The organism is Martelella sp. FLE1502 (assembly GCF_053484255.1).
In genome coordinates this window covers 1-57,671 of sequence record NZ_JBAKFQ010000021.1, presented here as the reverse complement: position 1 = coordinate 57,671, position 57,671 = coordinate 1, and the positions used below count along the sequence as shown (strand labels likewise).

The following is a 57,671-nucleotide window of genomic DNA, read 5'->3' as shown; positions in this document are numbered from 1 at the left end:
CGGTGCTGTCGCTGTTTCTGCGCACCCCGGACATGACCACGCTGCCGGTGCAGATCTACGGCCAGCTCGAATTCAGCCCCGACCCGTCCGTCGCCGCGGTCTCCACGATCATGATCGCGCTCACCGTCATCCTCATTCTGGTTATCGACCGCGTGCTCGGTATCCGGAAATTCGCCTCTGCCTAGGAATATAATCATGTCGGATATTCATCTCGATCGGATCAGGAAGTCCTACGGCAAGGTGGAGGTGCTTCACGGCATCGACCTCGCGCTGTCCTCGGGCGAATTCGTCAGCCTGCTCGGCGCATCCGGCTGCGGCAAGACCACGCTTTTGCGCACCGTTGCCGGGCTTGAGGCCGTCACCGGCGGTCATGTTGTCATCGACGGCCAGGATGTGACGGGACTGCCGCCGGAAAAGCGCGATATCGCGATGATGTTCCAGTCCTACGCGCTGCTGCCGCATCTGAGCGTTTACGAGAATGTCCGCTTTCCGCTGCGCATGCGTCGCATCGGCGCGCGCGATGAGCAGGATGAGCGGGTCAAGGCGGCGCTGGAGACGGTGCAGCTCGGCCATCTTTCCGACCGCTATCCGCGCCAGCTTTCCGGCGGCCAGCAGCAGCGCGTGGCGCTGGCCCGCGCCATCGTCTCCAACCCGAAAGTGCTGTTGCTCGACGAGCCGCTTTCCAACCTCGACGCCCGGCTGCGCGAGGACATGCAGGTGGAGCTGATCGAGATCCACCGCCGCCTCGGGCTGACCACGCTGTTCGTGACCCATGACCAGGAGGAGGCGCTGAGCCTCTCCGACCGGGTGGTGCTCCTGAACGCCGGCAAGGTCGAGCAGGAGGGCGCGCCTTCCGAGATCTACGCCCGCCCGGCGACCGCGTTCGTCTCCGGCTTCATCGGCTCTGCCAATGTGTTGAAGGGCGAGCTTGAGACGGGGGGCATCGTGGTGCTGGAGGATGGGCAACGCCTCGCGGTTTCGGCGGAAGCGCCGGCCGGGCCGGTCTCGGTCGTATTGCGGCAGGAGGACCTGACCGTCGCAGCTTCTGGCGAGGGGCTGAAGGCGAAGGTCAAGACCCGGGTCTATCTCGGTGCCCGCAACCGTTATGTGCTGGAGCTTGCCAGCGAGACCATCCGCATGCTCACCGACAACGAGACCGTGCTGCAGCCGGGCGACGAGGTCGCGCTTTCAATCGATCCCGAACGCATTCGCGTTCTCGCCCGCTGAGCCACTTTTGATTGTGAGACCGCGCGGAGGCTGGTAGCGTATGGCGATGCGCATCATCGACATGGCCACCTTCGTGGCGCTTGCCCGCAACCGGCATTTCGGCCGCACCGCCCGGGAGCTGAACACCACCCAGCCGGCCATTTCCTCGCGCCTTGCGATTCTCGAGCGCGATTACGCCTGCCGGCTTGTGGAGCGCGGCGACCGCGAATTCCGCCTGACGCCGGCGGGCGAGGAGGCGCTGCGCGTTTTCCAGGACGTTCTGGAAAAGCTCAACACGCTAAAATCCGACCTGAAGGAGGGCGGCAGCGACGCCGCCTATATCGTGCGCATCGGCGCGATCGATTCCGTGGTCGCCACCTGGATGCCGGATTTCATCGAGGCGCTGAGCCAGGCGATGCCGAACCTCAGGGTCGAACTGACGATCGAGGGCACGCGCGACCTCATCGCCGGCCTCGCCCATGGCGAGTTCGATCTGATCTTCGGGATCGAGCCCGCGATCGGCGACAGTTTCCGTTCCTTCATCATCTGCTATTATGAGATGGTCTGGGCCGCGGCCCCTGCTGTGGTTGACCGCAACACCACCTACAGCGTCGACGAATTGTCGCGGATGCCGATCATCACCTTCCCCAAGGGCACGCCGCCCTATGCCTATGTCGCGCCCTATTTTCAGGACGAACGGGTGCTGGCCTCCAAGCTGACGAGTTCCAACTCGCTGTTTGCGATGATCAATCTGCTGATCGGCGGCTTCGGCCTCGCCGCGATCCCCTCGGTCGCGATCGCCCGCGAGCTGGAAAACGGCCTGCTGTGCCGGGTGAGCGTGACCAAGCCGTTTCCGCCGATGCCGATCGTCGCCACCTACCAGACGACCGTCGGCCAGAACATCTTGCGCAGCGTCGCCGATCACGCCCGTAGCAGCGCCGCCGAGTTCTGCCGCAAGATGTCGTCGGAAAGCGCCTGGGTGCCGGGGGATAGCGGGTCCGCTACTGCCGAGCAGGAACGCGGCCGCATCAATCGATGATCGCCACCGACTTGATCTGGGCATAGACGGCCATGCCGGGCTGCAGGCTGAGGAGATTGGCCGACCGGGCGGTGACGCGCGCCATGATAAGCCTGCTGCCGATCTCCAGATGCACGATCATGACGGAAGGATGATCGCCGCGGGCGATCTCGCGCACGATCGCCGGCACGCGGTTGATGATCGAGACATTCAGGTTTTCGGTGAGCGCGATCGAGACGTCGCGGGCATGGATCATCAGGCGCACCGGCTCGCCGACCGCCCTGCCGGTATGGGCGATCCACAGCGCGCCGCCTTCGAACTTGGCGAGCGCGAGCTGCCAGCGCAGGTCGATATCGGCGATCCGCGCGTCGATCGCTATCCCGGCGCGGCGCTCATGCGCCATCGGCAGGTCGAGGCGGGCGAGCGTTTCGGCGGTGGGCCCGGCGGCGATCACGCGCCCGTCGCGCATCACCGCCAGATGATCGGCAAGCCGGGCCACCTCGTCGGGCGCATGGGTGACGTAGAGCACCGGAATGGACAGGCTTTGCCTGAGGTTCTGAAGATAGGGAAAGATTTCCTGGCGCGCGTGGATGTCGAGCGCCGACATTGGCTCGTCCATCAACAGCAGTTTCGGCTGCGACAGCAGCGCGCGGGCGATCGCGACCCGCTGGCGCTCGCCGCCGGAAAGCCGCGCCGGCATGCGCTCCAGAAGGTTGGAAAGACCGAGCAGTTCAACGAGTTCGTCGAACCGCGCCTTGCCGTCGCGCTTCGCCCGCTTCTCGCCATAGCGCAGGTTGTCGCGGACGGTTAGATGCGGAAACAGATTGGCCTGCTGGAAAACGTAGCCAACCTCGCGGCGATGCGGCGGGCGGAAGTGCCTGCCGTCCTGCCAGACCTCGCCATCGATCGAAAATGCCCCGTCCGGCAGGTGTTCCAGTCCCGCGAAACAGCGCAGCAGGCTGGTCTTGCCGCAGCCGGAGGGGCCGAACAGCGCGGTCACGCCGCTTTTCGGAAACCGGAAGGATGCATCGAGCAGAAACGCGCCGAAACGGCCGGCGAAACGGGCGGAAAGTCTGTCACCGGTCATGGAAAGCGCCTCCGCATGCGTCGCTCGATCAGCATTGTCGACAGGATGACGAGGAAGGAAAACGCCAGCATGCCGGCGGCAAGGATATGCGCCTTGCCCCATTGCAGGGTCTCGACATAGTCGTAGATCGCCACCGAGAGCACCTTGGTCTTGCCGGGAATATTGCCGCCGATCATCAGCACCACGCCGAATTCGCCGACGGTATGGGCAAAGCCGAGGATCGCGCCGGTGATGAGGCCGGGGCGGGCAAGCGGCAGGGCTATGGAGAAGAAGCGGTCGACCGGTCCGGCCCTCAGCGTTGCTGCCGCCTCCAGCGGATCATTGCCGATCGCCTCGAAGGCGTTGCGGACCGGCTGCACGGCAAAGGGCAACGAATAGATCACCGAGCCGACCACGAGGCCGGCAAATGTGAAGGGCAGGGTGAAGCCGATGGTCTTGCCTATCGCGGCCCCCAGCGGACTTTGCGGGCCGAGCGCAATCAACAAATAGAAGCCGAGAACCGTTGGCGGCAGGACCAGGGGGAGAGCGACGATTGCGCCGATCACTTCCTTCCACCATGTCTGGGAACGCGCCAGCCACCACGCAAGCGGCACGCCCAAGATCATCAAGAACACGGTCGTGACGCCGGCAAGTTTCAGCGTCAGGAATACGGCTTCCCACATTATTTCCGCTCCAGGGCCCATTCCCGACTGCCAGGAATCACGACGGCAGCCGGTAGCCGTGATTTCCGACAATTTTGCGGGCGGCATCGCCCTTCAGGAAGTTCATAAACGCCCGCGCCGCGATATTGTTCTCGCCCTTGTTCAAAAGAACCGCGCCTTGGGCGATCGGGCTGTACAAATCGGTCGGCACTTCATAGCGCGAACCGGCGGGCTCGCCGACAAGCTGGGACAGCGCGACGAAGCCGAGCGCGGCATTGCCGGTGGCGACAAACTGGTAGGCCTGGGTGATGCTTTCCCCTTCGACCAGCCGTTCGCGCAACTGTTCGTAGACGCCGAGCGACGTCATCGCCTCGACTGCTGCTGCGCCATAGGGCGCGGTACGCGGATTGGCGATCGCCAGCTTCGCGAAGCGTTCGGGATGAGACAGAACCGCGCCGTCGGGATCCACGAGGTCGGGATCGGTGCTGTAAAGCACCAGCGCGCCGAGCGCATAGACGAAGGCGCTGCCCTCCACCGCGTATCCTTCGGCAATCGCGCGCGCGGGGCGCTCCTCATCGGCCGCGAGAAACACGTCGAAGGGCGCGCCGTGGATGATCTGGGCATAGAGCCTGCCGGTGGAACCGAAACTCAGCACTGCTTCGTGGCCGGTCTCCTCGTGAAAGGCCTTGGCGATCTCCTCGGCGGCGCCGGTGAAATTTGCGGCGACGGCAACGGTGACTTCGTCGGCGGCGGCCGGCGTTGCCGCAAGCGGCAGGAGCAAAAGGGCGAGAAGGAAAAGACGGCGCATCATGGTCTCCAGGGACGGATACGGGAAATGTGCCTGCTGATTGCGCAGGGGTCAAATGCGCCCTGCGCGACAAGACGCCGCAAAATTCTGCCGACCCCTCTTTAAAATCGGTTTAGAGAGAACCAAAAAGCCTCTAGTAAGGTGTCGTTTCAATTCAACGGACGGAAGCAGCATGACGGATATTCTCGATCTCAACGACGACTGGGTGTTTTCCTCCGACGCTCACAACAGTTCCGTCACGCTGTCCGCGCCCGGCGATGTCCATTCCGCGCTACTGGCCGCCGGCGCGATCGAGGATCCCTATTTCCGCGACAACGAGCCCAGAACCGATTGGGTTCATGAAGCGGAGTGGATCGCCGTCAAGCGCTTCCAGCTTTCCGATATCGAGGGCGGCCGGTTCACGCTGCGCTTCGAAAGCGTCGATTGCCTCGCCGAGGTCAGCGTCAATGGCAAGCCTGCCGGGCGCTGCGAAAGCCAGTTCCTGCGCTATGACTTCGACGTGACCGGGCTGTTGCGTGCGGGCGAAAACGAGATCGCGGTGCGGTTCCTCTCCAATTCGCGCGAGGCGGAAAAGCGCGCGAAAGCCTCCGATTTCCCGATTCCCTATACCAAGAACAGCCGGATCGGCCATTTGAACTTCCTGCGCCGGGCGCAATGCCATGGCGGCTGGGACTGGGGGATTGCGCTGTCGCCACTCGGCTTCTACGGCGATATCAAGCTGGTGCGCACCGGCGATCTGAAGCTCGACGATGTCGTGATCCGCCAGCGCCATGCGGGCGGCGCGGTGGAACTGGACGTGACCTTCCATGCCTTCGCCTTTGCGCCGGCTGAGGCCGAGGCGGTCGTCGAAATCGACGGCAAGCGGGCGACGGGCATGCTGACCGCATGGCCCGGCGAGAACCGGGTCACGGTGACCGTTCGCGTTGACAATCCGCGGCTCTGGTGGCCGGCGGGCCACGGCGAGCAGGCATTTTACGATCTCGCGGTTTCGCTTGGCGATGAGCGCCGTGATTTCCGCATCGGCCTGCGCAGTGTTGCACTGCTGACCAATGCCGACGAAATCGGTCATCGCTTCGCCTTTCAGATCAACGGCCGCGAGATCTTCATGAAGGGCGCCAACTGGATTCCGGGCGATGCCCTGCCGGCCCGGGCGACGCGCGATCAGGTGCGCGACCTGCTGATTTCTGCGGTCGAGGCCAATATGAACATGATCCGCGTCTGGGGCGGCGGGCAGTATGAGGCCGACTGGTTCTACGACCTCTGCGATGAACTCGGCATCATGGTCTGGCAGGATTTCATGTTCGCCTGCAGCCACTATCCCGCCCATGAGCGCGGCTTTCTCGATCTGGTCCGCGTGGAAGCCCGCCAGCAATTGCGCCGGCTGTCGCGCTTCGCTTCGATCGCACTGTGGTGCGGCGACAATGAGCTTGTGGGCGCGCTCAGCTGGTACGAGGAGAGCATCGAGAACCGCGACCGCTATCTCGCGATCTATGACCGCCTCAACCACGCGCTTGAGGAGGCGGTGGAGGACGAGGATATCGGCCTGCCGTTCCGCCCGTCATCGCCCTCGGTCGGACGGCTCGATTTCGGCGATGGCTGGCATGTCGATACGTCCGGCGACATGCATTTCTGGGATGTCTGGCACTCGGCCAAGGATTTCGAGCATTACCGCACGGTCCGCCCGCGCTTCTGCTCGGAATTCGGCTTTCAGTCGTTTCCTTCGATGCGGGTGATCGAAAGCTTCACCGCGCCGGAAGACCGCAATGTCTCCTCCGCCGTCATGGACGTCCACCAGCGCAATATCGGCGGCAACAGCCGGATCGTGGAAACCATCGCGCGTTATTTCCGCTTCCCCGACAGTTTCGAGGATATGGTCTATCTGAGCCAGCTTTCGCAAGGGTTGGCGATGAAGACGGCGATCGAGTTCTGGCGTTCAAACAAGCCGCGCACCATGGGCACGCTGTTCTGGCAATTGAACGACACCTGGCCGGTGGCAAGCTGGTCGAGCCTCGAATATGGCGGCGGCTGGAAGACGACGCAGTACCTCGCCCGTCGCTTCTTCGCGCCGCTGATGGTGACGGCGGAACCGGACCCGGAAACCGGGGCGATCGTTCTGCTCGCGGTCTCCGATATCGAGGACGAAAAGCCGATCACCGTCAGGCTGCGCACTGTCGATGCGACCGACGGCGCGGTCTTTGAGCTGGGAACCTATGACGTGGTTACCAGCGTGGAGACGGTGGTGGAGATCGCCCGCATCCGCCCCGAAAGCCTGGGCGAAAGCACTTTCCTGCTGTTCGACTGGCGCGATGGCGACGGCAATCATCTCGGCGAAAACGAGTATCTGCCGCAGCGGCCGAAAGCCTATCGGCTCAGTGAGCCGAACATCACCGTCCACGCTGAAGACGACCGGATCACACTCGCAACTGACCGCCCGGCGCTCTATGTGACCTATGACCACGGCGGCGACGATATCTATTCCGACAATTGCTTCACGCTGCTGCCGGGCGAAGACAAGGTGCTGACGGTGACCCGCAGACGGACCTCGCATCTTCCGCGCGAAGGCGTCCCGGCGCTGCGGTATTTGAGGGGCTGAGAAGACACACCTCCGTGTTGTTCTTCGTTCACCGGAACGTGCGGGCCTTGCCCTTGCGCGACGATTGGCCTATTTGTCGGCGCCCAATGCCGAATGGGACGATGAGCGCACGACAGTGTTGCCGCGCGACAGCGAAGGGCCCTAATCGATATGGAACAACGCATCCCAATGCCCAGAACCTCCGTTTTCAAGCGTCTTCTCGACAGAGCACTGGCGCGCTTTATTCCCATGGCGAATCGCAGCCTGCTTTATCGGCTGTTGTCGGAAAATCTGCGCGCCCAGGCTCCCTGGTATGCTCTGGCGACGGTCGCCATGCTCATTGTCGCCGGCATGACTGCGATGAGCGCCTGGATCATGAAGGATATCGTCAACGAAACCGTGGTTTCGAAAGACATGAACCGCATGTTCATGCTTGCAGGCGGTGTGGCGCTGATCTTCATCGTCAAGGGCGTCGCGACCTATTTCCAGATCGTGATCCTGAGCAAGGCCGGAAACAATATCATCGCCAGGACGCAAAGCAGCATCTTCAGCCGGATACTGCAGCAGGATCTGAACTTCTTTATCCGGTTTCCGTCCTCCGATCTTGTCATGCGCCTGACCAACAATGCCCAGGCGGCAAGGACGGCGATGGATCTGATCCTGACCTCGGCGATCCGCGACCTGTTTTCGCTGGTCGGACTGGTCATCGTCATGTTCATCCAGCAACCGGTCCTTTCGCTCGTTTCCTTTGTTCTCGGGCCGGCGGCCTTTATCGGCGTTCGCTACCTGACCAACAAGGTCCGCCATATCATGCAGCAGGAACTGACCGCCTTCACCAAGATCATCGAAAGCGTTCAGGAAGCTTCCACAGGCGTTCGGATCATCAAGGCATTCGGCCTTGAAGAGCACATGCGCTCGCGTATGGACCGGCAGGTCACCCAGGTGGAGCATCGCGCCAACAGCATTGCCCGGCTTTCAGCTGCCACAAGCCCGATCATGGAAACGCTGTCGGGCCTGGCGATCGCCGGCGTGATCGCGCTGAGCGGTCTTTGGGTTGTCGGCGGCAGCCAGACACCCGGGGAGCTGATGTCGTTTATCACGGCGCTGCTTCTGGCCTATGAGCCGGCCAAGCGGCTGGCGCGCATGCGTGTGAATCTTGAGACCGCGATGGTCGGTGTCAGAATGATGTATGAGATCAAGGACCATCCGATCATGCTGACCGAAGCCGAAAACGCCCGGCCGGTCCCTCCGGGCGGTGGCGAGATCATCTTCGACAATGTCGGTTTCTCCTATGACGAGAATAAACCGCTGTTCAAGAACCTGGACCTCGTCTTCCCCGCGGGCAAGACCACGGCTCTGGTGGGTGCGTCCGGCGGCGGCAAGTCAACAATCATCAATCTCGTCATGCGCATGTTCGATCCCGACGAAGGCGCGATCACGGTCAACGGCCTCGATCTCCGGCAGGTGTCTTTCGAGTCGCTCCGCGCGCACATGTCCTATGTCGGTCAGGATACATTCCTGTTCAACGGCACGGTAAGAGACAATCTGGAGCTTGGTCGTCAGGGTGCCACCGAAGAGGAAATCATCGAGGCGGCCAAGGCGGCGCATGCGCATGATTTCATCATGAACATGAACAATGGCTATGACTCGCTCGTCGGCGAAAACGGCGGCAATCTTTCCGGCGGCCAGAAACAGCGTCTGGCCATTGCCCGAGCGATGTTGCGCGACGCCGATATCCTGATCCTCGACGAGGCGACCAGCGCGCTCGACTCCTATGCCGAATCGCTGGTGCAGGATGCGCTGAAGCGGCTGACCAAGGATCGCACCACGATCGTCATTGCCCACCGTCTCGCAACCATCACGTCGGCCGACAACATCGTCGTTCTCGAAAACGGGAAGATCCTGGAGCAGGGGCCGCAGCGCGAGCTTCTGGCCCATGACGGGCCCTACCGGCGCCTTTACGAGTTGCAGATCCTTCCCCAGCTCGAAGAGGCCTGATCACCGTCCTCCGATTTTTTTGAAAAGCCATGGCTGCCCTTGCGCGCCATGGCTTTTTTGTGTCCGCTTCACCCCGACGCAGCGACAATATGCCTCGCTCGATTTGCGGGGCATGCGGCGAAATGCTAAACAGAATGTGGCTTTTTCGTGATCGGCATATGTCGTGCTGGCGGAAAGCCCCACAGGCATTGTGGAAGAGGGAAGGAAACCGGCGGGTCGGCAAACCCGCAAATCCAGGAATCGCGATGTTTACGAAAATCATGGTACCCGTCGATCTGGCCCATGCGGAGAAGCTTGAGCGCGGCCTGAAGGCTGCGGGTGATCTCGGCAAGCTCTATGGCGCATCCGTCGTCTATGTCGGCGTCACATCATCGGCGCCGGGTGCGCTCGGCCACAATCCGGAGGAATACCGGCAGAAGCTCGAGGCCTTTGCGAAAGCGCAGGAATCCGAACACGGCTTGGCGACCGACAGTCATGTTGTTGTCGCCCACGATCCGGCCGTCGACATCAACCAGTCGCTTGCACGCTCCGTCGATGAACTCGGCTGCGATCTGGTGGTGATGGCAACCCACGTGCCCAACCTTGCCGACCATTTCATGCACTCCCACGGCGGCCAGCTTGCGACCCACACCAAAGCCTCGGTGTTCCTGGTACGCGGCTGAGCCGTTTGAAGATTAGACATCGCGGATCGTCGGACGCCCAAGTCCGGGCCGATGCGTCGAAGTGAAACAAGGAGATATTATATGTCCGACACGGGGATACCCGAGCCTGAAGGCGAGACAGACATCATCGATACCGATTACGAGATCGGCCAGGACAATATCACCACCAATATCGGTCCGTTCGGTCTCGACATCCATAACCCGGTCTTTCTGATCTCGGGTCTTGCCGTCGTCGCCTTCGTACTGGTCACGCTCGCCTTCCAGAATCAGGCTGAGGCCGTGTTCAACGGCATGCGCGACTGGCTGACCTCGACCTTCGACTGGTTCTTCCTTCTGGCCGGCAACGTCTTCGTGCTGCTCGGCATCTATCTGATCTTCTCGCCCTACGGCAAGATTCGCCTCGGCGGCGCGGACGCCAAGCCGGATTATACCTATACCGGCTGGTTCGCGATGCTTTTCGCCGCCGGCATGGGCATCGGGCTGATGTTCTACGGCGTTTCCGAGCCGATTTCGCACTACACGTCGTCGATCGCGGAGAATGCCGGCACGCCGGATAGCTGGGCCCCGCTCGGCGGCGCGCCGGGCGACACGGTGAAGGCGCAGTCGCTTGCCATGTCGGCGACGATTTTCCACTGGGCGCTTCATCCTTGGGCGATCTACGCCATCGTGGCGCTGGCGCTGGCGCTGTTTTCCTACAATAAGGGTCTGCCGCTCGCCATGCGCTCGGTGTTCTATCCGATCTTCGGCGAACGCGTCTGGGGCTGGACGGGCCATGTCATCGATGTGCTGGCGGTTCTCGCGACCCTGTTCGGGCTTGCGACCTCGCTCGGCATCGGCGCGGAACAGGCCAATGCCGGCCTCAACCATATCTTCGGCCTTCCGGTGAGCGAAGTCTCCAAGGTGGTGCTGATCGTCTTCATCACCGGCATCGCGCTCACATCGGTGGTCGCGGGCATGGATGCCGGCGTCCAGCGGCTTTCGAAGATCAACATGGCGCTTGCGGCCCTGCTGCTGCTGTTCGTGATCGCCGTCGGTCCCACGCTTGCCATTCTTAGCGGCATATTCACCAATTTCGTGGATTATGCCCGCTATCTGCCTGAGCTCGCCAATCCGTTCGGCCGGAGCGACAAGAACTTCCTGGATGGCTGGACGTCGTTCTACTGGGCCTGGTGGATTTCCTGGTCGCCCTTCGTCGGCATGTTCATCGCCCGCGTTTCGCGCGGCCGCACGGTGCGCGAGTTCATCACCTGCGTGCTGGTCATTCCGTCGGTTGTCTCGATCATCTGGATGACGGTGTTCGGCGATACCGCGATCCGCGAGATCATCGTCAACAACTACGAGGCTCTTGCCCAAGCGCCGCTCGATCTGAAGCTGTTCATCATGCTGGAGGCACTGCCGCTGGCGACGATCACATCTGTTATCGGCATCGTCCTCGTCATCGTGTTCTTCGTGACCTCGTCGGACTCCGGCTCGATCGTGATCGACACGATCACCGCGGGCGGCAAGGTCGATGCGCCGGTGCCGCAGCGCGTGTTCTGGGCAAGCTTCGAGGGCCTTGTGGCGATCGCGCTGTTGCTCGGCGGCGGCCTAACGGCGCTGCAGGCGATGGCCGTGTCGACGGGCTTCCCGTTCACCTTCGTGCTGTTGCTGGCCTGCTTTGCCATCGTGAAAGGGCTCAGAAGCGAGCCGCGATAGGCCCATCGTGGCGGAGCATATTCAAAGGCGGTGTCCCCAGCGGGCGCCGCCTTTTTGTTTGGGGGCTTCGCGACTGTTTTCCGCGTCGCACCGGCTGAAAAAATGCAAATCGATTTACAACCGGCGCGGCGGCTTGCAACTTTCGCGTAATCGCTGTAGGCAAGTGTACAACCTGTCACAACGTTAAAGTGCGGGCAGGAAGGGTCAACCGAGTTGTATTTCCGATGACATTTTCTGATTATCAACGCTTTCAGTCTTCTTTTTCAGCCGTCGCCGCGTGCCCGATCGGGGCCCCGGCGTTTTCCCCTGTCCGGCATTGCAGCCGGAGGTTTTGGAGCGGCGAACGCCACCGGACGATCTGGTGACGCGTCCGGACATGGCGAGCGGCAGGTCTCGATGAAGGCCCGGCGGCGACGTCGAAGCCGCAGCGCCGAGCTCGCCTGCGCGGCCTATGCCGCATTTCCGGCCTAATCCAGGTTCTTTACCAGCGTCTGACGATTATTCGTCAGATCACTCTCTGTTTTCGGAGAAAGTGAATGAGCGCACCGCGACACAAGCAACTGACAAGGGCCCTGCGTGAGGAGCTCACCTCCGGCCAATTCAAGGTCGGCGACAGACTGCCACCTGAAGTGGAATTTGCCGCCCAGCGCGGCGTGAGCCGCACCACGCTCAGGCGGGCGTTGAGCGAGCTGGAGGCGGAGGGTCTTGTCGCCCGGCGCAAGCGGGTCGGTACGATCGTGACCGCGCTCACGCCCCAGCTTCATTTCCGGATGAGAACCAACTCACTGGCGGAGCTGATGCGCCTTGAGCGCGAAACCGTGCTCGACATCTGGACCACCCGGATGGTGGCGGAGAGCGAGGAGCCGCTGTTGCGGGGCAGGGGGTGTCACGACGGGAAGTGGCTGGAGGTGATCGGCGTCAGGCGCATGTCGGGCCGGCTACGGGCGTTTTGCTGGAACCACATGTTCATTCCCGGCCGCTATGCCGGGCTTGAGCCGTCCTTAGCGCGTCACGGCCTTGCCTCGGTCTCGGGCCTGGTCGCGGAAATCTATGACCGGCCGGTCGAGCGGGTTGTGCAGAATGTCAGCGCAATCGCCTGCCCGCCGGCGGCCGCCGATGCCATCGGCATCTCGGCGCTTTCCCCGGCAATGGCGATTGAATCGGAAGTGTTCAGCCGGGATGACGAGCTGATACTCCTGGCGCACGCGATCTACGACGCCGCCCGGTTTCAGCTCCGAAATGAGGCAAGTCTCTATTGAGGCCGTGTCCGGTCTGTCGGGTCTGACCTCTGTCAGACGTCGAGCTGGCGCTATTCGAAAACGATCGACGGCGCCGAGCGGGTGCGGGCATTGAGGCCTTCGTGGACGGCCTTGGCGATCTTCCGGTAGGCCGTCGCATGCGGTCCATCAGGCTGATCGACGACGACAGGCGTGCCGGCATCCGATTTTTCGCGGATGTCGATCGCGAGCGGCACCTCGCCCAGAAACGGGACGCCGATCTTCTCCGCTTCGTCTTTCGCGCCGCCATGGCCGAAAATATTGTGGGTCGCGCCGCAATCGGGGCAGATGAAGGTGCTCATGTTCTCGACGATGCCGAGCACGGGCACCGAGACCTTGTTGAACATTGCGATCGCCTTGCGGGCGTCGATCAGGGCCAGGTCCTGCGGGGTCGAGACCACCACGCTGCCGGCGAGCGGCACCTGCTGGGCCATGGTGAGCTGGGCGTCGCCGGTGCCGGGCGGCATGTCGACCACCAGCACGTCGAGCTCGCCCCAGGCAACCTCGCGCAGCATCTGCATCAGCGCCGACTGCACCATCGGCCCGCGCCAGATCACGGCGGTGCCCTCATCAACCAGAAAGCCGATCGACATCACCTTCAGGCCGAATTTTTCCATCGGCATGATGGTGCGCCCCGGGCCCTGCATCGGACGACCGGAAAGGCCGAACAGTCTCGGAATGGACGGCCCGTAAATATCGGCGTCGAGCAGGCCGACCTTCAGCCCTTCGGCGGCAAGGCCAAGCGCCAGATTGACCGAGGTGGTGGATTTGCCGACGCCGCCCTTACCGGAGGCGACCGCGATGATTGAGCCGATGCCCGGAATATCCGGCTTGGCGGGTTGATCCGGTTTTTTCGGCGGCTCGGTCGAGCGCGGTTTCTGATCGCTGGCCGGCTTGTCAGCGGTCAGCGTCACGAAGGCCTGGCGGGCGCCGGGGATGGATTCGGCCGCCTTGGCCGCGGCCTGCCGCACGGGTTCAAAGGCTTTTGCGTCCCCGCCCGGCACGGTCAGCGAGAAATAGATCTTCCCGTCGGTCACGAAAATGTCGGAGACAAGCCCGCTGAAGGCAAGCGGTTTGCCATCGGGAAGTTTGACGGCTTCAAGGCTTCTGAGAACTTGCTGGCTGGTGATTTCGGTCATGAAACTGATCCTTGGGTGTAAGCCCTAGATAATGGGAAATGCCGCACGCGCCAATGGCAAAGCCGGGGCAAAGCCGGAATCCAGACTTTCGGCGCAATGGTTTTTTGGCAAGGGGGCGACATCCGGAGCAGCCGGACAGAGGGCGGCGGCAAGTCTTCCGACAGAACAGTGCCGGGGATGACCCAAGCAAAACGATAGAAACGCCGGCGCTTTTGAAGGAACCCGAAGGTTCAAGGCGCCGGCGTTTCTATTGTCTTAAGTCCGCGCTCTTGGGCGCGTATTTGTTTTCATCCCCTCTGGAACTGTCGAGAAGATGGACTATTCGGTTTGCCTTTGCAAGCAGCTTTTTTACGGCTGGAACAATGATTTAGACTCAATGTAGTGCGAGATCGGATTCTGTTCGATTTGCTGCACTGCACAAATTATTGACTCCGCTTATTTTTTAAGCCTCCGCCCCGCTTTTGCCGGCTTCCGCGGCAGACTTGAAAAAAATAGAGTCGAAGTGCCGGCGGGGGAGTTCCATCCCGGCATGCGGGCAAACTGAGCGCTTGATTTATCGCCGGTCCTTGTCTTTCCTCTGGAAAGGCCGGGAATTTCCGTGTTACGCGCGGCGACAACAAAAAAGAAATGAGGGGCATCGGGAGAAACAATGATCACAGAGACCGTATTCGAGGGCAGGATCCTGGTGACGGACCGGATGTCGCTTGGCGAGGGGCCGGGCTATGACCGCGACACCGACATGATCTGGTGGTTCGACATCAATGCCAGCAAGCTGCATCTGCTGAACGCGTCCAGCCGCGAGCGACGGATCATCCAGCTTCCGGAGATGGCAAGCGCTTTGGCGGTGGTGGATGAGCACCGCCAGGTGATCTCCACCGAAACAGGGCTCTATTTCCGCGACACCTCCACCGGCGCGCTTTCGCTGCATGTGGCGATCGAGGCGGATAACGCCGTCACCCGCTCGAACGATGCGCGGGTTCACGCCTCCGGCGCCTTCTGGGTCTCGACCATGGGCAAGAACCTCGAAAAGGGCGCCGGCGCGATCTACCATGTGCTCGAAGGCGCGGTGACCAAGCTGTTCGACAAGATCACCATCCCGAACGCGATCTGCTTTTCGCCGGACGGGGCGACCGGCTATTATGTCGACACCGACGTCAACCAGCTGATGTCGGTTCCGATCGCGCCGGAAACCGGCCTGCCGACGGGCCCGGCCAGCGTCTTCATCGACACCGCGCATATGACCGGCGGCATGGACGGCGCGGTCTGCGACGGTGACGGCAATATCTGGAACGCCCGTTACGGCGCCGGCGTGCTCGACCAGTTCGATCCCGCGGGCAAGCACAAGGCGCGCTATCAGCTTCCCGCCCGCCAGCCGACCTGCCCGGCCTTTATCGGTCGTGACGGCGGCTGGATGCTGGTGACCAGCGCCGCCCAGGACACGCGCGCCGAGGAGGAGCCGAATGCCGGCAACACGTTCGCGCTGGTGACGGGCGCCAAGCCGCGCTTCGATCCGGCCTATCGCGCCGGGCGCTGAGCGCGCGCCAAATGCCGTGGCGCGACGGGGCGAATCTGTTATGACTGCGCCATGAGCATCAGACAGCTTTCCGAAACCGTCATCAACCAGATCGCCGCCGGCGAGGTCATCGAACGGCCGGCGAGCGCCGCCAAGGAACTGGTCGAAAACGCGCTCGATGCCGGGGCGACCCGGATCGAGATCGCGACGGCCGGCGGCGGCAAGGCGCTGCTTCGGGTCACGGACAACGGCTCCGGCATGAGCCGCGAGGATCTGGCGCTCGCCGTCAGGCGGCACTGCACCTCCAAGATCACAGCCGACCTCACCGATATCCGCACGCTCGGCTTTCGCGGCGAGGCGCTGCCCTCGATCGGCTCTGTCGCCAGGCTTTCGATTTCAAGCCGCACCCGCGAGGCGGGCGAGGGCTATCGCATCGCGCTGGAAGGCGGGCGCTCCGGCGAGCCCGAGCCGGCCCCGGTCAATGCCGGCACAATCGTCGAGGTGCGCGATCTGTTTTTCGCAACGCCGGCGCGGCTGAAATTCCTGAAAACCGAGCGCGCCGAGGCGGGGGCGATTACCGAGGTGGTCAAGCGCATGGCGCTGGCCTTCCCGGCGACGCGCTTCGTGCTGTCGGGCTCGGATCGATCCACGCTGGAACTGCCGGCAACCGGCGACGACCGGCTGGCGCGCATCGCCCAGGTGCTCGGCCGCGATTTCCGCTCGAACGCGATCGAGATCGATGCCGCGCGCGAGGATGTGACGCTTTCCGGTTTTGCCGGCGTGCCGACCTTCAACCGCGGCAATTCCGGCCATCTCTATGCCTTCGTCAACGGCCGTCCGGTGCAGGACCGGCTGCTTCTCGGCGCGATCCGCGCGGCCTATGCCGAGACGGTTCCGAAGGGGCGGTATCCGGTGGCCGTTTTGTGGTTCTCGCTCGATCCGGCGCTGGTCGACGTCAATGTCCACCCGGCCAAGGCCGATGTCCGGTTTCGCGATCCCGCGCTGGTGCGCGGGCTGATCGTCGGCGCGATCCGCGAGGCGCTGACGCGGGCGGGCGACCGCTCGTCCTCCACCGGCGCGGATGCGATGCTGAAGGCGTTCACGCCGCGTTTCTCGCCCGAGCCTGCCGCCGCATCCCGGGTGTACAGGGGCGACTATGAGCGGGCGACCAATGCCCAATGGTCGCCGCAGCAATCGCCCTATCGACCGGAGGGTTTCCGCGAAGAGCCTGCGCCGCGCTTCGGCGAGACGGCACCCGGCTTCGCTGGAGCTCCGGCCGGCTTTGCGGGCTTTGCAACGCCATCGGCGCGCGGCGAGGAGTCGGGTCCGGCCGTCCAGCCGTCTTCCGACCATCCGCTGGGTGCGGCGCGGGCGCAGGTGCATGAAAACTATATCGTCGCCCAGACCGATACCGGCCTCGTCATCGTCGACCAGCACGCCGCCCATGAACGTCTCGTCTACGAGGCGCTGCGGGCGGCCCTTTCCAAAGACAGGCTTGCCTCGCAAATGCTGCTGATCCCGGAAATCGTCGACATGCCGGAGGAAGACTGCGACCGGCTGATGCCGTTTGCCGACGAACTGGCACGGCTCGGGCTCGTGTTCGAGCGCTTCGGCCCCGGCGCGCTCGCCGTGCGCGAGACCCCGGCGCTGCTCGGCGAGGTCGATGCCGCGGCGCTGATCCGCCAGCTTGCCGACGAGGCCGGCGAATGGGAAACCGCCGATGGTCTGCGCGCGAAGCTTGAAAGCGTGGCGGCAACCATGGCCTGCCACGGTTCGGTGCGCTCCGGCAGGCGCTTGCGCGTCGACGAAATGAATGCTCTCCTGAGGCAGATGGAGACCACGCCGGGTTCGGGCCAGTGCAATCACGGCCGGCCCACCTATATCGAGCTGAAGCTCGCCGATATCGAGCGCCTGTTCGGGCGCTGATGGCACAACGGCATTCGGAACTGGAGATCAAGCGGTGAATATCTTTGATGGAAGCGGCAAGGGCGCGGCGCGGATTCGCTATCTCGACGCCAATTTCGAGGTCGTGACCCCCGGCAGTTACGTGGTCTGCGCCGTCACGGGCAAGCACATTCCGCTGGAGGAACTGCGCTACTGGAGCGTTGCCCGCCAGGAAGCCTATGTCGATGCGCACGCCTCCTTCGAGGCGGAGAAGCGCGCCGGCGCGCTGCCGACGGACAAGCCGTAACCTCAGCCAGGCGCGCCTCGTCAGTTGCTGCCCGGCAGGCCGAGCCGGTTGCGGGTGAGCGCAAGGCCCTCCATGCCCTTGGGATTGCCCATTTCGGCAAGTGCGCTGAACACCTGATGGGCATCGGTGTAGCGGCCGAGATTGTAATAGGCATAGCCCTTGATCACCATCAGACCGGTTTCTTCCGGCGCAAGCTGGTTGCGCTGGTTCAGGAGCAGCAGCGCATCCTGGTAATGCCCGCCCTGATAGGCTGCGATCGCGCGCGCCGACAGGATATCGACCTGCAGATTGAGCTGGCGTTCGCGGCTGAGCGGTTCCTGCGAGGCGGCGACGGCGGCCTTGTTAGTCAGGCCGAGCCGCATATAGGCAAGGCTCTGGCCATAGGCGGCTTCCTCGCGGTTTTTCGCCGAGGATGAGCCGAGCGCGGTCTCGAAGGCGCGGGCGGCCTCTGTCGGCCGCTGCAGGTCCATCAGGCACCAGCCCTGGCGCAGCGCCGCATCGGGCGACAGGTTTTCGGCGGAACGCCCGTTCCAGCAGCTCGAGCCGGAGGAGGAAGACGTGCCGCTGGAAGCCACGCGCCGGGTCGATGTCGAGCTCGATGTGCGCACCACGGCCGGTTCGGCGTCGGCCACCGGTATCGCCGTGCCCTCGGGCAACTGGGTGCCGGCGGGAAGCCTGGAAACCATGATCTGGTCTCCGCTCGCATCGGCGGCGCCGACGACGTTCAGATAATAGGCGATCTGGAACTGGCGCAGATAGTCGCGATTGGCGTAGGCCTGTTCGTCGAACCGGTAGATCTCGGTTTTCTCCGAGGGCTGGCCGGTGGTGTAGAACGCCGCCTGGATCTGGGCCGCGGACGGCTGATAGCGGCTCGCCTCCGGCTGCAACGCGGTGTTCAGCACGGTCACGGTCTGCACGCCGGTCTCCGGATCGGTGCGGATCATAGAGCGCGGAATGCTGAGCCGTTCCAGCGCCTGGACGCGGCTTGCGGGGCTGCCCGGCGCTGCCGTCTGGGCGCCTGCACCGCCGCCATAGTAATACTGGTAGTATTCCGGCACGTAATTGGCGGGCGCGGTATCGGCCTCGGCGCCGAGCCCCAGCGCGCCGGGCGACGCGACCGGCGCCGTCAGCGCCACGGCGTTCTGCGGCTGGCCGGGCGAGGACGGCATGGCGGTTGCGCCGATCGGGGTCTGCTGGCCGGTGGCGAGGTCGATCTCGGCGATCGGCACGGCCACGGTGCGGCTTTTTCCGTTCGCTTCCTTCAGCACCGTCAGCTCGAACACGGTCGCCATCATGTTTTCAAGCGTGGTCACCGGCGCGTTGGGATCGTTCAGCCAGGCGATGCGCTCGGAATAGGGCGCCCAGATCTTCTGCATCAGGTAGACGCCGGGCTTGTAGTTCATGTCGTTGAGCGTCAGCGTCACGCCATAGGCAGCCGGCTCATACCAGGGCTGCCAGGAAAGCGCCGCCTCGAACCATTGCAGCGCCGCCAGCGGCTGATTGAAATCCTTGGAGTACCAGCCGAACTGCTGGGCGGCAGTCATGCTCTTGGCTTCGGTGATGACGTCGGCCATGCGGCTCAGGACATCGGTGGGATAATCCTTGCGCGGAATCCGGCCGAGCATCCGGACCACGGCGTTGAGATAGGTATCGAGCGCTTCATTACTGTCATTGCGCCAGGGATACATCACCGATTCGGCCTCTTCGGCCTTGTCCAGTTCGATCAGGATCAGCGCCAGCCCCTGCGAGATCGTGGCCGAGTCGCCTTCCTCGCGAGCCTTGCGGAACCAGGGTTCGGCGGCGTTCTCGCTGCCGCGGATCAGGAAGTACCAGCCCAGCAGCTCGGCATCATTGGCGGAATTGGAGGTGTTGGCGAGTTTCTCCATCGCCGCGAGATCTTCGGGGGAGATGACAATGGTTTCGTCGTCGCCGGCTTCGGCGAAGCGGTCGCGCAGCAGGTTTTCGCTGATCTCCTGAAATTCGGGCATGTCCTGCTCGTCGGGACGCTCGAAGCTGATCAGCGTCTTCATGTCCTCATAGGGCATGACGGCCAGCGCCTTCTGCAGCGTGGCGAGGCGCTCCTGCGTATTGTCGCAGTTCTTCATGATATAGGTGTAGCTGTCCATCGCGCGGTTGAGCTTGTCGGTCTTGGCGAAGGCTTCGCTCACCAGCCACAGGACATTGATTTCCGCGCAGGTCAGGATGCTTGGCGATTGCGAGGCGAGATCGATGACCTTCTCGTACTCGCCGTCCTCCGACGCCTGGATCAGCGCGGACCGGTTTTCGGCGATCTGCAGGCGGTCGATCAGGTCGGCCGGCGGCAACCAGTTGGGCTCCTCGGTCTGGCGGGTCTGGATCAACTGGCGCACCTCGGCGTAATTGCCGCGCGCATAGGCCTGCCACATGGCGTTGAGCTGCTCGTCCTCGCCGTCCTCGATCGCCAGCGGATTGGCCGGCGGCGTCCAGTTGGGATAGAGCGAGCGCAGCCGCGAAATTTCCGCCTGAAGGCGTTCCAGATCGCCCTGCTGGGCGAAATAACGCAGCGCGCTTTCATCGACCGGGGAGCGTTCCGGTTCCTGCGTCGGCTGTTCAGCAGTCTGCTGGGCCGGTTGGGAGGTTGACGCGTTGGTCTGCGGCGGCGTCGGGTTGTCGGGCAGATTGCGCAGATTGGTGGAGGGCTCCTGGGCCTGGGCTTCGCTCACCGCCGAAAAGCGCGGCTCGGCCGCAGGTGCGGGCGCCGGCGCGTCATCGTTGACGATTTGCTCATAGGCCTGGCTGAACGCCTCCGTCGGCTCGGCCAGCGCGGTGGAAACCGGAAGCTTGCGGCCGGGCGCGCCCATGCTGCCCATGCTGATTGCACCGATCATGGCGATCGCGCCTGCCGTCAGTGCAACATAAGTCAGCTTCATGGCATCCATACTCCGGCCGAGCGGCGGTTCCCGATACCGGAACCGGCTGTGCCCGCATTATTACCCATGTGTTCACCGCCTGCGCTGTCGCGATAGCGCAAGCCTTCAAGCTTGGTTGCAGCGGAATTTGCGCGGCTTGGCATGTCGGGTCCCTGTATCCGGCTTGCGGCGAACGTAATGTGATTCACTACAAACACGTATTGTCGTTAAGAAATATTAAAAACGGGGCGAATGTCGCCGAAGTTTTTGAGAATCCGTTAATTTTCCGATGCATCGCCACCGCCCCGCGTTAGTTCTTTATTTACCAAACTCTGAAAAATATGAATGCGGAATATAAAAGACCGGTCCGGGCTTTATGCCGCCCCGGCGGCGACAAACCAAGGTGTGCTCAAAGATGTCAATTGCCGTTGCCCGTCAGATCAGGTCCCGCTGCCGCGCGGCTTTGGGCCTTGTCGCCGCGGGCCTTCTGGCAAGCTGCGCCGGCAATCTGCTGCCCTATACGTCTTCGGTGCGCAATCTTCTGCCGGAAGAGGCCGTGATCATGCCGCCGCCCGGCGGTCCGGCGATCGTTTCGGTTCTCGAGGAGCAGTTTTCCAACGCCATCGACCAGCAGATCATGCTGCGCACCGATGCGCGCACGCCCGGCCAGAACGCGATCCACGCCGTCTTCTTCGGCACCCGCAACTATGCGCGGATGAATGGCAACAGCCTGTCCTATCAGTCGATCACCGACCGCCGCATCGATGAGGAGATGCGCGAGCGACTGCCCGGCGTGCGCATGGTTCGCTCGCCTTATTACGTGCAGAACAATTACGGCCCCTTCGGCTATGCCTTTGGCCATGGCCGAGGCGACGATCTGTGCATGTATGGCTGGCAGCAGATCAGGCCGGGCCAGGATAGCCTCGCGGCCTTCGGCCAGGCCGGCACGATCCAGGTGCGGGTGCGCTTCTGCGAGGCAGGCGCCTCGGAGGATGACCTGCTCGGGATCATGTACGGCTACACCATTGCCGCGGCGGTCGATGCCTTCGGCTGGAACCCCTATGGCGAGCAGGCCGGCCCGCCGCCGCTTCTGGGCGAGACCGGCGCCCCGACCTATCCGCGCAAGGCCTATGACCCGCGGCCCGAACGCGTCGCCGACACCGAGAAGGTGCTGAAATCCTCGACCGCCAGCACCGCGCCGGTGACCCGCGTGACCACGCGCCCGATCTCCACAGGCGACGAGATCAATGTCGATGTCGTGCGCCTGCCGCCGGGAAGCCTGCCGTCGGCAGGTTACGTCGGCACGCCCGCCATGCCCGGGGCCTATACGCCCGGCCTGCCCGCCGCCGGCGCGCCGGCCTCGACCATCCCGACGCCGGGCCGCCAGACGCCCGCGACATCATCAAGCGCCGCGCCGGCGTCCGTCTCGCCCACGATCGGCGCGCCTGCCTCTGCCCCGGCTTCGTCCAGCATTCCGGTGCCCGCGCGTCCGGCCGCCGCCGCGTCGGCGACAGCGCCGGCCAGCCCGGCTGCGACGGGCTTCGCCGCGCCGGCGTCGTCCAGCCGGTCAATCCCGGCGCCGCCGTGCCGCCTGCTGCCGGGGTCAACGACGGTAAGCTGCGAGTAGTGTCGGGCGGCGGTTTGCGCGATCAGTTCGGGCGGATATCGCCATCGGACCGCAAAATTGCTAAAAATCAGACGGATAGGGCGGACAAGAAATGACGGCACGGGCCGCTGCGCCGCGTGATACCGGAAAAAAAACTATATCCGCGCAAGACAATTTTTAGTTTTCTTGCGTATAAGTCCGGAATACTCCGTTCGTAAGGACCCGTTTCATGCGCAAGATCGCAATTACCATTGCCTGGATTATTACCGCGATCTTTATCCTCGGCCTTGTCACGCTCCCGATCGACCTGCGCACGCAGATCGTCGTGAGCTTTGTCGCGGTGGCCGTGATGCTGGTCCTCAAGCAGATGCATGCCGAGGGCAACTGGCGGCTGATCGCGCTGGCTTTCGGCACATCCATCGTGTTGCGCTATGTGTTCTGGCGCACCACCAGCACGCTTCCGCCGATCACCGAACTGCAGAACTTCATTCCGGGCGTGCTGCTTTACTGCGCCGAGATGTTTTCCGTGGGCATGCTGGCGCTCAGCCTGTTCGTGGTCGCGCTGCCGCTACCGGTGCGCCCGCGCTGGGGCAAGCTCGAGGGTGACCTGCCCTATGTCGATGTCTACGTCCCGTCCTATAACGAGGACTCGACGATGCTTGCCCATACGCTCGCCGCGGCCAAGGCCATGGACTATCCGGCGGAGAAGCTGAAGGTCTACCTGCTCGACGATGGCGGGACCGAGCAGAAGCGCAACTCCAAGAACCTTGTGGAGGCGAGCCTTGCCCAGACGCGTCATCGCGAGCTGAGGCAGATCTGCGCCGAACTCGGCGTCGGCTACATTACCCGTCCGCGCAACGAGCACGCCAAGGCGGGCAACATGAACCACGCGCTTCAGTACACCACCGGCGACCTGATCGTGGTGTTCGACGCCGACCACGCGCCCGCCAACGACTTCCTTGAGGAAACGGTTGGCTACTTCATGGAAGACCCCAGGCTCTTCCTGGTCCAGACGCCGCACTTCTTCATCAACCCCGATCCGCTGGAGCGCAATCTCAGAACCTATGAGATGATGCCGAGCGAGAACGAGATGTTCTACGGCATCATCCAGCGCGGCCTCGACAAGTGGAACGCCTCGTTCTTCTGCGGCTCCGCCGCGGTGCTGCGCCGCGAGGCGCTGAACTCCGTGAACGGCTTTTCCGGCGTGTCGATCACCGAGGATTGCGAAACCGCCGTTGAGCTTCACTCCAACGGCTGGAACAGCGTCTATGTCGACCGTCCGCTGATTGCCGGGCTCCAGCCGGCGACATTCTCCTCGTTCATCGGCCAGCGCAGCCGCTGGGGGCAGGGGATGATGCAGATCCTGCGGTTCAAGTTCCCGCTGCTTCTGCGCGGTCTGAGCCTGCCGCAGCGGCTTTGCTACATGTCGTCGAACCTGTTCTGGCTGTTTCCCTTCGCGCGCGCCTCGTTCATGATCGCGCCGCTGTGCTACCTGTTCTTCGGCCTGCAGATCTTCGATGCCTCCGGCGGCGAGTTCCTGGCCTATACGCTGTCCTATCTGATCGTGAACATGCTCATCCAGAACTATCTGTTCGGCCAGTTCCGCTGGCCCTGGATTTCCGAGCTCTATGAGTACATCCAGACGGTACACCTGATGCCGGCGGTGGTTTCGGCGATCATCAATCCCAAGAAGCCGTCCTTCAAGGTAACGGCGAAGGACGAGTCGATCGAGCACAGCCGGCTCTCCGAAATCAGCCGGCCGTTCTTCATCATCTTCTTCATTTTCGTCGCGGCCAGCGTGATGATGGTCTACCGGCTCTATGCAGAGCCCTATCTGGCAGGCGTTACCTGGGTTGTGGGCGGCTGGAACTTCCTCAACCTGTTTCTGACGGCGGCCGCGCTCGGCGTCGTCTCGGAAGCCGGCGAACGCCAGAAGGCGCGGCGCATCAAGATGTCGCGCCGCTGCGAGCTGGTGATCGGCGACAGCGTCTATCGCGGCACGATCGAGGATGTGTCCACAGATGGCGCCGGCCTGCAGGTGCAGGTGCGCGATCTTGACCGCCTGCGCCCCGGCACCCATGCGCTGCTGCGTGTGGAGCCGCACAAGGGTGGCGATGCCGGCGAGGTGCCGGTGATGATCCGCCACGCCCGCTCGCTCGGCGAACTCGCCATGGTCGGCTGCCGTTACGCGCCCGTCTCGAGCTTGCATTTCTCGGTGATTTCCGATCTCATGTTCGCCAATTCGGAGCGCTGGCAACAGCTTCTCCAATCGCGCAAGAATGACCCGGGCACGCTTGCCGGCACATTCTGGTTCATCAAGATGTCGGTGCGACAGATGGGCCGCGGCATGAGCTATTTCATCGGGAAGTATCAGCCGAACACGGGCGGCGGCGCCGCACGGGCGAAGGGCAAGAGCTGATGAAACGGATCCTGCTTTTTCTGGCATTTATCCTGGCCGGCGTTCCCCTCGTCTCGGCACAGACGACAACGCCGCCTGCCGCGTCGGGCACCGTCGCGCCTTTTGACATGGGCAGCGACGGCTCCGGCCCGCTTCCGCGCGCGCCTTCCGCCCCGCCGACGCCGACCTCGCCCGCCGCCACGCCCGAGCCGGTTGCCGAAACGGTGCCGTTTTTCCGCTATATCGTGCCGGCCGACCAGATGCGGCTCGAGGGGGAAAACGGCGAGCGGGCCTGGTCGGTCTATCTGACCGAGGCACAGGCGAAATCGGCCTCGCAATTCAATATCGGCTATCAGAACTCGATCTTCGTGGCACCGGAATATTCGAAGCTGTCGATTGCCTTCAACAATGTCGAAATCGCAGCACCCCCGCTGGATTCATCCGAGCGCCAATCCGACCTGCGTTTCGAGGTGCCGGCGGGCGTTCTGAAGCCGGGTTACAACCAGTTCTCGATCAAGTACAAGCTGCGCCACCGCACCGATTGCGACCTCGATTCGACCTATGACCTCTGGACCGACATCGATCCGGAGCGCACCTTCCTGATCTTCGGCGATCCGGCCACCGCCGAGCTTTCCTCGATCGGCGATATCCGCGCGGTCGGCGTCGATGCGATCGGACGAACCCAGTTTCATATCGTGGCACCTGGCCTTGCCGATACGATCGCGGGCGATCCGCTGCTGGAGCTGGCGCAGGGCCTTGCTCTGCTGGCGGACATGCCGAACACCTATTTCACCTATTCCACCTCCGAGCCGGTGAAATTCGCCTCCGGCGTGCTGCCGGTCTATGTCGGCACGCCGGATGAGCTTCGCCCGCTGCTTGGCGATGCGCTGCCGGATATCGGCACGGCGCAATCGGCGCGCTTCATCGGCACCAACGCGCTCGGCCAGAGCGTGCTGGTTCTGGTCGCGCCGTCCTGGCAGCGGATCGGTCCGCTGATCGACGGCATCACCCAGCCTGCCGCCCGCAGCGCCGCGATGAAGGACGAGGCCTATTCCACCCATTCCTGGCGCAAGCAGGACACCCAGCTCCTGACCGGTCGCAAGACGCTGACCTTCGAGCAGCTCGGCATTCCGACGCAGGAATTTTCGGGCCGCGTGTTCCGCGCTGAATTCACGATCGGCCTGCCCGCCGATTTCTACGCCGATGCCTATGGCGAGGCGCGGCTGATGCTCGACGCCGCCTACGGGCCGATCGTGCTGCCGGGTAGCCGCCTGCACGTGTTCGTCAACGATCAGCTTGCCGCCACATGGCCGATCAGCACCGTCAACGGCGCGGTGCTGAGACGCACGCCGGTGCGTTTCACCATGCGCCACATGAAGCCGGGCGTGAACAAGATCGTGCTGGAGGCAGCGCTTCTGACCAAGGAAGACGCCGCCTGCCTGCCGGGCGCGACTGCCGACGATACGCCGCGCTTCGCCGTGTTCGACACCACCGAATTCGTCATGCCGAATTTCGGCCGCGTCGCGCAGGTGCCGGATCTATGGGCGACGAGCGGCACGGGCTTCCCGTATTCGCGCGACAAGGCGCGCATTCCGCTCTATATCGATACGCTCAGCCCGGATACGCTTGCCTCCGCATCCGATTTCGTCGCCAAGCTTGCCAATGCCGCGCGCGAACAGATTCCGGTGGACGTGGTGCATTCGATCGAGGATGTGGGCGAGGGCGACGCGATTTTCCTCGGCTCCATCGGACAATTGCCGGCGCAGGCGCTCCGGCAGACCCAGATCTCGCAGACCAGCCGCAGCGTGTGGACCCAGCAGGTTGGCGGCGAGGCCAATTACAACGAAGCCCCCGAAACCACGATCGAAGAGTGGGACGAGCAGGTGACGGCCGGGTGGTACAACTGGATTTTCGAGGTCGAGAAATATCTCAAGCGCAATTACGACCTTTCCTTCGAGACGCTGCGCTTCCTGCCGCGCCCGGATTCCGACTATCTGCCGCCGAACTCGGTCTCGATGATCGTCGCGCAGGAGCCGAGTCCGGACGGCGACGGGGCCTGGACGATGATCTCTGCGCCCTCCCAGGAAAACCTTTCCAACGGCATGGCCGCGCTGATGAAGCGCCAGCACTGGGACGCCGTCCAGGGAAGGGTCACGACCTATAACCGCAATACCGGGGTGATCGACAATGTCGCCATCGGCGCGACCGACTTCATCTTCGATACGCCGTTTTCGATCAGCAATATCCGTCTTGTGCTGACCAACTGGTTCTCCACCAACACGATGTCGTTCTCGCTGGCGCTGGTGATCTTCTCGGTGCTGCTCGGGATCGCCACCAAGGCGATGCTGACCCGCTTCGGCCGCTACGAGGACTGAGCCTGCTTTTGAAAGGCGATGGCGGCCGCGCCGGCAAGTCCGGCCTCGGCCCCGCTTGCGGCGGGCACCACCAGCGGGCGGTCGAACTTCCACAGCGTGAGCGGACGCACCGCCTCGTCGATTGCGGCGAGCAGATCGTGCGCGCCGGCAAGCCCGCCGCCGGCCGGCACGATGGTGGCGCCGGTCAGGTTGACGCAGACCGCGAGCGGCCCCGCGATGAGATCGAGATAGACGCTGACAGTGCGGGTCGCCGCAACCTCGCCCGCCCGCCACGCCTCCAGGATGGCCCTCGAATCGAGCGCAGCGCCGTGAAGATGGGCATGCAGCCGCTCGATGCCGCGGGCGCTGGCAACGGTGTCGAGACAGCCTGAGAGGCCGCAGCCGCAGGCAAAATGCGGTATCGCGATGCCGCCCGCCATGGTCGGCGCGATCGGCCCGTGGCCCCATTCGCCGGCAAAGCCGCCGCCGGCATTGATCAGCCGTCCGCCGGAGACCAGCCCGCCGCCGACGCCGGTGCCGAGAATGATGCCGAACACGATCTCGTGGCCGCGCCCCGCGCCGTACACGGCCTCGGCCACGGCAAAGCAATCCGCGTCATTGGCGACGATGACGGGAATGTCGGTGCGGGCCTGAAGATCGGCGGCAAGATCGGTATCGTGGATCGCCGGTATGTTGGCGACGATCATCCGCCCAGTCTCGGGATCGACCACGCCGGCAAGCGAAATCGCGATCGCGTCGGGCTTTTGCGAAAGGTCCGCGGCAATGCCGGCGAGGCGTGCGAGAAAGGCCTCGCGATCATGCGCCGGCGTATCGTAACGCGAAACCGCACCCGGCGCACCGCCATCAACGGCGGTGGCCGCCCGGATCGATGTGCCGCCGATATCGAAACTCAAAACGCAAAATGCCATGTCCATTCCCTCAGTCCGCCGCCGCGCTCCGGGATGAATGGGGCGGCGGCTGGGAAAGAGCTACAGCATTTTGAAGTTAGAGGGAATCGCCTGAAATGCGCGAAATGCGGCTAAGGAGAGGTGGGTTTGCTCGACTGGACCGGGCGTCCAGAACGCGAAAAGGCTTCCGCATTGCGAAAGCCCTTCAAATTTCGAGAATGGGATGGTGGGCGTGACAAGGATCGAACTTGTGACCCCTACGATGTCAACGTAGTGCTCTCCCGCTGAGCTACACGCCCATCCGTGGCGCGGTGTATTCCAAACTTTGGCGGCGGCGTCAACTTATTTCTGAAGCTTTTTTGACCGGGGGCTGCGGGCCTTTCAGGCGGCCAGCACCTTTTCGACTTCATCGACCAGATCGCGCAGGTGGAACGGCTTGGAAAGCACCTTGGCATCCTTCGGGGCCTGCGAATCGGCATTCAGCGCCACGGCGGCGAAACCGGTGATGAAGATCACCTTGAGATCGGGGTCAAGTTCGGTGGCGCGGCGCGCCAGTTCGATCCCGTCCATTTCCGGCATCACGATGTCGGTCAGAAGCAGCGAGAACGGCTCCTCGCGCAGCCGGTCATAGGCGCTTGCGCCATTGTCGAAGGCGGCGACCTGATAGCCCGCCTTTTCCAGCGCCTTCACCAAAAACCGGCGCATGTCATCGTCATCTTCCGCAAGCAGGATTTTCATCAGCATCAGCTCAACCACATCGGCGCATATTAACGGTCTGATAGACCCTCTGTCGTAAACAAGCAATAAATACGGCCCCAAAGTTTTGAAGCGCGGGCAGGGCGGCTTGGCAGGAGGGGCCGCGCGTCCCAGATCATCGGCGGTTCATGTGAACCGCCGATGATCTGGTTCTTTGTTTTGCCGCATCGGGTTGTCGAAAAACCGGATTCCACTTTTTCGCCCGATGCTCTAGATTTCATGCATCGAGGCACCGAAGGAGCACGGGTGACAGAAGGCAGCAGACAGGAAGGGCGGGAGGACGGCGAAGGCCGGAACGTGTTCTTCGAGGTGATCCGCCCCGAGGAGCAGACGCTGCCGCTGGTCTTCAACTCGCCGCATTCGGGCCGGGTCTATACAAGCGAATTCCTCGCCGCCTCGCGGCTTGATGCGCAGCAGATCCGCCGGTCCGAGGATCTTTACGTTGACGAGCTGTTTTCGGCCGCGCCCGCTTTCGGCGCGCCGTTGCAGCGGGCGTTCTTTCCGCGCGCCTTCCTCGATGTCAATCGCGAGCCGTTCGAGCTCGATCCGCGGATGTTCTCCGCAGCCCTGCCCGCCCATGTCAATGCGGTTTCGCCGCGGGTTATCGGCGGGCTCGGCACCATACCGAAGATCGTGGCGGAGAACATGCCGATCTATGACGCGCCGCTCGACGTGGCGGAGGGGCTGTCGCGCATCGAGTGGATCTACCGGCCCTATCACCAGAGCCTCAAGGCGCTGTTGCAGGAGACGCGGCGCAATTTCGGCCGCGCGGTGCTGATCGACTGCCATTCGATGCCCGGAACGGTGTCGGTCGGCGGGCATCGCCGGCGGCCGGATTTCATCATCGGCGACCGCTACGGCACCAGCGCCTCGGCGGCGATCGCCTATGCCGCGATCTCGATCCTGGAAGGTATGGGTTTTTCCACGGCCTACAACAAGCCCTATGCCGGCGGCTTCATCACCGAGCATTACGGACGCCCGGCGGCCGATTGCCATGCGCTGCAGATCGAGGTCTCGCGCCGGCTCTACGCCGATGAGGCGAGCCTGCAGAAGAAGCCGGAATTCGTCGCGGTCAAGCAGGCGATCAACCTGTTCATCGGCGAGTTCGCGGCGTTTTTGATGGCGGAGGGGGAGGCGCCCGGCCTTGCGGCGGAATGAGCCTGTCAAAAAAAACCGCGCTTGTGGCGCGGTTAAGTCTAGGGAGGAAACACCCAAGGAGGGTATTCACAGTCGAAAGACTGTAATTGAACCTTAGATGACGGGTTGATGACTGTCAAGCAAATTTGCCTGATATTTGCGCATCATCGACCAATGTCTAATTTTTACGCGTAGAGCCTATTTTTTACGCGGGTTTTCTTCCCGGCAAAGCCGTTTTCCCGATCCATATCCATTTTCTTTCCATCAGGCTGTGGCGAGCCGGGCAAAATCGCGCGATACGCGTCAATGCCGACCAATACCGAACCAAGGACATGACATGCTGCCCGACCGCAAATTCTTCGAGACGCTCGCCGCCGCCGCCGCCGCCGAGACCCTGCCGCGGTTTCGCTCCGGGCTCGATATCGACAACAAGCTGGCCGGCGGTTTCGATCCTGTGACCGAAGGCGACCGGGCGGCCGAACAGGCGATCCGGGCGCTGATCGGCGAGCATTATCCCGATCACGGCATTCTCGGCGAGGAGCATGGCGGTCAGGGGCTGGAGCGTGAACATGTCTGGGTCATCGATCCGATCGACGGAACGCGGGCCTTTATCTCCGGCGTGCCGGTCTGGGGGACGCTGGTGGGCTTTTACCGCAATGGCCGGGCGCTGATGGGCCTGATGGACCAGCCGTTTACCGGCGAGCGCTATTTCGCCGATGGCGGGCAGAGCCATTATGCCGGCCCGGGCGGGCCGCGCGTTCTGAAGACGCGGCGATGCGAGACGCTTGAAGACGCGGTGATGTTCACCACCTCGCCGCGCATCATCGCCGAACACCTTCAGGCAGGCTACGACCGGCTCGAGGCGCGCGCGCGTCTCGCCCGCTACGGCACGGATTGTTATGCCTATTGCCTTCTGGCGGCGGGTTTCGTCGATTTGGTGGTGGAAAGCGACCTCAAGCCTTATGACATCGGGGCCCTGATCCCGATCATCGAGCAGGCGGGCGGCGTGGTCACGACGGTTGAGGGCGGTCGGGCGGAAGATGGCGGCGACATCGTCGCGGCGGCAACGCCGGCGCTGCACGCGGCGGCGCTTGCGGTGCTCAACGCCTGAATACCGGCCCTGAATGCCGGATTCACGGCAAAAAAAGGACCGGAACCCGCCGCTTGAACAGGGGTAAAAGCGGCTCGGTTCCGGCCAAGGTTCCCCGCCGCCGCTGGGTCAAGAGCGACAACGGTGCCGGGACGGGTGCGCCGTAGTTCCCGGCGAGGAAATGAATGCCCCATTTCCCCTGAACGGAGCTGCAATACGGCATTCATTTCCCGTTCATCCATAAGGCGAGTTGGCGTTATCTGCAATCGCGGATAGCGTGTTTGGAGTTGCGTTGCGTTTGCGGGCGGCGAAACTCTTGAAAAAATATCGGCAAAATCCCAGATAAATTCCATCGGACGCCGAAGCTCGGGTCCGTAACCGTTCCCAGCAATCGCCGGTCTCGGGATTGCCGGGAATAAATCGCAAACTCGTCGCTCAAAGGAGGACACCATGCGTAACGTCGATTTTTCGCCCCTTTATCGTTCCACTGTCGGTTTCGACAGGCTTTTCAACCTGCTTGATACCGTAGGCCAGCCTGAACAGGCCCCCACCTATCCGCCCTACAATATCGAGCGCACTGGCGAAAACGATTACCAGATCACCATGGCCGTTGCCGGTTTCGGCGAAAACGAGCTTTCGATCGAAGCCCATGCCAACGTGCTGACGGTGCGTGGCGAAAAGGCCGAGGAAGAAGCCAATGACGGTCGCGAATATCTCTATCGCGGCATTGCCAAGCGCGCCTTTGAACGCCGGTTCCAGCTTGCCGACCACATGGAAGTGCGCGGCGCCAGCCTGAAGAACGGCATTCTGCACGTAGAGCTTCTTCGCAACATCCCCGAAGCCATGAAGCCGCGCCGGATCGCGATCGAAACCCGCGATGGCGACCAGACCAGGATGATCTCTGCCGATGTCGGCAAGAACAGTGAGAAAACCGCGGCCTGATCAGCGCGGTTGAGATGAACGGGCGGCGCTCCTCACACGAGGGGCGCCGTTTTTGTGTCTATCTCCTGCAAAGGACGCGGCCCGCCAAGCCGTCCACCGAGATAAGGCCGGGTCCGTGGATGATGAGATAGGCGAGCGGAAACAGCCACAGCAGGCGCTGGTCCAGGATCACGGCGTCGGGGAAGCGGTCGAACAGCGCGCCGATGGTCTCCGGCCCGACCTGATGGACGGTGACGTCCACCACGGTCTGGACGGCGATGAAGACCATCATGCCGAGCGCCGAAAGCCTTGTCAGCACGCCGAGCACCACCATCAGCGGCAGCAGGAATTCGGCATAGGTGCCGAGATAGACCACCAGATGCCAGAAGAACGGCACCTGGGAAATGTCGCCGCCGGCGGCTTCCACGGCGGGCAGCGCGATCTGGTAATAGGCGCTGTCACGCACCATGAAGAAGCCGGCAAGGCCGGGCTCGACCTTGGTCAGCGCCGAATTCAGGAAATAGAACCAGAGCGTGGCGGCGAAGACGAAGCGGGCGAGCAATCCGGGTAGCCAGAAGGCCAGAGACTGCTCGACGGCGTTTCCGGCGGCGCTATAAAGCCCGCAAAGGCGATGGGGCAGGTTCATTTGGGGGCATCCTCCGGGCTTATCGCGGCGAATGCGCCGGCGGTGAACGCCAGCGTAAAGGCTGATGGAAGATCGAAGCCGGCATCGGCCTCGGCTGCGCGCTCTGCGGCCTCGCCGATCGCCTCGCCCTCAAACAGCGCCTTCACGAAGGCGGCATCGCCGGGTGTGACGCGGTGGACCGCGACGTCGTAATGCGGGCGGGTGATCAAGGCGATTTCGGCAGGCGAGGGGTCGAGGCCCTTCAGGCTCTCTCCGGCCTTTGTTCTGAGAAAGATGCTGGCCGCGGCGGAGCCGAGCTCCAGAAGCCGGGCGGCGGGATGGGGCGAAAGCTGCATCGCCATCAACGCCTCCGGATCGCGGGTTAGCAGCGTTTCGGGCGCAAGCGGCGGACAGTCGGCGGCGTGATAGGCGTCGAGCCAGGCTCGCTCCAGCCTTGCGACGTCGGGCAGGAAGAACAGTTTGCGCGCCGGCGCGAACCCGGCCACGAAACACGGAAAGTCGCGGCCATATTCGGCAAGAATCGGCGAGCGCGGCGGGTTTTCCGCCAGAAATTCGAGCGCCATCGCATCGAAGAAGCGCGGACCGGCGACCTGCCGCGTCACCGGAAAGATATCGCCAAGCGCGCCCTTCAGGCTCATCGCCACATTGTTGCGGTAGACCGCGTAGCGCCTGTCGGCTAGCCCGCCGAGCGGGTTGATCACGCCGTCCGGCACAGCGGCATCGGGCCGCATCAGGCTTGCGGCGAACGCCGGAAAGCCGGCCGCCATGGCTTGCGTCTTTGCCGGCTCAGCCATGGCGGGCCCCCAGCAGGGAACGGCCGGCATGGTCGGCGAGCATTGCGTCGGCGATCATCGCCTCGCGCTTCAGCACCGGCCAGTCGGGCACGTCATTGTCCCATTCGATCAGCGTCGGCAGCGGGCCGGCCTGTTTCAGAACAAATTCATAAAGCCCCCAAACGGCATCGGCGACCGGCCGGTCATGGGCGTCGATCAGAAGGGGCGCGCCGTTGTCGTCGCTGTCCTCGGCATGGCCGGCGAGATGGATCTCCCCGACGCGTTCCAGCGGATAGGCCTTCAGGTAGGCGATCGCGTCGTAGCCGTTGTTGATGGCGGAAACGTGCACGTTGTTGACGTCGAGCAGCAGGCCGCAGCCGGTGCGCCGGGCGATCTCGTCGAGGAATTCGGTCTCGGGGATCGCGCTCTCGGCAAAGGCGACATAGGTGGAGGGGTTTTCGAGCAGGATCTTCCGACCGATGGCGGTCTGTACCGAATCGACATGGTCGGCGACCAGCGCCAGCGTTTCCTCGGTATAGGGTAGCGGCAGCAGGTCGTTGTAATAGGCGCTCTCATGGGTGGACCATGCGAGATGCTCGGACACGAGGCCGGGCTCGTAGCGCTCCACCACCCGTTTCAGCCGGGCCAGATGCGCCCGATCGAGCCCGCCGGGGGCGCCGATCGACATTCCGACGCCGTGGATCGACAGCGGAAAATCGGCGCGCATGCGGGTCAGCATGCGATGCGGATGGCCGCCTGCGCCCATATAGTTTTCCGCATGCACTTCGAGAAAGCCGATGCGATAGCCGTCTTCGAGGATGGCATCGGCATGGGCGGTCTTGAAGCCGGCGCCGGCGCGGGCGGGAATGGCGCCATGATTTTCGAACTTTCTGGGTATCGCGTTCATCGTCGCCTCCGGGAAAAAGACCGCCGGCGCGGGGGACGCCGGCGGCGGGGCTCACATGGCCGGCAGGTCGCGGTCGAGCGCTTCCAGCGAGCCCATCCGGTCGCCCGGCAGCATCATCTCGGTGCAGGTGCCCTCCTCGACATATTTCCAGGCATTGCCCTGGTAATCGACCTTGGAGGTGCCGGCGCAGGTCGTGCCGGGGCCGGCGGCGCAATCGTTCTGGCCGGCCATGGCAACGCCGTAGCATTTGACGTTGGCGGCCTGCGCGGGTGTGGTGGCGGCAATCGTGCCGGCGGCGACGGCGAGTGCGCCGGCAAGTGTTGCCGCGCTGAATTTTGAAGTCTTGGACATGAAGCTCTCCTCTTCATCGGTTGTAAGCAAGGTCGGCCTTGCGTGATGAAGTGTGGCAAAGAGGCGCTTCAACTGGAAATCAATGGCGCGTCATTCATTCGTCACGGCGGATGACCGGTCCGTGATAGCGGCGTGACTACCTTGAACGGGAGGTCGAGACAGGCCGGTGCGAACCGGGACCCGTTCTACAGAAACGACACGAAACGGTCGATTTCCTGCTCCTCGGTTGAAAAGCTGGTGACGCAGCGGATCAGGGCCTCGCCTTCGCCGATGAGGTCCGGCTGGTCGGCGGGCGTCGGCCAGTTGTGGAACTGGGCGCTGGCCTTGCGGGCGGCGTCCGCCGCTTCCTCCGGCAGGATAATGAACACCTCGTTGGTGGCGGTCTCCCAGGCAAGCCGGGCGGTCTTTGCCGCGCGGAAGGCCTGACGCATCCGCTCGGCCATGGCGTTGGAATGGCGGGCGAGTTCAAGCCAGAGCCCGTCTTCGAGATAGGCGTCGAACTGGGCGGAGATGAAGCGGGTCTTGGAAAACAGATGGGCGGCGCGCTTGCGGATGAACGGCATGTCGCGGGCCTGGTGGGGATTCATGAACACGATCGCCTCGGCGCACCAGCAGCCATTCTTGGTGCCGCCGAAGGAGAGGATGTCGACGCCGCGCTTCCACGTCATCTCGGCGGGCGTGACGTCAAGGGCAGCCAGCGCATTGGCAAAGCGCGCGCCGTCCATGTGGACCGGCAGGCCATGCGCCTTCGCCTCGGCGGTGATCGCGTCGATCTCGTCCAGCGCATAGACCGTGCCGACCTCGGTGGACTGGGTCAGCGACACCGCCATCGGCTGGCCGTGATGGATGAAATCGGCCGGGAAGCGGCCGATCATCCGCCGGAGCGCTGCCGGGTTCATCCTGCCGTTTTCGCCCGAAACCGTCGCCAACCTGCCGCCGCCGGTGAAATATTCCGGCGCGCCGCCCTCGTCATTGGCGATGTGCGCATCCTTGTGGCAGAACACCACGCCGCCCGGCCGCCCGACGGAGGAAAGCGCCAGGGAATTCGCCGCCGTGCCGGTGCCGACGAAGAACACCGCGACCTCGCGCTCGAACACGTCGTTGAACTTCGCCTCGATCTTGCGGTCGAGCGCGCTGGTGCCATAGGCATTGGCGTAGCCGGACTGTTCGCGCATCAGCGCCGCGCCAATGGCGGGGTGGGCGCCGGACCAGTTGTCGGAAGCAAAGAACATGGCGGAGGACCTCCAATTGCGGGATGCCGCGGTTACCGGGGAATAGCACCGGCTTTGTAGCGGCGAAAGCCGGCCGGGCCAATGGCGATGGAAAGATTGCGCGTTTGCGGGCGACAGGCGTGGATTCTGCCCGAAAATGGCCTCTTTCTTTCACGAATTACGAATGTTGACCGGTTGGCGTAACTTTATTGCGCTGGCGGCAGGCTTTGGGTAATTTTTGCTCGCCTCGGCGGGCCCGGCGTTGTGATTTTGCTTGCCAGTTTATGTTGTTTCTGGCATGAAGGGCAGATAGGACAGTTATGCTGTCCTATTTTTGTGTCTGGCACGATTGCTGCCGAGGGGCTGACGTCATACCGCTTTGGGTTTATAATGGCCCTTTCGGACGACGGAAAGCTTCCGCGTCTTATCAGTCAGGACACGGCCGGTCGGTTTTCCATGACGGTTGTTCATGGTTTCCGCTTCGGACTTAAGTGAAATTGATGGCAGGCCGGAGAGGGACGTTCGTCCCGGCTCGCCTGTGTGCCCCGGCTTCGCCTGCATCCGGCAGGATTTTAGGAGATCTTGAATGACGAAGATGACGCCCATAGCGCTTGATGGTGCACCGGTCACTGAGCTTGCCTCCGTGGCGACCGAAGCCAAAGCAGCTACCGGTCGTCGCCCCAAACGTCAGGGTCTTTACGATCCCCGCAACGAACACGATGCCTGCGGCGTCGGCTTCATCGCCCATATGAAGGGCGAGAAGTCGCACCAGATCGTGCGCGACGGGTTGTTCATCCTGGAAAACCTCACCCATCGCGGCGCTGTCGGCGCCGATCCGCTGATGGGCGATGGCGCCGGCATGCTGATGCAGATCCCCGACCGCTTCTTCCGCGAGGAGATGGCCAAGGAAGGCGTCACCCTGCCGAAGGTCGGCGAATATGCCGTCGGCTATTTCTTCATGCCGCGCGACGAGGCCCGGATTGCCCATTACAAGGCGATCATCGAGAAGGTGATCGTCGACGAGGGGCAGACTTTCCTCGGCTTCCGCGAAGTGCCGGTCGACAATTCCTCGCTGTCGAAGGCCCCCGATATCGCCGCGACCGAGCCCTATCACCTGCAGGTGTTCATCGGCGCCGGCCAGCGCGCCCATTCGCAGCAGGAGTTCGAGCGCCGCCTGTTCGTGCTGCGCAAGGTGATTTCAAACACGATCTTCTCCGAAAGCCCGGAGGCAACCGAGGATTTCTATGCCGTGTCGATGTCGTCCTCGACCATCGTCTACAAGGGCATGTTCCTCGCCTATCAGGTCGGGGCCTATTACAAGGATCTCTCTGATCCGCGGTTCGAATCGGCCGTCGCACTCGTGCATCAGCGGTTTTCGACCAACACCTTCCCGTCGTGGAAGCTGTCGCATCCGTACCGCATGGTCGCCCATAACGGCGAGATCAACACGCTGCGCGGCAATGTGAACTGGATGGCCGCCCGTCAGGCGTCGGTGTCCTCGCCGCTCTTCGGCGAGGATATCTCCAAGCTGTGGCCGATCTCCTATGAGGGCCAGTCCGATACCGCCTGTTTCGACAATGCGCTCGAATTCCTGGTGCAGGGCGGCTATTCCATGGCGCATGCCGTGATGATGCTGATCCCGGAAGCCTGGGCCGGCAACCTGTCGATGAGCCCGGAACGCAAGGCGTTCTACGAATACCACGCCTCGCTGATGGAGCCGTGGGACGGCCCCGCCGCCGTCGCCTTCACCGATGGCCGTCAGATCGGCGCGACGCTCGACCGTAACGGCCTGCGTCCGGCCCGCTATCTGATCACCAAGGACGACCGGATCATCATGGCCTCGGAAGCGGGCGTCCTGCCGGTGGAAGAGGAAAACATCGTTGCCAAGTGGCGCCTCCAGCCCGGCAAAATGCTGTTGATCGACATGGACAAGGGCCGGATCATCTCCGACGAGGAGATCAAGTCCGAGCTTGCCGGCATGCATCCCTATCAGGACTGGCTCGGCCGCACCCAGCTGATCCTGGAAGACCTGAACCCGGTGGAGCCCCGGGCGCTCCGCCGCGACGTGTCGCTGCTCGATCGCCAGCAGGCCTTCGGCTACACGCAGGAAGACACCAAGATCCTGATGTCGCCGATGGCAACCACCGGTCAGGAAGCGATCGGCTCGATGGGCACCGACACGCCGATCTCGGCGATGTCGGACAAGGCCAAGCTGCTCTATACCTATTTCAAGCAGAACTTCGCTCAGGTCACCAACCCGCCGATCGACCCGATCCGCGAGGAACTGGTGATGAGCCTGGTCTCGTTCATCGGCCCGCGCCCGAACATTCTCGATCACGAGGGCGCGTCCCGCGAAAAGCGTCTGGAAGTACGCCAGCCGATCCTGACCAATGGCGATCTGGAGAAGATCCGCTCCATCGGTCACACCGAGGACCGGTTCGACACCAAGACGCTCGACATCACCTATGGCGTCGAACAGGGCGCCGAAGGCATGCCGGCGATGATCGACCGACTGTGCGAGCGCGCGGAAGCCGCCGTGCGCGGCGGCTACAACATCATCGTGCTGTCCGACCGCCAGATCGGCCCGGACCGGATCGCGATTCCCGCGCTGCTCGCAACGGCGGCCGTCCATCATCACCTGATTCGCAAGGGGCTTCGCACCTCGGTCGGCCTCGTGGTCGAATCGGGCGAGCCGCGCGAAGTTCATCACTTCTGCTGTCTCGCGGGCTACGGCGCGGAGGCGATCAACCCCTATCTCGCCTTCGACACGCTGGCCGATATGCACGCCAAGGGCCTGTTCCCGCAGGAGGTCGATGCCGGCGAGGTGGTCTATCGCTTCATCAAGGCGGTCGGCAAGGGCATGCTCAAGGTCATGTCGAAGATGGGGATTTCGACCTATCAGTCCTATTGCGGCGCGCAGATTTTCGACGCCGTCGGCCTGTCCTCGGAATTCGTCGAACGGTTCTTCTTCGGAACCGCCTCGATGATCGAAGGCGTCGGCCTGACCGAGGTTGCGGAAGAAACCGTGGCGCGTCATGGCTCGGCTTTCGGCAAGGACCCGGTGCTGTCCTCCACGCTCGATATCGGCGGCGAATATGCCTACCGCATGCGCGGCGAGGCCCATGCCTGGACGCCGGATGCGGTGGCCGAGCTGCAGCACGCCGTGCGCGGCAATGCCCGTGACCGCTACGATGCCTTCGCGAAGATGGAAAACGCCACCGCGCTGCGCATGAACACGATCCGCGGCCTGTTCCGCATCAAGTCTGCCGCCGAGATCGGCCGCAAGCCGGTGCCGCTTGAAAATGTCGAACCGGCTTCGGAAATCGTCAAGCGGTTCTCGACCGGGGCGATGTCGTTCGGCTCGATCTCGCGCGAGGCCCATACCACGCTGGCGATTGCGATGAACCAGATCGGCGGCAAGTCGAACACCGGCGAGGGCGGCGAGGAATCGGATCGCTATCTGAAGCTTCCCGATGGCTCCTATCCGCGCGAGCGTTCGGCGATCAAGCAGATCGCGTCGGGCCGTTTCGGCGTCACCGCCGAATATCTGGTCAATGCCGATATGCTGCAGATCAAGGTGGCGCAGGGCGCAAAGCCCGGCGAGGGCGGCCAGCTGCCCGGCCACAAGGTTGACGCGACCATCGCCAAGACGCGTCACTCGACGCCGGGCGTCGGTCTGATCTCGCCGCCGCCGCACCACGATATCTACTCGATCGAGGATCTGGCGCAGCTGATCTACGACCTCAAGAACGTCAACCCGACGTCGGATGTCTCGGTCAAGCTGGTGTCGGAAGTGGGCGTCGGCACGGTTGCCGCCGGCGTTGCCAAGGCGCGCGCCGACCACATCACGATCTCGGGCTTCGACGGCGGCACGGGCGCTTCGCCGCTGACCTCGCTGAAGCATGCCGGCAGCCCCTGGGAAATCGGCCTTGCCGAAACCCAGCAGACGCTGGTGCTGAACGGGCTGCGCTCGCGCATCGCGCTGCAGGTCGATGGCGGGCTGAAGACCGGCCGCGACGTGCTGATCGGCGCCATGCTGGGCGCCGACGAGTTCGGCTTCTCGACCGCGCCGCTGATCGCGGCCGGCTGCATCATGATGCGCAAGTGCCATCTCAACACCTGCCCTGTGGGCGTCGCCACCCAGGACCCGGTCCTGAGGAAGCGCTTCAAGGGCGCGCCGGAACACGTCGTCAACTACTTCTTCTTCGTGGCCGAGGAGCTGCGCGAGCTTCTGGCCGAACTCGGCTTCACCAGCCTCAACGACGTCATCGGCTCCGTCGAACTGCTCGACAAGGACGAGGCGATCGCGCACTGGAAGTCGAAGGGCCTCGATTTCTCGAGGATCTTCCACAAGGTGCCTGCGCCCAAGGAAGCGACCTTCTGGACCGAGCGCCAGAAGCACCCGATTGACGACATTCTCGACCGCAAGCTGATCGCGGAAGCGATGCCGGCGCTGGAGAACAAGGAAAAGGTCACGATCGAGACCGAGATCAGGAACGTCGACCGTTCGGCGGGCGCCATGCTTTCGGGCGAGGTCGCCAAGCGCTGGAACGAGAAGGGCCTGAAGGAAGACACGATCACGGTCAAGCTTACGGGCACGGCCGGTCAGTCCTTCGGCGCGTTCCTCGCAAACGGCGTTACCTTCGATCTCGTCGGCGACGGCAATGACTATGTCGGCAAGGGGCTTTCGGGCGGCAAGATCATCATCCGGCCGCCGGAAGACACGCCGATCGTGCCGGAGGAATCGATCATCGTCGGCAATACCGTGCTTTACGGCGCGACTTCGGGCGAATGCTATTTCCATGGCGTTGCCGGCGAGCGTTTTGCCGTGCGTAACTCGGGTGCCGCCGCCGTCGTTGAGGGCGTCGGCGATCATGGCTGCGAATACATGACCGGCGGCATCGTCGTCGTGCTCGGCCAGACGGGCCGCAACTTCGCGGCCGGCATGTCCGGCGGCGTCGCCTATGTGCTGGACGAGGATGGCGGCTTTGCCGACCGCTGCAACATGGCCATGGTCATGCTGGAGCCGGTTCCGGAGGAAGACGATATGCTCGAAAAGCTCCACCACCATGGCGGCGACATCATGCACAAGGGCCGCGTTGACGTGTCCGGCGACATGACCCGTCATGACGAGGAGCGCCTCGTGCGGCTGATCACCAACCACCTGCTCTACACCGGCTCGGCCCGCGCCAAGGCGATCCTGGATGACTGGGCGCATTACCGCCCGATGTTCCGCAAGGTCATGCCTGTCGAATATCGCCGCGCTCTGGAAGAGATGGAGCGCATGCGCATGGGCGTGGCGGCGGAGTGATTGTTGCTGCGAAATGCCTGTGATATGACATTGTCATATCACAGGTGTGGAGGCCGAGATGTCGAACCGTATCACCAAGGAAAGAAAGTCCCGCATTTTCATGAATGGCCGCAGCCGCGCCGTGCGAATTCCCCGCGAATTCGAACTGGAAGGCGACGAGGTCATCATCAGACAGGAAGAGAGCGGCCTGATCACGATCGAACCGGTAAAGAAGCAAATGACGCCGCGGGAATTGATTGAGTGGCTGCGATCAAAGGCTCCTTTGGGAGAGGAGCTTCCTGAAATCGAGGACTTGCCGCCCCGCGAGGTTGATCTGGATTTACCTGAGTGAGCTACCTTTTCGATACGAATGCCATTTCGGACATGATCCGCAGGCCAGCCGGAAAAATCGCGCAGCGGTTGGTGGGCCTTGAGAAGCGAGATCTCAAGACCAGTCTTATCGTGGCAGCAGAGCTCCGCTACGGTGTCGTGAAACGGGGGTCAAAAGAATTATCGGAGCTCATGGAAAGGGTGCTCTCACAATTTGAAATATTGCCGTGGGAAGCGCCCGCCGATCTGCGCTATGCGGAACTGAGAAATTATCTCCGACAGATCGGCCAGCCGATCGGAGACATGGACATGCTGATCGCCGCCCACGCGCTTGCGCTCGATGCGGTGCTGGTGACGGCGAATGAGAGAGAATTTGAGCGGGTTCCAGGCCTCAAGGTCGAGAACTGGGAACGTGAATAGAGTTTGGATGAGCCGCAAGGCTCCGGTTGAAACCGAGGTGTCGCAATGCTGATTTCCACCACGAATACGCTCGAAGGCCACAAGATCGTGGCCTATAAAGGCATTGTCACGGGCGAGACCATTCTCGGGACCAACATCTTCCGGGATTTCATGGCCGGTATCCGCGATATCGTCGGCGGGCGCTCGGCGGCCTATGAAGCATCGCTGCGCGAGGCGCGCGAAACCGCCTATGCGGAAATGGAACATCAGGCGGAGCGCCTTGGCGCCAATGCCGTCATCGGGGTCGATCTCGACTATGAAAACATTACCTCCGATCGCGGAACCATGCTGATGGTATCGGTTTCCGGCACTGCGGTCGTCATCGAGTAATTCAGGGAAAATCATGGGTAAAGTTACAGGTTTCATGGAAATCGACCGGCAGGTCGCGAAGTATCAGCCGGCCTCCGATCGCATCCGTCATTTCCGCGAATTCACCATCCCGATGTCGGACCCCGAGGTGCAGAAGCAGGCGGCCCGCTGCATGGATTGCGGCATTCCCTATTGCCACGGTCCGACCGGCTGTCCGATCCACAACCAGATCCCGGACTGGAACGATCTGGTCTATAACGGCAACTGGAAAGAGGCGATTGCAAACCTGCACTCGACCAACAACTTCCCGGAATTCACCGGCCGCGTCTGCCCCGCGCCCTGCGAGGAGGCCTGCACGCTGAACCTCGAGGATATCCCGGTTGCGATCAAGACGGTCGAGCAGGCGATTGCCGACAAGGCCTATGAGCTGGGCTATATCGTGCCGCAGCCGGCAACGGTGAAGACCGGCAAGAAGGTGGCGGTCATCGGCTCCGGACCGGCCGGCATGTCGGCCGCCCAGCAGCTTGGCCGCGCCGGCCATGAGGTTCACCTCTATGAGCGCGAATCCAAGCCCGGCGGCCTACTGCGTTATGGCATTCCGGATTTCAAGATGGAGAAGAACTTCATCGATCGCCGCGTCGAACAGATGCGCGGCGAAGGCGTGGAGTTTCACTGCGGCGTCAATGTCGGCGTCGATGTAACGGTTGACCAGCTTCTCGCCGATTACGACGCCGTGCTCTACTGCGGCGGCTCGGAAACGCCGCGCGCCTCCGGCATTGGCGGCGGCGATCTGCATGGCGTGCATGACGCCATGCCCTTCCTGGTGCAGCAGAACCGCCGCGTCGGCCGTGAGAATATCGAAAGCACCGGCTGGCCGTCCGAACCTATCCTCGCCGGCGGCAAGCATGTCGTGGTCGTCGGCGGCGGCGACACGGCGTCCGACTGCGTTGGCACCGCCTTCCGCCAGGGCGCCGTCAAGGTCACCCAGCTCGACATCCGCCCGCAGCCGCCGGAAAAGGAAGACAAGCTCGCCGTCTGGCCGTTCTGGGCCACCAAGATGCGCACCTCGTCCTCGCAGGCGGAAGGTGCTGTGCGCGAGTTCCAGGTCGCGACGCTGGAATTTGTCGGTGAGGATGGCGTGCTCACCGGCGTGAAATGCTGCCATGTGGATGAAAAGCGCAAGCCGATCCCCGGCACGGAATTTGTCATCAAGGCCGATCTCGCCTTCATCGCGATCGGCTTCAGGGGACCGTTCAAGAGCGGCGTTCTGGCCGATCTCGAAGGCCGGCTGACCCTCAACACCGACAGCCGCGGTTCGGTCAACGTCGTCGCCAATGATGATGACTACAAGACCTCGGTCGACAAGTTCTGGACGGCGGGCGACGTGCGCCGCGGCCAGTCGCTGGTGGTCTGGGCGATCCGCGAGGGACGCCAGGCGGCGCGTGCCATCGACGAGGCGCTGATGGGCGAGACGCTGTTGCCGCGGTGATGCCGCAGGTCCGCTTCTGGCGGGCCGACCTTTTTTGATAAATTCCCCCAAGGGGCGGCGGCTTGATTGCGCTGCCCCTTGTCTCTTGCTAGACCTGAACAATATTGCCAGAGTTCATTCATTTTCGATGATTGTCTATAAAGGAGAGGGGCTTGGCTCAGCATAAGAAGGTTCGCAAGGCAGTGCTTCCGGTCGCGGGGCTCGGAACGCGGTTTCTTCCCGCCACCAAGGTGGTGCCGAAGGAAATGTTGCCGGTCGTCGATAAGCCGATCATCCAGTATGTGGTCGATGAGGCGATCGAGGCGGGGATCGAGCATTTCGTGTTCGTCACCGGCCGCAACAAGAACGTCATCGAGGATTATTTCGATATCCAGTACGAGCTGGAATCGACTCTGAAGGCCCGCAACAAGAATGCCGAGCTGAGCCTGCTTTCGAGCCTTCTGCCGACCGCCGGCACCTCCACCTTCACCCGCCAGCAGGAGCCGCACGGGCTTGGCCACGCGGTCTGGTGCGCGCGCGAGATCGTCGGCCAGGATCCCTTCGCCCTGATCCTGCCGGACATGGTGATGGATGCCGAGACGCCGTGCCTCAAGGGCATGATGGATGTCTACGAAGTCGCCGGCGGCAATGTCGTCTCCGTCGAGGAGTGCGATCCCGAACAGGCGCATAAATACGGCATTGTCGGCGTCGGCGAGGCGGTGGGCAGCGGTTTCAAGATCACGGAGATGGTGGAGAAGCCGGAGAAGGGCACCGCGCCGTCGAATTATTTCATCAATGGCCGCTACATTCTCCAGCCGGAAATCTTCCCGATCCTGGGCAAGACCGAACGCGGGGCCGGCAACGAGATCCAGCTTACCGACGGCATGCTGACGCTCGCCAAGGAACAGGACTTCTACGGCTACAAGTTTGACGGCCAGACCTTCGACTGCGGCTCCAAGGAAGGCTTCATCATCGCCAATGTGGCGCTCGCCCTGAAACGCGACGATATCCGTCCGAAGGTGGAAAACGAGCTGAAGGCGCTGATTTCGGCGCTGAAGTAGTCCGGAGCGCCGGTTGAGGGCCGAACGATAGAGAGAGTTTCGAAAATTGAAAGGGCCGGTCAGTGACCGGCCCTTGGCAGTTTAGGTTTGCGCTGGCCGCGTCTCAGCCCGGACGCGAGACGAAGGCGCGGCTGACAACGCTTGCGGAATTGGCGTCGGGGCCGAATTCGGTTTCGCCGGTAATGTCCAGCAGTTCCTGAAGCTTGCCGCGGGCGCGGGCGATACGGCTCTTGATCGTGCCGATCGCGCAATGGCAGATTTCGGCTGCCTCTTCGTAGGAAAAACCCGATGCGCCGACCAGAATGATCGCCTCGCGCTGGTCGCTCGGCAGCTTGTTCAGCGCTTCGCGGAAGTCCCGAAGGTCCATTGCGCCATATTGCGCGGGATGGGTGGAAAGCCGCTCGGTGAAGACATTGTCGGAATCCTGGATTTCGCGACCGCTCTTGCGCATCTGGCTGTAGAACTCGTTGCGCAGGATGGTGAACAGCCAGGCCTTGATATTGGTGCCCTCGGCAAAGCTGTCCTGCTTGGCCCAGGCCTTCATGATCGTATCCTGAACCAGATCGTCGGCGAGGTCCTGATGCCCGCACAGTGAGACGGCGAAGGCGCGCAGGCTGGGCACCGTCTTCAGCATATCCCGCTTGAAACTCGTATCTTCGACTGTTGCCACGGCGGTTACCCCTTTTTTCTGGGCGTGGATGCAGCCTCGGCCGCGTCCAGACGCTCGAGAAGATCGAGAAACCGATCCGGGATTTCCTCCTGTTCGACAGCATTGTAGAGGGCCTTGAGGCGTCTGCTGATCGCCTCTTCGGGGCTCTTGGCCGTACCGGGCATGTTCGAACCTTGTTCAAGGTCGCTATTGTTCTTCACCAGTTTTCGCCTCGTTCCATTCCACCAATTCCATTCAAGCCGAAAACGCGGCCCAAAATAAAATGTTCCGCTCTTCGGGAACTTTTTTTCGTCTCCCGCATTCTTGCTTCTTGAGGAATGCTCTAAAAGAGATACCCGCAACGACCTATCGAGGCAGGAGACTACCAGACATGTCGCTTTCAACACGTATCGCCGCCCATCTTCCCTACCTCAGGCGTTACGCACGTGCCGTTACCGGCTCCCAGACATCGGGCGACGCCTATGTTGCCGCCGTACTCGAAACGCTGATTGAAGACGTTTCGCTCTTTCCGGAGGACGGCGACGATAAAGTCTCGCTCTATAAACTCTTCTCTCAGCTTTTCAGTTCCACAACGATCGAAATCGAGGAAATCGAATCGCCCTTTTCCTGGGAAAAGCGCGCGGCGGCCAACCTCATGGCGCTGCCGGCCAAGCCCCGCCAGGCCTTCCTGCTGATCTCGCTCGAAAACTTCTCCCATGAGGAAACGGCCCAGATTCTGGACGTCGAGAGCGACAGCGTTTCCAACCTCATCGACGAGGCCTCCTCGGAAATCGCGCGCCAGGTGGCGACCGATATCATGATCATCGAGGATGAACCGCTGATCGCCATGGATATCGAGCAGATGGTGGAAAGTCTGGGCCACCGCGTCACCGGCATCGCGCGCACCCACGCCGAAGCCGTGGACCTGTTCAAGTCCTCGCGCCCGCGCATGGTGCTCGCCGATATCCAGCTCGCCGACGGCAGCTCGGGCATCGACGCGGTCAACGACATTCTGGCCGCCGAATCGCTGCCGGTGATCTTCATCACCGCCTTCCCGGAGCGGCTTTTGACCGGCGAGCGTCCGGAACCGACCTTCCTGGTCACCAAGCCCTTCAATCCCGATATGGTGAAGGCGCTGATCAGCCAGGCGCTGTTCTTCCAGGAACATCACGAACAGGCGGCTTGAGCTTTAAAATTTCGGTAAGCATGAGGGCGGCTTCGGTCGCCCTTTTTCTTTTAAAACCGGAACTCCAATGGCACCTGGGCGTTTTCCTTCTACAAACACAAGGAGAATGTCCATGCTTTACTATGCCGTTGTTTTCCTGGTGATAGCCCTGATCGCTGCCGCGCTTGGTTTCGGCGGCATCGCCGGCGCTTCAGCAGGTATCGCGCAGATTCTGTTCTTTCTGTTTCTGCTGTTCTTCGCTGTCGCGGTCATCGTGAACTTCGCGCGCAGCCGCTAAAAGCAGAGTTCCCTCCCGAAAACGGGCCGCCTGATGGCGGTCCGTTTTTTGTTGTCTTGTCCGGACACAAAAAAAGGGCGGGAGCGCCTCAGCGCTCCCGCCCGAAAACTTTTCAATCGCGTTATCAGTTTGAACTGTTCATCCAGTTGTCGACGTCGCGTTCGGCTTCGTCGCGCTCCTTGCCGTAGCGTTCCTGGATCTTGCCCACGAGCTTTTCGCGGTTGCCGGCAACGACATCGAGGTCGTCATTGGTCAGCTTGCCCCAGCGGGCCTGCACTTCGCCGGTGAACTGCTTCCAGTTGCCTTCGATACGGTCCCAATTCATAAGCCTGCTCCTTTCAGCTTAGCTTTCACTATGCCCAATCAACGCGCCACCCGATCCGGCAGTTCCATCCCGCCGTCGAAGATTGACAAGCCTTCGAAAAACAGGAATGTACGAAAGCAGGCACTGAGTGCCGGTGCGCACAAGCAAAATGAATCAAATGCTTCATCGGTCCCGTGCTTCTTTCGGCACATATTCGCGAATAACCGAAGTCGTTTCACTTTCTTGGCGCTTATGAGTGAAATTGGCCGGCCGGAAGCCGGTCGGGCTGTGAAGAAGACATGCGATTCGACAAGGCAGACAACGGCACTGTTTCGACCATCAGCCGCATCCTACCCGCGCTGGTGTTTCTGGTGGTCGCCATTATCGGCCTCGGCATGTCGTTCTCGATCTATCGGGCGTCCGAGGTCGAGCGTCGCGCCAAGTTCGAGGTTGTCGCCGGCGACGCCACCGACCGGATCGTCAACCGTTTCTACCAGCACATGTCGCTTCTGGAGGCGACCAAGGCGTTCTTCGAGGCGACCGACGGCAATATCGACCGCGCCGCCTTCCGCACCTATGTCGGCGGCCTCGATACCGAAGGGCGCTATGACGGCATCCAGGGCATCGGCTTTGCCCGCATGGTCTACACCGGCAACGAGGGCCGCGCCGAGGAGATGATCAGCCGCGCCTATGGCGAGAACCACCCGATCTGGCCCGAGACCGACCAGGATTACCGCGCCGCGATCGTGATGATCGAGCCGGACAATGAGCGCAACCGCGCCGCCATCGGCTACGATATGTACAGCGAACCCGTGCGCCGCGATGCCATGGCCAAGGCCTTTGCCAGCGATACGCCGCGCGCCAGCGGGCCGGTGGAGCTGGTGCAGGAAATCACCGAAAACAAGCAGGCTGGCTTTCTGCTCTATTTGCCCTTCAAGATGGACCGCGGCGAGAACAATGCGGACGGCAATCTGCCGCTTTCCGGCTTCATCTACGCGCCGTTTCGCGCCGGCGATCTCTATCGCGCGGTGATGAACGCCTCGCCGGCGCTGCCCGTGGCCGTCCGCGCCTACGACAAGGATGCGCCCGAAATTCCGCTGTTCGAATCCGCGACCTATGATGCCGCGCTGGAGCGCAGCGCGCTCACCTCGTCCCGCGAGGTCGATATTGCCGGCAGGACGTGGGTGCTGGAGATGACGCCGAGCGCGGCATTCGAGAAGGCCGCTTTCGATATCACGCCCTTCGTCGTCGGCTGCGTGGCGCTGCTTCTGGCAGTCGCGCTGGCGCTTGCCGCGCAATGGCAGATCAAGGCCCTGGCCGCAGCCCGCGAGGTTCAGCGCGTGACCGAGAAATCCCTGCAGGAGCGCGAGTTGATGCTGCAGGAGATGAAGCACCGGATCAAGAATTCGATCGCCCGCATGCTCGCGATCGCCCGCCAGACGGCGCACCACTCGGAAAATCTTGAGCAGTTCGTGGAATCCTATTCCGCCCGTCTGCAGGCCATGTCGACGGCGCAGGACGTGCTGACCCGTTCGCGCTGGCAGCGCGCCGACCTGAAGGAACTGCTGAACAAGGAACTGGAACAGGTGTTCGGCAATGGCGAGTCGCATTACGAGGTCTACGGCCCGAATGCGGAGATCGACGAGAAGGCGACCCAGGCCTTCAGCCTCACCTTCCATGAACTGGCCACCAACGCGCTCAAATATGGCGGCATGTCGGGCGACGGCGCGGGACTGAAGGTCTCGTGGAGCTTTCAGGGCACAGGCGCCGAGCGCAAGCTGAAGCTGATCTGGGCGGAAACCGGCGCAGGTCCCGTTGCGCCCCCGGAACGCAAGGGCTTCGGCACCCGCCTGATCGACGCCAATATCATCGGCGAGTTGAACGGCACGATCGACCGTCAGTACGGCGAGGACGGTCTGAAGATCGAGATCACCTTCCCGAACCCCGCCACCAGAAAGGCAACATCGCGCCGCTCCCGCTGGCGTCGCACCCGCCGCGCGCGGCTGGCGGAAAAGAAGGGCGAGTGATCCGCTGCGCCGGACCAATGGAGGCAGCGTCTCTGATCAACGAACGGCGATGTTTGAGAAAGATGGTGCCCCTTGCCGGAATCGAACCAGCACTCCTTTCGGAACCTGATTTTGAGTCAGGCGCGTCTACCAGTTCCGCCAAAGGGGCCCTTTGCCTCGTCTTGAGGCAGGCATGGCGGAATATAAGGAGATCGGGCCGGGCGTCAACACGCTTCTGACGCCGGGCCAGCACAAATTTGAGCCGTGCGGCTCTTGAGTGATGGACATGGCGGGCCGGAGACAGCATTCTCCGGCGACACAAATCAACCCCGGACGATCCATGCTGCGCAGACTTTATAACTGGACGCTTTCGCTTGCCGCCAACCGCAATGCCGAACGCGTCCTTTTCGGGATATCATTCGCCGAAAGCTCGTTCTTTCCGATCCCGCCGGACGTGTTGCTGATCCCGATGGTGATCGCGCGGCCGGCGAAATGGTTCCGGATCGCGCTGATCTGCACGATCGCCTCGATCCTCGGCGCGATCGCCGGCTACCTGATCGGCATGTTCCTGTTCGAACAGGTCGCCCGGCCGATCCTCGATTTCTACGGCAAGCAGGATTCGTTTGAGAAGATCGCCGAGTGGTACAACACATGGGGCGGCTGGGGCGTGCTGTTTGCCGCCATCACGCCCTTTCCCTACAAGGTGCTGACGCTGTTTTCGGGTGCGACGGGCCTCAATTTCGGCATTTTCCTGCTGGTCAGCGTGATCGGGCGGTCGTTCCGGTTTTTCCTGATCGCCTGGCTGCTCAATCGCTACGGCCCGCCGATCCGCGATTTCATCGAGAAATATCTCGGTCTTCTTTTCACCTTATTCGTCATCCTTCTGGCGGGCGGGTTCTATCTGGTCAAATATGTGTTCTAGAGCATTTCGCGCGCTTGCGGCGCGCTTCAAGAGGGTTTTATGACCGCGCGTTCTTTCTCTCGCATTCCGATCGGCCTCACTCTGTCGACGCTCGCCATGGCCGTCACGGTCGGGACGGCGCTCGGCTTCGAGCATCTCGGCGGGTATATCCCGTGCCATCTCTGCCTTCTGGAGCGTAACCCTTATTATATCGGCGTGCCGGTCGGCATTCTCGGTCTTCTTGCCTGGCGTTTTGGCCTGCCGCGCCTTGTCGCAAGGCTGGCGCTTCTCGTCATCGCCGGGCTGATGGTTTGGGGCATGGTGATGGGGGTCTATCACGCCGGCGTCGAATGGCACTGGTGGGCCGGGCCTTCCGATTGCTCGGGCTCGATGGCCGGCGTCACCACCAACGCCATGGACCTGCTCGGCGATCTCAACAGCGTCACCGGCCCGAAATGCGACGAGGCGGCACTGCGCGTGCTCGGCCTGTCCTTTGCCGGCTGGAACGTGGTCGCAAGTCTGGTGATCGCGGCAATCGCGCTCTGGGGCGCACGCGGAAGGTAATCAGCTTCAGGCCGCGCCGATCCGCAGGAAATCGTGGAAGTGGACGATGCCGAGCGGGCGATTGTTGTCGTCGACCACCATCAGCGCGGAAATATTGTGCTTTTGCAGAAGCGCCATGGCGGCGGAGACCAGCATGGTCTTGCCGACCGTTTTCGGCGCCGCGGTCATCACGTCTTCCACCGCAAGCTTGCTCATGTCGCGGGCAAGATTGCGGGCGAGGTCGCCATCGGTGATGATGCCGGCGAGCCGCCCGTCTTCCGTCAGCACGCCCACACAGCCGAAACGGCGCTGAGAGAGCACCATGATCGCCTCCGGCAGCGGCGTGCCGGCGGGCACCAGCGGCACCTCCTCGCCGACATGCATGATATCGGCGACATGGGAGAGCAGCGCGCCGAGCTTGCCGCCCGGATGATAGATCTTGAAATCGACCGCGGAAAAGCCGCGCGCCTCCAAGAGCGCGATCGCCAGCGCATCGCCCAGCGCAAGCTGCATGGTGGTGGAGGTCGTGGGCGCCAGTCCGTGCGGACAGGCCTCCTCCGCCTTGGGCAGGTCGAGCACGATATCGGCCGCCAGCGCCAGCGAGGATTGACGGCCCGAGGTGATCGCGATCAGCGGAATGGCGAACCGCCGCGTATAGGCGACAAGGGCGGTCAGTTCGCTGCTTTCCCCGCTCCAAGACAAAGCGAGCACGGCGTCCTTCTGGGAAATCATGCCCATATCGCCGTGATTGGCTTCGGCGGGATGTACGAAAAAGGCCGGCGTGCCGGTGGAGGCGAAGGTGGCGGCGATCTTGGTGCCGACATGGCCGCTCTTGCCGACGCCGGAGACGATCACATGGCCCGCCGTCTGCCTGAGCAGCGCCACGGCCTTCTCGAACGGCTCGGCCAGCCCGTTGCCGAGCGCCGCCGACAGGGCTTCCAGCCCCTTGCGTTCAAACTCGAGCGTCCTCAGCCCCGAAAGCGCCGCCTCGCCCAAATCATTTTCATTCACATCCGCCATGTCACGCTGTTAGCGCCTTTGCTTGGTACAATCAATACTATGGCTGATGGCGCGCTCAGAGCGGCTCGCCGGCCAGCAGTTTCGGCAGGTCTCGGGCGGAACGGCCTGAGGCTTCTTCGATGAAGTAGCGTTTCAGCCGGGGCATGCGGTCGACCACGCCGAGGCCGAAATCGCGGGCCATGCGCAGCGGGCCGATATCATTGGAAAACAGTCGGTTCAGCACATCGGTGGTCATGCCCATGCGCACCGTGTCGAACCGCCGCCAGCGCTGATAGCGCTCCAGCGTGTCGAGCGCGCCGATATCGAGGCCATTGCGATCCGCCTCGACGATGGTCTGGGCCAGAGCCGCGACATCCTTGAAGCCGAGATTGAGGCCCTGGCCCGAAATCGGGTGGATGCCGTGGGCCGCATCGCCCGCAAGCGCCAGCCGCGGCGCGATGAACGAGCGCGACAGCGTGAGGCCCAGCGGAAACGCGCGCCGGCCGCCGGCAAGCGTGAGTTTGCCGAGATGATGCCCGAAACGGCGCTCCAGCTCGGCCTCGAACACCATGTCGTCGCTGTCGACAAGGCGCTGGGCGTCTTCCGTGCGCTCTGTCCAGACCAGCGAGGAGCGGTTGCCGGTCAGCGGCAGGATGGCGAAGGGGCCCGCCGGCAGGAAATGCTCTTCCGCCCGGCCGTTATGCGGGCGCTCATGGGCGATGGTGGTGACGATGCCGGACTGGCCATAGTCGAACTTGACCGTCTTGATGCCGGCCATGTCGCGCAGCCTCGAGCGCACGCCGTCGCAGGCAACCACCAGCCGTGTCGCGATCTCCTCGCCGCTGGCGAGGGTAAGTTTCGCATGTCCGCCCTCGGCCGAAAAATCGGTCACGGCGGCGTCGTGGCGGATCGTGATGTCGAGTGTGTCCGCCGCCCCGCGCAGCGCCCTGACCATCGCGACATTCGGGATCATGTAGGCGAAGGGGTCGCTGGCCTCGCCGCGTTCGCCGAAGGTGAGGAACACCGGCTTGACCGGCTCGCCGGTTTCCGAATCGGTGACGATCATCTCGTTGATCGGCTGGGCGTGGTCCTTGATCTCGTCCCACAGGTTCAGCGTTTTCAGCATGTTGATCGCGGCGGCGATGATCGCCGAGGCGCGCTCGTCCTTTTCCCACACATGCGCCGGCGCCGCCTCCATCAGCTCGATTTCGAGATGGGGCGCCGCCTTCTTGACCGCGACCGCGACCGAGAGCCCGACATAGCCGCCGCCGACGATGACAATATCCTTCATATCCCGATCCTTCTTGCGTGCCGCCATATCTCGCTCCTGTTCAGCAAAGCTGTTATAGGCCATTGCGTTACTCATGGGATATATAGGGACCGCGTTCAAATGTCACAGCCCGGCAATGACCAAGGCGGCAAGGCGCTCGCCGCTCTGCTTGATCTCGAGCGACTTGAGGAGAACCTCTATCGCGGCCAGAGCCCTGCCACCACCTGGCAGCGCGTGTTCGGCGGGCAGGTGGTCGCCCAGTCGCTGGTGGCGACCCAGAGAACGGCGCCGGCGGGGCATCTCGTCCACTCGCTGCACGGCTATTTCATGCGTCCCGGCGACACCGAGGTGCCGATCATCTTTCAGGTCGAGCGGCTGCGCGATGGACGGAGTTTTTCCACCCGCAGCGTGCGGGCGATCCAGCACGGCCAGCCGATTTTCATCATGACCGCCTCGTTTCAAACGGAAGAGGAAGGCTTTCAGCATCAGGATGCCATGCCGGATGTGCCGTCTCCCGAAGAACTGGCTTCGAGCGACATCATCAATGATTCGAAGAACGCGCCCGCGCCGGTGCGCAATTACTGGATGCGCGAGCGGCCGATCGAGATCCGCCCCGTCGATCTCGAAAATTTTCTCTGGCGCAAGAAGCCCGGCGGCCGGCAGAATATCTGGATACGGGCCAACGGCCCGTCGCCGCACGGGCGCGACTATCAGGCGGCCTTCCTGGCCTATATGTCGGACATGACCCTGCTGGACGCCACGCTCTATCCGCATCAGAGCTCGGTCTTTTCAGACCATGTCCAGGCGGCAAGCCTTGATCATGCGGTCTGGTTTCACCGGCCGTTCGATATCGAGGACTGGCTGCTCTATTCGCAGGAGAGCCCTTCGGCGAGCGGCAGCCGCGGCTTTGCCTATGGCCGCATCTTCAGCCGCGACGGCACGCTGGTCGCCTCCGTCGCTCAGGAAGGCCTGATCCGCATACGCGATCGTGCGCGGCCGTTTTACAACAAGCCGTGACCGGGCGCGACCGACGCCGGAGTGGATAAAATGCCCATATTGCGCGCATGCCGGACCTTCTTCATTACGGTCTGAAGCGCGCGGCTGATCCCCATTCCGGCATTTGCATAAAAAAAAGGCAATTGCCAAAAATAACGCACGGAATCGCCGCAACTTTGTGGCGGGCATTTCGTCGCACATATCGTCCCGAAAATATCCCATTTATATCAGTGGTTTGTGGCTTCGGCTTCAAACTGGCACGGTCTTTGTATGTCTGCGATAGGCCGCTGACGAATTTCTATTCGAGGGCGGTAAGGAGAACCGGCTTTTCGAAGCTGCGGGTAACAAAGGATGGGAAACCAGATGAAAATTGTGATGGCCATCATAAAGCCGTTCAAGCTGGATGAGGTGCGTGAGGCCCTCACCGCCGTCGGCATTCAGGGCCTGACCGTGACCGAAGTGAAAGGTTACGGCCGGCAGAAGGGGCACACCGAGATCTATCGCGGTACCGAATATGCCGTCAGCTTTCTTCCCAAGCTGAAGATCGAAGTCGCGGTCGCCGCCGATGTTGTCGAAAAGGCTGTCGAGGCGATCGCCTCCTCCGCCAAGACCGGACAGATCGGCGACGGCAAGATCTTTGTCTATTCCATCGAACAGGCCGTGCGCATCCGCACCGGCGAAACCGATTCCGAAGCGCTGTAAATCAGCAGGGGGTAATCAGTCTATGTCTTCCAAACTCAAATATATCGCGGGTTTTGCTGCCCTTGCCGCAGCGACCGCCGCCTTTCCTGCCTTCGCTCAGGAAGAGGCCGCAGAGGCCGTGGTTGAAGTGGCCTCGGGTGCACCCGCCGCTGATACGGTCGTGATCTTCAACACCTTGCTGTTCCTCATCGGCGGCTTCCTGGTCATGTGGATGGCCGCGGGCTTCGCCATGCTGGAAATGGGCCTGGTGCGCAAGAAGAACGCCTCGATGCAGGGCCTGAAGAACATCGCCCTTTATTCCGTCGGCGGCATCATGTTCTGGTTCACTGGCTACAATCTGATGTACACCGGCGTTGACGGCGGCTTCATAGGCTCTTTCGGCCCCTATGTCTTCCCGGGCCCCGGCATGGATGACGGCGCGGCCGGCTACTCCGTCGCCTCCGACTGGTTCTTCCAGATGGTGTTCTGCGCCACGACCGCCTCGATCGTTTCGGGTACGGTTGCAGAGCGCATCAAGTTCTGGCCGTTCATCATCTTCACCGTCATCCTGACCGGTATCCTCTACCCGATCACCGGTTCCTGGCAGTGGGGCGGCGGCTGGCTCTCTGAAATGGGCTTCTCCGACTTTGCCGGTTCCACGCTGGTTCACTCGGTCGGCGGCTGGGCCGCTCTTGCCGGCGCGCTTGTTCTCGGAGCACGTACGGGCAAATATGCCGCTGACGGTTCGGTTCATCCGATGCCGGGCTCCAACATCCCGCTCGCCGTTCTCGGTACCTTCATCCTGTGGCTCGGCTGGTTCGGCTTCAACGGCGCTTCGCAGCTTGCCATCGGCTCGATCGCCGATGCCGGCGATGTCTCCAAGATCTTCGTCAACACCAACCTGGCCGCTGCGGCCGGCGCCGTTGTCACGATGATCCTGCTGCAGATCGTCTACAAGAAGGTCGACGTCACCATGGTTCTGAACGGCGCGCTTGCCGGTCTGGTCTCGATCACGGCCGAACCGCTGACGCCGTCCGTTCCGGCGGCCCTGTTCATCGGGGGCATCGGCGGCGTGATCGTCATCGTCGTCGTTCCGCTGCTCGACAAGCTGAAGATCGACGACGTCGTCGGCGCCATCCCGGTCCACCTTGTTGCCGGTATCTGGGGCACGTTCATCGTACCGCTGACCAATGACGGCACGTCCTTCGGCACCCAGATTGTCGGGATCGTCGCCATCGGCGCCTTCACCTTCATCGCGTCGTTTGTCATCTGGTTCATCCTCAAGGCCATCATGGGCATCCGTGTCTCGCCGGAGGAAGAAGAGATGGGTCTCGACAAGTCCGAGGTCGGCGTCGAAGCCTATCCGGAATTCATGTAATCCCAGCCGGGGCCGCCGCGCGGCGGCCCCGGATGATTTCAGGATGTATCGCAGAACCCGCCGGCCAGTCCGGCGGGTTTTGTTTTATTGACAAATCTCGGGCGCCATCAGGCGGCCGCCTCGTTTTCTGCGTTCATCCCGATCTTCGTTCCGGAACCAGCAAGCGCAAGTCGTTGGGACAGGCTGTTTGTAAACTTCCCCATCGGACCGCTCTGGATGCCGGCTCAGGGCCGGCATGACGGAGGCGGCGGAAAAGGGGCTTTGTCAGCGGCCTCCAATCCGCCATTCGGCGCGCCGAGTGTTTTATTGTCCGGGACGCTATAATGCGCGCCATGGGAGCGAAATATAATGTTGCATCTAGAGATTGACTGGGCGTGTTTACGTAGGTAGAAATGAACCATCGATAAGCCGACTGGAACTTTTGATAGCGCTATCATGGAATCTTTACGACCTTTTCAAACCTCTCTTTTGATCGCGGGAGCGGTGTTTCATCGGGACTTCCCGTTAAACGGGGAACTTTGTCCGCCCAGAATTCGTTCACTTCGGATAAACAATTTGGGATGAACGTTTACAACTTGGGTGTCACGATGAAATCGGTATTGTTTTTATGGCAACCGCCAGTTACGTGAGATGCCAAAAAACCGGGAGCGAGGGAAAGTCGGCTCAAACCGACTGGCGAACACCACAAGAATTGGACTGACTGTGAAAAATCTCAGACTCTTCAACTGTTCCTGCCACCACCCGCTACGGTTTGGAACAAAAAACTGCTCCTATTGCTTTAGGCCCACGCCGTTCTACAATCGCATTCCGTTTTGGGCGGCATTGCTGCTCGTGATCGCTGTGCTCTCAATGCAGCTTTTCGGTTTCGGCTTTGACGAAACGCTGAGCGCAGCCGAATCGGATCCTCCGGCGACCCAGAATATGGCTGGAGGCCTCTGAATCCGGATTTACAGGTGTTAAATGCACCATAAAAAGCACATTTATGCGCGCTATGTGATTGTTTTTATTGAATTCGAGTACGACTGAAGCTTTGGTAAACATCATCCGATTCACCGGATGAAAGCATCTGATTCACCAAATTCGGCCCTTCGCAGCTTTCTGGTCGAGCGATCATCAATTTGGCCACTCGCTTGCAGCGTTTTTTAGCTCCGAGATAGGGAAAGCGGTTTCATCCAGATTATCGATGAGGCGCAATAGGTCCTTTCGCTCGTAGAACCACGCGCCCATCCAAACAGGATCAGCAATCGGAAGGATTCCCGAATCCGCCATCAGTTTCTTGACCTCGACGTGTGAGATGCCAAGCAGCCTGCCGATAGCCGCTGCCCGAATGTAGCGCTCTTGGAACCTCTGAAGTTCGATGCGAGAAAACCGGAGCTTGCCTTTCCGTTGCCGATACTCTGCTTGATCAACCTCATGCATCCAGGGGCCGCCATGCTTTGGAGAAACCAGCCGGCGCGGCGTAGAGGGCACAACTCCTAGTATAGGTGCCGCTTCGCTCGCTGAAATCGTATGATCCGGGTCGAGCGCCTCTAATACAGCTTTCACCTCAGATGTATTAAAGCGCAGGTGATCAATCCTATTTATACCTTTTATGAGCTTGGTATCCTTGAGTTCGCCTTTCAGTTGAAATTCCAAGATTTGTTCTGTAGATGACCTTCCGCAAGTTACGCTCCACAGCGAGCGATAACCCTTCGACTTCGTCATCTATTTTGCCGCAGCTATTGCATATATTCGCGAGGAATTGCTCCGGGGTTCCGATCGTGTCCCGCAGCGTGGTGTAGCTTCGGCGATTGCCGTGCCTTCCGGACGGT

The 57,671-nt window shown here is 62.4% G+C and carries 49 protein-coding genes and 2 tRNA genes (1 of these 51 running past the window's edge); 31 read left to right on the top strand and 20 right to left on the bottom strand.

Features of this window, described 5'->3' with window-relative positions; genetic code table 11:
• The 3 genes in view from V6767_RS16690 to V6767_RS16680 are tightly spaced (at most 40 nt apart) and all read left to right on the top strand, a layout consistent with a single transcriptional unit that may run on beyond the window.
• On the top strand, positions 1-185 hold the end of the coding sequence (locus V6767_RS16690) for an ABC transporter permease (protein ID WP_448474499.1). 619 nt of this gene lie to the left of the window's left edge; only the last 185 of its 804 coding nucleotides appear in the window; its start codon lies beyond the left edge, outside the window; its stop codon occupies positions 183-185.
• A 10-nt stretch (positions 186-195) separates the two neighbouring features.
• Positions 196-1,227 (top strand): ABC transporter ATP-binding protein, encoded by a 1,032-nt coding sequence (locus tag V6767_RS16685; protein WP_448474498.1) that lies wholly within the window; start codon positions 196-198, stop codon positions 1,225-1,227.
• Positions 1,228-1,267: 40 nt separating this feature from the next.
• Positions 1,268-2,245, top strand: a complete 978-nt coding sequence (locus tag V6767_RS16680) for a LysR family transcriptional regulator (RefSeq protein WP_448474497.1) — start codon at positions 1,268-1,270, stop codon at positions 2,243-2,245.
• On the opposite strand, the gene modC is transcribed toward V6767_RS16680, so the two are convergent.
• The 3 genes from modC to modA are packed head-to-tail and all read right to left on the bottom strand — an operon-like array spanning position 2,235 to position 4,760.
• Entirely contained in the window at positions 2,235-3,311 is a 1,077-nt protein-coding gene (gene modC / locus V6767_RS16675; protein ID WP_448474496.1) for a molybdenum ABC transporter ATP-binding protein, read from the bottom strand. The two genes, V6767_RS16680 and modC, sit on opposite strands and share 11 nt — an antisense overlap.
• Complete coding sequence (modB, locus tag V6767_RS16670) at positions 3,308-3,973, bottom strand: molybdate ABC transporter permease subunit (protein WP_448474495.1); 666 nt, start codon at positions 3,971-3,973, stop codon at positions 3,308-3,310. The genes modC and modB overlap by 4 nt, the downstream gene beginning before the upstream one ends.
• Positions 3,974-4,010: 37 nt before the next feature.
• A complete protein-coding gene (gene modA / locus V6767_RS16665; protein ID WP_448474494.1) occupies positions 4,011-4,760 on the bottom strand; it encodes a molybdate ABC transporter substrate-binding protein in 750 nt (249 codons plus the stop codon).
• Between the two features lie 172 nt (positions 4,761-4,932).
• Here modA and V6767_RS16660 point away from each other — a divergent pair, with 172 nt between their 5' ends.
• The 5 genes from V6767_RS16660 (at position 4,933) to V6767_RS16640 (ending at position 12,946) form a co-directional block, all read left to right on the top strand.
• Positions 4,933-7,353 (top strand): beta-mannosidase, encoded by a 2,421-nt coding sequence (locus V6767_RS16660; protein ID WP_448474493.1) that lies wholly within the window; start codon positions 4,933-4,935, stop codon positions 7,351-7,353.
• A gap of 228 nt (positions 7,354-7,581) precedes the next feature.
• Complete coding sequence (locus tag V6767_RS16655; protein WP_448474492.1) at positions 7,582-9,330, top strand: ABC transporter ATP-binding protein; 1,749 nt, start codon at positions 7,582-7,584, stop codon at positions 9,328-9,330.
• A 245-nt stretch (positions 9,331-9,575) separates the two neighbouring features.
• A complete protein-coding gene (locus V6767_RS16650; protein WP_448474491.1) occupies positions 9,576-9,992 on the top strand; it encodes a universal stress protein in 417 nt (138 codons plus the stop codon).
• Between the two features lie 81 nt (positions 9,993-10,073).
• A complete protein-coding gene (locus tag V6767_RS16645) occupies positions 10,074-11,687 on the top strand; it encodes a BCCT family transporter (protein WP_448474490.1) in 1,614 nt (537 codons plus the stop codon).
• 536 nt (positions 11,688-12,223) lie between these two features.
• Positions 12,224-12,946, top strand: coding sequence for a GntR family transcriptional regulator (locus tag V6767_RS16640; RefSeq protein ID WP_448474489.1), 723 nt, complete (start codon positions 12,224-12,226; stop codon positions 12,944-12,946).
• A 50-nt stretch (positions 12,947-12,996) separates the two neighbouring features.
• On the opposite strand, the gene apbC is transcribed toward V6767_RS16640, so the two are convergent.
• On the bottom strand, positions 12,997-14,103 hold the full coding sequence (apbC, locus tag V6767_RS16635) for an iron-sulfur cluster carrier protein ApbC (protein ID WP_448474488.1): 1,107 nt from the start codon (positions 14,101-14,103) through the stop codon (positions 12,997-12,999).
• 649 nt (positions 14,104-14,752) lie between these two features.
• Between apbC and V6767_RS16630 the strand changes: the two genes are divergently transcribed.
• Genes V6767_RS16630 through V6767_RS16620 form a run of 3 tightly spaced genes read left to right on the top strand, consistent with a single transcriptional unit; the run spans position 14,753 to position 17,807 of the window.
• Positions 14,753-15,637, top strand: coding sequence for an SMP-30/gluconolactonase/LRE family protein (locus V6767_RS16630; protein WP_448474487.1), 885 nt, complete (start codon positions 14,753-14,755; stop codon positions 15,635-15,637).
• A gap of 51 nt (positions 15,638-15,688) precedes the next feature.
• Entirely contained in the window at positions 15,689-17,542 is a 1,854-nt protein-coding gene (gene mutL, locus V6767_RS16625) for a DNA mismatch repair endonuclease MutL (RefSeq protein WP_448474486.1), read from the top strand.
• A gap of 34 nt (positions 17,543-17,576) precedes the next feature.
• The gene (locus V6767_RS16620) at positions 17,577-17,807 is read left to right on the top strand and encodes a DUF2093 domain-containing protein (protein WP_347446124.1); all 231 of its coding nucleotides are present in this window, start codon (positions 17,577-17,579) and stop codon (positions 17,805-17,807) included.
• 20 nt (positions 17,808-17,827) lie between these two features.
• Here the strand turns inward: V6767_RS16620 and V6767_RS16615 are convergent, their stop codons facing one another.
• Positions 17,828-20,716, bottom strand: coding sequence for a hypothetical protein (locus V6767_RS16615; RefSeq protein WP_448474485.1), 2,889 nt, complete (start codon positions 20,714-20,716; stop codon positions 17,828-17,830).
• Positions 20,717-21,110: 394 nt separating this feature from the next.
• On the opposite strand from V6767_RS16615, the gene bcsN reads away from it, so the two are divergent.
• From bcsN to V6767_RS16600, 3 genes are all read left to right on the top strand, one after another.
• Entirely contained in the window at positions 21,111-22,322 is a 1,212-nt protein-coding gene (bcsN, locus tag V6767_RS16610; RefSeq protein WP_448474484.1) for a cellulose biosynthesis protein BcsN, read from the top strand.
• Between the two features lie 208 nt (positions 22,323-22,530).
• Entirely contained in the window at positions 22,531-24,720 is a 2,190-nt protein-coding gene (gene bcsA / locus V6767_RS16605; protein ID WP_448474483.1) for a UDP-forming cellulose synthase catalytic subunit, read from the top strand.
• Positions 24,720-27,074 (top strand): cellulose biosynthesis cyclic di-GMP-binding regulatory protein BcsB, encoded by a 2,355-nt coding sequence (locus tag V6767_RS16600; protein WP_448474482.1) that lies wholly within the window; start codon positions 24,720-24,722, stop codon positions 27,072-27,074. Before bcsA ends, V6767_RS16600 begins: the two co-directional genes overlap by 1 nt.
• On the opposite strand, the gene V6767_RS16595 is transcribed toward V6767_RS16600, so the two are convergent.
• From V6767_RS16595 to cpdR, 3 genes are all read right to left on the bottom strand, one after another.
• Positions 27,062-27,988, bottom strand: coding sequence for an ROK family protein (locus V6767_RS16595; RefSeq protein ID WP_448474481.1), 927 nt, complete (start codon positions 27,986-27,988; stop codon positions 27,062-27,064). The genes V6767_RS16600 and V6767_RS16595 overlap by 13 nt on opposite strands.
• Before the next feature lie 197 nt (positions 27,989-28,185).
• Positions 28,186-28,260: transfer RNA gene (locus V6767_RS16590), tRNA-Val, on the bottom strand.
• An 82-nt stretch (positions 28,261-28,342) separates the two neighbouring features.
• Complete coding sequence (gene cpdR, locus V6767_RS16585) at positions 28,343-28,705, bottom strand: cell cycle two-component system response regulator CpdR (RefSeq protein ID WP_018064862.1); 363 nt, start codon at positions 28,703-28,705, stop codon at positions 28,343-28,345.
• Between the two features lie 258 nt (positions 28,706-28,963).
• Here cpdR and V6767_RS16580 point away from each other — a divergent pair, with 258 nt between their 5' ends.
• The 3 genes from V6767_RS16580 to V6767_RS16570 all read left to right on the top strand — a co-directional run bounded on the left by V6767_RS16580 (position 28,964) and on the right by V6767_RS16570 (position 31,886).
• Positions 28,964-29,875, top strand: a complete 912-nt coding sequence (locus tag V6767_RS16580; protein ID WP_448474480.1) for an N-formylglutamate amidohydrolase — start codon at positions 28,964-28,966, stop codon at positions 29,873-29,875.
• A gap of 316 nt (positions 29,876-30,191) precedes the next feature.
• Entirely contained in the window at positions 30,192-30,965 is a 774-nt protein-coding gene (gene hisN, locus V6767_RS16575; RefSeq protein WP_448474479.1) for a histidinol-phosphatase, read from the top strand.
• A gap of 429 nt (positions 30,966-31,394) precedes the next feature.
• Positions 31,395-31,886, top strand: a complete 492-nt coding sequence (locus V6767_RS16570) for an Hsp20 family protein (RefSeq protein WP_230720167.1) — start codon at positions 31,395-31,397, stop codon at positions 31,884-31,886.
• Between the two features lie 58 nt (positions 31,887-31,944).
• Here the strand turns inward: V6767_RS16570 and V6767_RS16565 are convergent, their stop codons facing one another.
• From V6767_RS16565 to V6767_RS16545, 5 genes are all read right to left on the bottom strand, one after another.
• On the bottom strand, positions 31,945-32,511 hold the full coding sequence (locus V6767_RS16565) for a DoxX family protein (RefSeq protein ID WP_448474478.1): 567 nt from the start codon (positions 32,509-32,511) through the stop codon (positions 31,945-31,947).
• Positions 32,508-33,305, bottom strand: a complete 798-nt coding sequence (locus tag V6767_RS16560; RefSeq protein WP_448474477.1) for an HvfC/BufC family peptide modification chaperone — start codon at positions 33,303-33,305, stop codon at positions 32,508-32,510. Before V6767_RS16560 ends, V6767_RS16565 begins: the two co-directional genes overlap by 4 nt.
• Positions 33,298-34,191, bottom strand: a complete 894-nt coding sequence (gene bufB / locus V6767_RS16555; RefSeq protein WP_448474476.1) for an MNIO family bufferin maturase — start codon at positions 34,189-34,191, stop codon at positions 33,298-33,300. Before bufB ends, V6767_RS16560 begins: the two co-directional genes overlap by 8 nt.
• 51 nt (positions 34,192-34,242) lie before the next feature.
• Positions 34,243-34,542 (bottom strand): BufA1 family periplasmic bufferin-type metallophore, encoded by a 300-nt coding sequence (locus V6767_RS16550; protein WP_347444051.1) that lies wholly within the window; start codon positions 34,540-34,542, stop codon positions 34,243-34,245.
• Between the two features lie 185 nt (positions 34,543-34,727).
• Positions 34,728-35,774 carry a threonine aldolase family protein gene (locus V6767_RS16545; protein ID WP_448474475.1) on the bottom strand — a complete coding sequence of 349 codons (1,047 nt, stop codon included), beginning with the start codon at positions 35,772-35,774 and terminating at the stop codon, positions 34,728-34,730.
• Between the two features lie 565 nt (positions 35,775-36,339).
• Here V6767_RS16545 and gltB point away from each other — a divergent pair.
• The 6 genes from gltB to galU all read left to right on the top strand — a co-directional run bounded on the left by gltB (position 36,340) and on the right by galU (position 44,670).
• Entirely contained in the window at positions 36,340-41,064 is a 4,725-nt protein-coding gene (gltB, locus tag V6767_RS16540; protein ID WP_448474474.1) for a glutamate synthase large subunit, read from the top strand.
• A 58-nt stretch (positions 41,065-41,122) separates the two neighbouring features.
• Positions 41,123-41,395: an antitoxin gene (locus tag V6767_RS16535; protein ID WP_448474473.1), complete on the top strand. Its 273-nt coding sequence runs from the start codon at positions 41,123-41,125 to the stop codon at positions 41,393-41,395.
• Positions 41,392-41,793, top strand: a complete 402-nt coding sequence (locus V6767_RS16530; protein ID WP_448474472.1) for a PIN domain-containing protein — start codon at positions 41,392-41,394, stop codon at positions 41,791-41,793. Before V6767_RS16535 ends, V6767_RS16530 begins: the two co-directional genes overlap by 4 nt.
• Positions 41,794-41,838: 45 nt before the next feature.
• Positions 41,839-42,162 (top strand): heavy metal-binding domain-containing protein, encoded by a 324-nt coding sequence (locus tag V6767_RS16525; protein WP_018064849.1) that lies wholly within the window; start codon positions 41,839-41,841, stop codon positions 42,160-42,162.
• Positions 42,163-42,175: 13 nt separating this feature from the next.
• The gene (locus V6767_RS16520) at positions 42,176-43,630 is read left to right on the top strand and encodes a glutamate synthase subunit beta (RefSeq protein WP_448474471.1); all 1,455 of its coding nucleotides are present in this window, start codon (positions 42,176-42,178) and stop codon (positions 43,628-43,630) included.
• Positions 43,631-43,782: 152 nt separating this feature from the next.
• Positions 43,783-44,670 (top strand): UTP--glucose-1-phosphate uridylyltransferase GalU, encoded by an 888-nt coding sequence (gene galU, locus V6767_RS16515; protein ID WP_448430612.1) that lies wholly within the window; start codon positions 43,783-43,785, stop codon positions 44,668-44,670.
• A gap of 103 nt (positions 44,671-44,773) precedes the next feature.
• Here the strand turns inward: galU and V6767_RS16510 are convergent, their stop codons facing one another.
• Both V6767_RS16510 and V6767_RS16505 read right to left on the bottom strand, forming a co-directional pair.
• Complete coding sequence (locus V6767_RS16510) at positions 44,774-45,340, bottom strand: RNA polymerase sigma factor (RefSeq protein ID WP_330166013.1); 567 nt, start codon at positions 45,338-45,340, stop codon at positions 44,774-44,776.
• 5 nt (positions 45,341-45,345) lie between these two features.
• Positions 45,346-45,504, bottom strand: coding sequence for a NepR family anti-sigma factor (locus V6767_RS16505; protein WP_230721132.1), 159 nt, complete (start codon positions 45,502-45,504; stop codon positions 45,346-45,348).
• 206 nt (positions 45,505-45,710) lie between these two features.
• On the opposite strand from V6767_RS16505, the gene V6767_RS16500 reads away from it, so the two are divergent.
• Positions 45,711-46,505: a response regulator gene (locus V6767_RS16500; protein ID WP_230721128.1), complete on the top strand. Its 795-nt coding sequence runs from the start codon at positions 45,711-45,713 to the stop codon at positions 46,503-46,505.
• A gap of 112 nt (positions 46,506-46,617) precedes the next feature.
• A complete protein-coding gene (locus tag V6767_RS16495) occupies positions 46,618-46,782 on the top strand; it encodes a DUF1328 domain-containing protein (protein ID WP_174802119.1) in 165 nt (54 codons plus the stop codon).
• A gap of 124 nt (positions 46,783-46,906) precedes the next feature.
• Here the strand turns inward: V6767_RS16495 and V6767_RS16490 are convergent, their stop codons facing one another.
• Positions 46,907-47,107: a CsbD family protein gene (locus V6767_RS16490; protein ID WP_230721127.1), complete on the bottom strand. Its 201-nt coding sequence runs from the start codon at positions 47,105-47,107 to the stop codon at positions 46,907-46,909.
• Positions 47,108-47,385: 278 nt separating this feature from the next.
• On the opposite strand from V6767_RS16490, the gene V6767_RS16485 reads away from it, so the two are divergent.
• On the top strand, positions 47,386-49,113 hold the full coding sequence (locus tag V6767_RS16485) for a CHASE domain-containing protein (RefSeq protein WP_448474470.1): 1,728 nt from the start codon (positions 47,386-47,388) through the stop codon (positions 49,111-49,113).
• Between the two features lie 63 nt (positions 49,114-49,176).
• Here the strand turns inward: V6767_RS16485 and V6767_RS16480 are convergent.
• A tRNA-Leu gene (locus V6767_RS16480) sits at positions 49,177-49,261 on the bottom strand.
• A gap of 171 nt (positions 49,262-49,432) precedes the next feature.
• Here V6767_RS16480 and V6767_RS16475 point away from each other — a divergent pair.
• Positions 49,433-50,014 carry a YqaA family protein gene (locus V6767_RS16475; RefSeq protein ID WP_448474469.1) on the top strand — a complete coding sequence of 194 codons (582 nt, stop codon included), beginning with the start codon at positions 49,433-49,435 and terminating at the stop codon, positions 50,012-50,014.
• Positions 50,015-50,053: 39 nt separating this feature from the next.
• A complete protein-coding gene (locus V6767_RS16470; protein ID WP_448474468.1) occupies positions 50,054-50,557 on the top strand; it encodes a disulfide bond formation protein B in 504 nt (167 codons plus the stop codon).
• Between the two features lie 6 nt (positions 50,558-50,563).
• Here V6767_RS16470 and V6767_RS16465 read toward each other — a convergent pair whose 3' ends face one another.
• Together V6767_RS16465 and V6767_RS16460 are read right to left on the bottom strand one after the other, a co-directional pair.
• Positions 50,564-51,556 carry a KpsF/GutQ family sugar-phosphate isomerase gene (locus V6767_RS16465; protein ID WP_448474467.1) on the bottom strand — a complete coding sequence of 331 codons (993 nt, stop codon included), beginning with the start codon at positions 51,554-51,556 and terminating at the stop codon, positions 50,564-50,566.
• A 55-nt stretch (positions 51,557-51,611) separates the two neighbouring features.
• The gene (locus tag V6767_RS16460; RefSeq protein ID WP_448474515.1) at positions 51,612-52,826 is read right to left on the bottom strand and encodes a ubiquinone biosynthesis hydroxylase; all 1,215 of its coding nucleotides are present in this window, start codon (positions 52,824-52,826) and stop codon (positions 51,612-51,614) included.
• A 99-nt stretch (positions 52,827-52,925) separates the two neighbouring features.
• Between V6767_RS16460 and tesB the strand changes: the two genes are divergently transcribed.
• From tesB to amt, 3 genes are all read left to right on the top strand, one after another.
• Positions 52,926-53,822 carry an acyl-CoA thioesterase II gene (gene tesB, locus V6767_RS16455; RefSeq protein WP_448474466.1) on the top strand — a complete coding sequence of 299 codons (897 nt, stop codon included), beginning with the start codon at positions 52,926-52,928 and terminating at the stop codon, positions 53,820-53,822.
• Between the two features lie 330 nt (positions 53,823-54,152).
• The gene (locus V6767_RS16450) at positions 54,153-54,503 is read left to right on the top strand and encodes a P-II family nitrogen regulator (RefSeq protein WP_018064835.1); all 351 of its coding nucleotides are present in this window, start codon (positions 54,153-54,155) and stop codon (positions 54,501-54,503) included.
• A 22-nt stretch (positions 54,504-54,525) separates the two neighbouring features.
• A complete protein-coding gene (gene amt / locus V6767_RS16445; protein ID WP_448474465.1) occupies positions 54,526-55,860 on the top strand; it encodes an ammonium transporter in 1,335 nt (444 codons plus the stop codon).
• Between the two features lie 1,113 nt (positions 55,861-56,973).
• Here the strand turns inward: amt and V6767_RS16440 are convergent.
• The gene (locus tag V6767_RS16440) at positions 56,974-57,564 is read right to left on the bottom strand and encodes a hypothetical protein (RefSeq protein WP_448474464.1); all 591 of its coding nucleotides are present in this window, start codon (positions 57,562-57,564) and stop codon (positions 56,974-56,976) included.
• Positions 57,565-57,671: the final 107 nt, after the last annotated feature.

Bases quoted from the DNA above. Each gene is read 5' to 3' on its own strand.
- V6767_RS16685 (WP_448474498.1), top strand. From the start codon at position 196: ATGTCGGATATTCATCTCGATCGGATCAGGAAGTCCTACGGCAAGGTG.
- V6767_RS16680 (WP_448474497.1), top strand. From the start codon at position 1,268: ATGGCGATGCGCATCATCGACATGGCCACCTTCGTGGCGCTTGCCCGC.
- modC (WP_448474496.1), bottom strand. From the start codon at position 3,311: ATGACCGGTGACAGACTTTCCGCCCGTTTCGCCGGCCGTTTCGGCGCG.
- modB (WP_448474495.1), bottom strand. From the start codon at position 3,973: ATGTGGGAAGCCGTATTCCTGACGCTGAAACTTGCCGGCGTCACGACC.
- modA (WP_448474494.1), bottom strand. From the start codon at position 4,760: ATGCGCCGTCTTTTCCTTCTCGCCCTTTTGCTCCTGCCGCTTGCGGCA.
- V6767_RS16660 (WP_448474493.1), top strand. From the start codon at position 4,933: ATGACGGATATTCTCGATCTCAACGACGACTGGGTGTTTTCCTCCGAC.
- V6767_RS16655 (WP_448474492.1), top strand. From the start codon at position 7,582: ATGGCGAATCGCAGCCTGCTTTATCGGCTGTTGTCGGAAAATCTGCGC.
- V6767_RS16650 (WP_448474491.1), top strand. From the start codon at position 9,576: ATGTTTACGAAAATCATGGTACCCGTCGATCTGGCCCATGCGGAGAAG.
- V6767_RS16645 (WP_448474490.1), top strand. From the start codon at position 10,074: ATGTCCGACACGGGGATACCCGAGCCTGAAGGCGAGACAGACATCATC.
- V6767_RS16640 (WP_448474489.1), top strand. From the start codon at position 12,224: ATGAGCGCACCGCGACACAAGCAACTGACAAGGGCCCTGCGTGAGGAG.
- apbC (WP_448474488.1), bottom strand. From the start codon at position 14,103: ATGACCGAAATCACCAGCCAGCAAGTTCTCAGAAGCCTTGAAGCCGTC.
- V6767_RS16630 (WP_448474487.1), top strand. From the start codon at position 14,753: ATGATCACAGAGACCGTATTCGAGGGCAGGATCCTGGTGACGGACCGG.
- mutL (WP_448474486.1), top strand. From the start codon at position 15,689: ATGAGCATCAGACAGCTTTCCGAAACCGTCATCAACCAGATCGCCGCC.
- V6767_RS16615 (WP_448474485.1), bottom strand. From the start codon at position 20,716: ATGAAGCTGACTTATGTTGCACTGACGGCAGGCGCGATCGCCATGATC.
- bcsN (WP_448474484.1), top strand. From the start codon at position 21,111: ATGTCAATTGCCGTTGCCCGTCAGATCAGGTCCCGCTGCCGCGCGGCT.
- bcsA (WP_448474483.1), top strand. From the start codon at position 22,531: ATGCGCAAGATCGCAATTACCATTGCCTGGATTATTACCGCGATCTTT.
- V6767_RS16600 (WP_448474482.1), top strand. From the start codon at position 24,720: ATGAAACGGATCCTGCTTTTTCTGGCATTTATCCTGGCCGGCGTTCCC.
- V6767_RS16595 (WP_448474481.1), bottom strand. From the start codon at position 27,988: ATGGACATGGCATTTTGCGTTTTGAGTTTCGATATCGGCGGCACATCG.
- cpdR (WP_018064862.1), bottom strand. From the start codon at position 28,705: ATGCTGATGAAAATCCTGCTTGCGGAAGATGACGATGACATGCGCCGG.
- hisN (WP_448474479.1), top strand. From the start codon at position 30,192: ATGCTGCCCGACCGCAAATTCTTCGAGACGCTCGCCGCCGCCGCCGCC.
- V6767_RS16570 (WP_230720167.1), top strand. From the start codon at position 31,395: ATGCGTAACGTCGATTTTTCGCCCCTTTATCGTTCCACTGTCGGTTTC.
- V6767_RS16565 (WP_448474478.1), bottom strand. From the start codon at position 32,511: ATGAACCTGCCCCATCGCCTTTGCGGGCTTTATAGCGCCGCCGGAAAC.
- V6767_RS16560 (WP_448474477.1), bottom strand. From the start codon at position 33,305: ATGGCTGAGCCGGCAAAGACGCAAGCCATGGCGGCCGGCTTTCCGGCG.
- bufB (WP_448474476.1), bottom strand. From the start codon at position 34,191: ATGAACGCGATACCCAGAAAGTTCGAAAATCATGGCGCCATTCCCGCC.
- V6767_RS16550 (WP_347444051.1), bottom strand. From the start codon at position 34,542: ATGTCCAAGACTTCAAAATTCAGCGCGGCAACACTTGCCGGCGCACTC.
- V6767_RS16545 (WP_448474475.1), bottom strand. From the start codon at position 35,774: ATGTTCTTTGCTTCCGACAACTGGTCCGGCGCCCACCCCGCCATTGGC.
- gltB (WP_448474474.1), top strand. From the start codon at position 36,340: ATGACGAAGATGACGCCCATAGCGCTTGATGGTGCACCGGTCACTGAG.
- V6767_RS16535 (WP_448474473.1), top strand. From the start codon at position 41,123: ATGTCGAACCGTATCACCAAGGAAAGAAAGTCCCGCATTTTCATGAAT.
- V6767_RS16525 (WP_018064849.1), top strand. From the start codon at position 41,839: ATGCTGATTTCCACCACGAATACGCTCGAAGGCCACAAGATCGTGGCC.
- V6767_RS16520 (WP_448474471.1), top strand. From the start codon at position 42,176: ATGGGTAAAGTTACAGGTTTCATGGAAATCGACCGGCAGGTCGCGAAG.
- V6767_RS16505 (WP_230721132.1), bottom strand. From the start codon at position 45,504: ATGCCCGGTACGGCCAAGAGCCCCGAAGAGGCGATCAGCAGACGCCTC.
- V6767_RS16500 (WP_230721128.1), top strand. From the start codon at position 45,711: ATGTCGCTTTCAACACGTATCGCCGCCCATCTTCCCTACCTCAGGCGT.
- V6767_RS16495 (WP_174802119.1), top strand. From the start codon at position 46,618: ATGCTTTACTATGCCGTTGTTTTCCTGGTGATAGCCCTGATCGCTGCC.
- V6767_RS16490 (WP_230721127.1), bottom strand. From the start codon at position 47,107: ATGAATTGGGACCGTATCGAAGGCAACTGGAAGCAGTTCACCGGCGAA.
- V6767_RS16485 (WP_448474470.1), top strand. From the start codon at position 47,386: ATGCGATTCGACAAGGCAGACAACGGCACTGTTTCGACCATCAGCCGC.
- V6767_RS16475 (WP_448474469.1), top strand. From the start codon at position 49,433: ATGCTGCGCAGACTTTATAACTGGACGCTTTCGCTTGCCGCCAACCGC.
- V6767_RS16470 (WP_448474468.1), top strand. From the start codon at position 50,054: ATGACCGCGCGTTCTTTCTCTCGCATTCCGATCGGCCTCACTCTGTCG.
- V6767_RS16465 (WP_448474467.1), bottom strand. From the start codon at position 51,556: ATGGCGGATGTGAATGAAAATGATTTGGGCGAGGCGGCGCTTTCGGGG.
- V6767_RS16460 (WP_448474515.1), bottom strand. From the start codon at position 52,826: ATGAAGGATATTGTCATCGTCGGCGGCGGCTATGTCGGGCTCTCGGTC.
- tesB (WP_448474466.1), top strand. From the start codon at position 52,926: ATGTCACAGCCCGGCAATGACCAAGGCGGCAAGGCGCTCGCCGCTCTG.
- V6767_RS16450 (WP_018064835.1), top strand. From the start codon at position 54,153: ATGGGAAACCAGATGAAAATTGTGATGGCCATCATAAAGCCGTTCAAG.
- amt (WP_448474465.1), top strand. From the start codon at position 54,526: ATGTCTTCCAAACTCAAATATATCGCGGGTTTTGCTGCCCTTGCCGCA.
- V6767_RS16440 (WP_448474464.1), bottom strand. From the start codon at position 57,564: ATGACGAAGTCGAAGGGTTATCGCTCGCTGTGGAGCGTAACTTGCGGA.